Source organism: Ciceribacter sp. T2.26MG-112.2 (assembly GCF_900492205.1).
In the GTDB taxonomy this organism is placed as follows: domain Bacteria; phylum Pseudomonadota; class Alphaproteobacteria; order Rhizobiales; family Rhizobiaceae; genus Allorhizobium; species Allorhizobium naphthalenivorans_A.
The window spans coordinates 1-57,671 of the sequence record NZ_UEYQ01000010.1; the positions used below are offsets into that span (position 1 = coordinate 1).

Annotated in this window: 51 protein-coding genes (1 of these 51 running past the window's edge); 26 read left to right on the plus strand and 25 right to left on the minus strand. The window is 63.3% G+C overall.

Translation table 11 applies throughout. The features are described 5' to 3' along the window. The first annotated feature begins 380 nt into the window (after positions 1–380). From DYZ14_RS14905 to DYZ14_RS14920, 4 genes are all read left to right on the plus strand, one after another. Positions 381–1,343 carry an ornithine cyclodeaminase family protein gene (locus DYZ14_RS14905; protein ID WP_154721413.1) on the plus strand — a complete coding sequence of 321 codons (963 nt, stop codon included), beginning with the start codon at positions 381–383 and terminating at the stop codon, positions 1,341–1,343. Further along, positions 1,343–3,820, plus strand: a complete 2,478-nt coding sequence (hrpB, locus tag DYZ14_RS14910) for an ATP-dependent helicase HrpB (RefSeq protein ID WP_154721414.1) — start codon at positions 1,343–1,345, stop codon at positions 3,818–3,820. Before DYZ14_RS14905 ends, hrpB begins: the two co-directional genes overlap by 1 nt. 27 nt (positions 3,821–3,847) lie before the next feature. Then, complete coding sequence (locus DYZ14_RS14915) at positions 3,848–5,140, plus strand: ActS/PrrB/RegB family redox-sensitive histidine kinase (RefSeq protein ID WP_154721415.1); 1,293 nt, start codon at positions 3,848–3,850, stop codon at positions 5,138–5,140. 86 nt (positions 5,141–5,226) lie between these two features. Then, positions 5,227–5,808: an ActR/PrrA/RegA family redox response regulator transcription factor gene (locus DYZ14_RS14920; protein WP_154721416.1), complete on the plus strand. Its 582-nt coding sequence runs from the start codon at positions 5,227–5,229 to the stop codon at positions 5,806–5,808. A gap of 3 nt (positions 5,809–5,811) precedes the next feature. Here the strand turns inward: DYZ14_RS14920 and DYZ14_RS14925 are convergent, their stop codons facing one another. Then, the gene (locus tag DYZ14_RS14925) at positions 5,812–6,297 is read right to left on the minus strand and encodes an MmcB family DNA repair protein (protein WP_154721417.1); all 486 of its coding nucleotides are present in this window, start codon (positions 6,295–6,297) and stop codon (positions 5,812–5,814) included. A gap of 179 nt (positions 6,298–6,476) precedes the next feature. On the opposite strand from DYZ14_RS14925, the gene DYZ14_RS14930 reads away from it, so the two are divergent. Further along, positions 6,477–7,151, plus strand: a complete 675-nt coding sequence (locus DYZ14_RS14930) for a L,D-transpeptidase (RefSeq protein ID WP_154721418.1) — start codon at positions 6,477–6,479, stop codon at positions 7,149–7,151. A 76-nt stretch (positions 7,152–7,227) separates the two neighbouring features. Here the strand turns inward: DYZ14_RS14930 and DYZ14_RS14935 are convergent, their stop codons facing one another. The 6 genes from DYZ14_RS14935 to hslV form a co-directional block, all read right to left on the minus strand. Continuing rightward, entirely contained in the window at positions 7,228–9,399 is a 2,172-nt protein-coding gene (locus tag DYZ14_RS14935; RefSeq protein ID WP_154721419.1) for a malate synthase G, read from the minus strand. A 109-nt stretch (positions 9,400–9,508) separates the two neighbouring features. Continuing rightward, the gene (locus DYZ14_RS14940) at positions 9,509–11,515 is read right to left on the minus strand and encodes a hydantoinase/oxoprolinase N-terminal domain-containing protein (protein WP_154721420.1); all 2,007 of its coding nucleotides are present in this window, start codon (positions 11,513–11,515) and stop codon (positions 9,509–9,511) included. Between the two features lie 92 nt (positions 11,516–11,607). Beyond that, positions 11,608–13,026 (minus strand): cytochrome P450, encoded by a 1,419-nt coding sequence (locus tag DYZ14_RS14945; RefSeq protein WP_154721421.1) that lies wholly within the window; start codon positions 13,024–13,026, stop codon positions 11,608–11,610. A 38-nt stretch (positions 13,027–13,064) separates the two neighbouring features. Next, positions 13,065–13,997 carry a DUF1402 family protein gene (locus tag DYZ14_RS14950; RefSeq protein WP_232365561.1) on the minus strand — a complete coding sequence of 311 codons (933 nt, stop codon included), beginning with the start codon at positions 13,995–13,997 and terminating at the stop codon, positions 13,065–13,067. Positions 13,998–14,156: 159 nt separating this feature from the next. Beyond that, on the minus strand, positions 14,157–15,464 hold the full coding sequence (hslU, locus tag DYZ14_RS14955) for an ATP-dependent protease ATPase subunit HslU (protein WP_154721423.1): 1,308 nt from the start codon (positions 15,462–15,464) through the stop codon (positions 14,157–14,159). 32 nt (positions 15,465–15,496) lie between these two features. Next, positions 15,497–16,024, minus strand: a complete 528-nt coding sequence (hslV, locus tag DYZ14_RS14960; RefSeq protein WP_154721424.1) for an ATP-dependent protease subunit HslV — start codon at positions 16,022–16,024, stop codon at positions 15,497–15,499. A gap of 191 nt (positions 16,025–16,215) precedes the next feature. On the opposite strand from hslV, the gene hisB reads away from it, so the two are divergent. The 6 genes from hisB to coaA all read left to right on the plus strand — a co-directional run bounded on the left by hisB (position 16,216) and on the right by coaA (position 20,479). Beyond that, positions 16,216–16,824, plus strand: a complete 609-nt coding sequence (hisB, locus tag DYZ14_RS14965) for an imidazoleglycerol-phosphate dehydratase HisB (protein ID WP_154721501.1) — start codon at positions 16,216–16,218, stop codon at positions 16,822–16,824. Positions 16,825–16,926: 102 nt separating this feature from the next. Next, positions 16,927–17,577, plus strand: a complete 651-nt coding sequence (gene hisH / locus DYZ14_RS14970) for an imidazole glycerol phosphate synthase subunit HisH (protein WP_154721425.1) — start codon at positions 16,927–16,929, stop codon at positions 17,575–17,577. Positions 17,578–17,604: 27 nt separating this feature from the next. Beyond that, a complete protein-coding gene (hisA, locus tag DYZ14_RS14975) occupies positions 17,605–18,339 on the plus strand; it encodes a 1-(5-phosphoribosyl)-5-[(5-phosphoribosylamino)methylideneamino]imidazole-4-carboxamide isomerase (RefSeq protein WP_154721426.1) in 735 nt (244 codons plus the stop codon). A 13-nt stretch (positions 18,340–18,352) separates the two neighbouring features. Then, positions 18,353–19,141, plus strand: a complete 789-nt coding sequence (hisF, locus tag DYZ14_RS14980) for an imidazole glycerol phosphate synthase subunit HisF (RefSeq protein WP_154721427.1) — start codon at positions 18,353–18,355, stop codon at positions 19,139–19,141. A gap of 22 nt (positions 19,142–19,163) precedes the next feature. Then, the gene (locus tag DYZ14_RS14985; RefSeq protein ID WP_154721428.1) at positions 19,164–19,487 is read left to right on the plus strand and encodes a phosphoribosyl-ATP diphosphatase; all 324 of its coding nucleotides are present in this window, start codon (positions 19,164–19,166) and stop codon (positions 19,485–19,487) included. After that, positions 19,484–20,479 carry a type I pantothenate kinase gene (gene coaA / locus DYZ14_RS14990; RefSeq protein ID WP_154721429.1) on the plus strand — a complete coding sequence of 332 codons (996 nt, stop codon included), beginning with the start codon at positions 19,484–19,486 and terminating at the stop codon, positions 20,477–20,479. The genes DYZ14_RS14985 and coaA overlap by 4 nt, the downstream gene beginning before the upstream one ends. Positions 20,480–20,540: 61 nt before the next feature. Here the strand turns inward: coaA and DYZ14_RS14995 are convergent, their stop codons facing one another. The 4 genes from DYZ14_RS14995 to DYZ14_RS15010 all read right to left on the minus strand — a co-directional run bounded on the left by DYZ14_RS14995 (position 20,541) and on the right by DYZ14_RS15010 (position 23,910). After that, on the minus strand, positions 20,541–21,167 hold the full coding sequence (locus tag DYZ14_RS14995; RefSeq protein ID WP_154721430.1) for an alpha-ketoglutarate-dependent dioxygenase AlkB family protein: 627 nt from the start codon (positions 21,165–21,167) through the stop codon (positions 20,541–20,543). Positions 21,168–21,207: 40 nt separating this feature from the next. Next, positions 21,208–21,681 carry a peptidoglycan-binding protein LysM gene (gene lysM, locus DYZ14_RS15000; RefSeq protein WP_154721431.1) on the minus strand — a complete coding sequence of 158 codons (474 nt, stop codon included), beginning with the start codon at positions 21,679–21,681 and terminating at the stop codon, positions 21,208–21,210. An 84-nt stretch (positions 21,682–21,765) separates the two neighbouring features. Further along, positions 21,766–22,200, minus strand: a complete 435-nt coding sequence (gene arfB / locus DYZ14_RS15005; protein WP_115671451.1) for an alternative ribosome rescue aminoacyl-tRNA hydrolase ArfB — start codon at positions 22,198–22,200, stop codon at positions 21,766–21,768. A gap of 99 nt (positions 22,201–22,299) precedes the next feature. Beyond that, on the minus strand, positions 22,300–23,910 hold the full coding sequence (locus DYZ14_RS15010; protein ID WP_154721432.1) for a phosphoenolpyruvate carboxykinase: 1,611 nt from the start codon (positions 23,908–23,910) through the stop codon (positions 22,300–22,302). Between the two features lie 337 nt (positions 23,911–24,247). On the opposite strand from DYZ14_RS15010, the gene DYZ14_RS15015 reads away from it, so the two are divergent. From DYZ14_RS15015 to trxA, 12 genes are all read left to right on the plus strand, one after another. Continuing rightward, a complete protein-coding gene (locus DYZ14_RS15015; protein WP_195949971.1) occupies positions 24,248–24,970 on the plus strand; it encodes a response regulator transcription factor in 723 nt (240 codons plus the stop codon). Positions 24,971–25,043: 73 nt separating this feature from the next. Further along, positions 25,044–26,798 carry a sensor histidine kinase gene (locus DYZ14_RS15020; protein ID WP_269749454.1) on the plus strand — a complete coding sequence of 585 codons (1,755 nt, stop codon included), beginning with the start codon at positions 25,044–25,046 and terminating at the stop codon, positions 26,796–26,798. Further along, the gene (locus DYZ14_RS15025) at positions 26,795–27,238 is read left to right on the plus strand and encodes an HPr kinase/phosphorylase (RefSeq protein ID WP_154721434.1); all 444 of its coding nucleotides are present in this window, start codon (positions 26,795–26,797) and stop codon (positions 27,236–27,238) included. Before DYZ14_RS15020 ends, DYZ14_RS15025 begins: the two co-directional genes overlap by 4 nt. A 144-nt stretch (positions 27,239–27,382) precedes the next feature. Beyond that, positions 27,383–27,784: a PTS sugar transporter subunit IIA gene (locus DYZ14_RS15030; RefSeq protein WP_115671447.1), complete on the plus strand. Its 402-nt coding sequence runs from the start codon at positions 27,383–27,385 to the stop codon at positions 27,782–27,784. 18 nt (positions 27,785–27,802) lie between these two features. Then, a complete protein-coding gene (locus DYZ14_RS15035; protein WP_115671446.1) occupies positions 27,803–28,075 on the plus strand; it encodes an HPr family phosphocarrier protein in 273 nt (90 codons plus the stop codon). 175 nt (positions 28,076–28,250) lie between these two features. Further along, positions 28,251–29,651, plus strand: coding sequence for an adenosylhomocysteinase (gene ahcY / locus DYZ14_RS15040; protein WP_154721435.1), 1,401 nt, complete (start codon positions 28,251–28,253; stop codon positions 29,649–29,651). Positions 29,652–29,850: 199 nt separating this feature from the next. Continuing rightward, positions 29,851–32,457 (plus strand): ATP-binding protein, encoded by a 2,607-nt coding sequence (locus DYZ14_RS15045; protein WP_445292493.1) that lies wholly within the window; start codon positions 29,851–29,853, stop codon positions 32,455–32,457. Beyond that, complete coding sequence (gene tsaE / locus DYZ14_RS15050; RefSeq protein ID WP_154721436.1) at positions 32,454–33,992, plus strand: tRNA (adenosine(37)-N6)-threonylcarbamoyltransferase complex ATPase subunit type 1 TsaE; 1,539 nt, start codon at positions 32,454–32,456, stop codon at positions 33,990–33,992. Before DYZ14_RS15045 ends, tsaE begins: the two co-directional genes overlap by 4 nt. Beyond that, positions 33,989–34,732, plus strand: coding sequence for a nucleotidyltransferase family protein (locus tag DYZ14_RS15055; RefSeq protein ID WP_154721437.1), 744 nt, complete (start codon positions 33,989–33,991; stop codon positions 34,730–34,732). The genes tsaE and DYZ14_RS15055 overlap by 4 nt, the downstream gene beginning before the upstream one ends. Positions 34,733–34,734: 2 nt before the next feature. Further along, positions 34,735–37,926 (plus strand): double-strand break repair protein AddB, encoded by a 3,192-nt coding sequence (addB, locus tag DYZ14_RS15060; RefSeq protein ID WP_154721438.1) that lies wholly within the window; start codon positions 34,735–34,737, stop codon positions 37,924–37,926. Further along, positions 37,916–41,473: a double-strand break repair helicase AddA gene (addA, locus tag DYZ14_RS15065; protein WP_154721439.1), complete on the plus strand. Its 3,558-nt coding sequence runs from the start codon at positions 37,916–37,918 to the stop codon at positions 41,471–41,473. Before addB ends, addA begins: the two co-directional genes overlap by 11 nt. A gap of 75 nt (positions 41,474–41,548) precedes the next feature. Further along, entirely contained in the window at positions 41,549–41,869 is a 321-nt protein-coding gene (trxA, locus tag DYZ14_RS15070; protein WP_115671440.1) for a thioredoxin, read from the plus strand. A 49-nt stretch (positions 41,870–41,918) separates the two neighbouring features. Here trxA and DYZ14_RS15075 read toward each other — a convergent pair whose 3' ends face one another. The 8 genes from DYZ14_RS15075 to DYZ14_RS15110 form a co-directional block, all read right to left on the minus strand. Next, positions 41,919–43,262 carry a bifunctional folylpolyglutamate synthase/dihydrofolate synthase gene (locus tag DYZ14_RS15075; protein WP_154721440.1) on the minus strand — a complete coding sequence of 448 codons (1,344 nt, stop codon included), beginning with the start codon at positions 43,260–43,262 and terminating at the stop codon, positions 41,919–41,921. Between the two features lie 47 nt (positions 43,263–43,309). Next, positions 43,310–44,218, minus strand: a complete 909-nt coding sequence (gene accD / locus DYZ14_RS15080) for an acetyl-CoA carboxylase, carboxyltransferase subunit beta (RefSeq protein ID WP_154721441.1) — start codon at positions 44,216–44,218, stop codon at positions 43,310–43,312. 38 nt (positions 44,219–44,256) lie between these two features. Then, positions 44,257–45,096: a tryptophan synthase subunit alpha gene (gene trpA / locus DYZ14_RS15085; RefSeq protein WP_115671437.1), complete on the minus strand. Its 840-nt coding sequence runs from the start codon at positions 45,094–45,096 to the stop codon at positions 44,257–44,259. A gap of 1 nt (position 45,097) precedes the next feature. Beyond that, entirely contained in the window at positions 45,098–46,318 is a 1,221-nt protein-coding gene (trpB, locus tag DYZ14_RS15090; protein WP_115671436.1) for a tryptophan synthase subunit beta, read from the minus strand. Next, positions 46,315–46,989, minus strand: a complete 675-nt coding sequence (locus tag DYZ14_RS15095) for a phosphoribosylanthranilate isomerase (RefSeq protein ID WP_154721442.1) — start codon at positions 46,987–46,989, stop codon at positions 46,315–46,317. The genes trpB and DYZ14_RS15095 overlap by 4 nt, the downstream gene beginning before the upstream one ends. A 72-nt stretch (positions 46,990–47,061) precedes the next feature. Continuing rightward, positions 47,062–47,817 carry a M48 family metallopeptidase gene (locus tag DYZ14_RS15100; protein WP_154721443.1) on the minus strand — a complete coding sequence of 252 codons (756 nt, stop codon included), beginning with the start codon at positions 47,815–47,817 and terminating at the stop codon, positions 47,062–47,064. Positions 47,818–47,903: 86 nt separating this feature from the next. Continuing rightward, positions 47,904–48,326 (minus strand): DUF2852 domain-containing protein, encoded by a 423-nt coding sequence (locus DYZ14_RS15105; protein ID WP_154721444.1) that lies wholly within the window; start codon positions 48,324–48,326, stop codon positions 47,904–47,906. Positions 48,327–48,461: 135 nt separating this feature from the next. Next, positions 48,462–49,742, minus strand: coding sequence for a polyhydroxyalkanoate depolymerase (locus DYZ14_RS15110; RefSeq protein ID WP_154721445.1), 1,281 nt, complete (start codon positions 49,740–49,742; stop codon positions 48,462–48,464). A gap of 317 nt (positions 49,743–50,059) precedes the next feature. On the opposite strand from DYZ14_RS15110, the gene DYZ14_RS15115 reads away from it, so the two are divergent. After that, the gene (locus DYZ14_RS15115) at positions 50,060–50,659 is read left to right on the plus strand and encodes a nitroreductase family protein (protein ID WP_154721446.1); all 600 of its coding nucleotides are present in this window, start codon (positions 50,060–50,062) and stop codon (positions 50,657–50,659) included. 64 nt (positions 50,660–50,723) lie between these two features. On the opposite strand, the gene gyrB is transcribed toward DYZ14_RS15115, so the two are convergent. The 5 genes from gyrB to DYZ14_RS15140 all read right to left on the minus strand — a co-directional run bounded on the left by gyrB (position 50,724) and on the right by DYZ14_RS15140 (position 56,028). After that, positions 50,724–53,159, minus strand: coding sequence for a DNA topoisomerase (ATP-hydrolyzing) subunit B (gyrB, locus tag DYZ14_RS15120; protein WP_154721447.1), 2,436 nt, complete (start codon positions 53,157–53,159; stop codon positions 50,724–50,726). A 139-nt stretch (positions 53,160–53,298) separates the two neighbouring features. Then, entirely contained in the window at positions 53,299–53,664 is a 366-nt protein-coding gene (locus tag DYZ14_RS15125; protein ID WP_115671430.1) for a helix-turn-helix domain-containing protein, read from the minus strand. Continuing rightward, on the minus strand, positions 53,661–54,215 hold the full coding sequence (locus tag DYZ14_RS15130) for a Smr/MutS family protein (RefSeq protein ID WP_195949967.1): 555 nt from the start codon (positions 54,213–54,215) through the stop codon (positions 53,661–53,663). Before DYZ14_RS15130 ends, DYZ14_RS15125 begins: the two co-directional genes overlap by 4 nt. Then, positions 54,215–55,333 (minus strand): murein transglycosylase A, encoded by a 1,119-nt coding sequence (mltA, locus tag DYZ14_RS15135; RefSeq protein ID WP_154721449.1) that lies wholly within the window; start codon positions 55,331–55,333, stop codon positions 54,215–54,217. Before mltA ends, DYZ14_RS15130 begins: the two co-directional genes overlap by 1 nt. Beyond that, positions 55,330–56,028 (minus strand): Tim44/TimA family putative adaptor protein, encoded by a 699-nt coding sequence (locus DYZ14_RS15140; protein WP_115671428.1) that lies wholly within the window; start codon positions 56,026–56,028, stop codon positions 55,330–55,332. Before DYZ14_RS15140 ends, mltA begins: the two co-directional genes overlap by 4 nt. 161 nt (positions 56,029–56,189) lie before the next feature. Between DYZ14_RS15140 and DYZ14_RS15145 the strand changes: the two genes are divergently transcribed. Together DYZ14_RS15145 and secB are read left to right on the plus strand one after the other, a co-directional pair. After that, positions 56,190–56,681 carry an FxsA family protein gene (locus DYZ14_RS15145; protein WP_154721503.1) on the plus strand — a complete coding sequence of 164 codons (492 nt, stop codon included), beginning with the start codon at positions 56,190–56,192 and terminating at the stop codon, positions 56,679–56,681. A 90-nt stretch (positions 56,682–56,771) separates the two neighbouring features. Beyond that, a complete protein-coding gene (gene secB, locus DYZ14_RS15150) occupies positions 56,772–57,248 on the plus strand; it encodes a protein-export chaperone SecB (RefSeq protein ID WP_115671426.1) in 477 nt (158 codons plus the stop codon). A 66-nt stretch (positions 57,249–57,314) separates the two neighbouring features. Here the strand turns inward: secB and dnaQ are convergent, their stop codons facing one another. Further along, positions 57,315–57,671 carry the 3' portion of a DNA polymerase III subunit epsilon gene (gene dnaQ / locus DYZ14_RS15155; protein ID WP_154721450.1) on the minus strand. The gene runs 342 nt beyond the window's last position, so only the last 357 of its 699 coding nucleotides appear in the window; its start codon lies off the right edge, out of view — the gene reads right to left on this strand; the stop codon is at positions 57,315–57,317.

A 57,671-nucleotide genomic window follows, 5' to 3' on the forward strand; every position in this document is an offset into this window, starting at 1 on the left:
AACTTCCCGCCAAACCATCAAGCCCGGCAACCCATCAGCATCTCAGCCAATTTCCAGAAGATTTCTCACGAACGAAAGACTTCGTCGCCAGCAGCGCCGCCGCCCTCGTTCAGTGAGCGGGGTTATAGATTCGCTTCTCTCACCAGTCAACAGCGCTCTTCGCAGTTTTTCAAAAAATCATTCAATGCCATGAAATCAAACGGCAAATTCGGCCAGGGGTTATCACGGCCCGCGCCGCGATGCCGAAATCCTCTGGATCCTGCGCCCATGGTAGCCTTGCCGGCCGGCGTCGGCAGCGACGTCTCGGCATGGCGGCGATTGGCGCTTGAACGGCGGCGCGCTCTTGCTAGTGTCGGCACGCATTCGACAAGGAGACGAGCATGCTGGTGTTGCACGAAACCGAAACCGCCGAGGCCCTCAAATGGGCCGATCTCATTGACGCAATCGAGCGGATGTTCCGCAGCCATTGTGTGATGCCGGTTCGCCATCATCATGAGGTCGCCGTGCCCGGCGAGGCGGATGCCACGCTGCTGCTGATGCCGGCCTGGGTTCCGGGCGACTATATTGGCGTGAAGCTCGTCTCCGTTTTTCCCGACAATCATACGCGCGGCCTGCCGGCAATTCACGGCAGCTATATCCTGTCATCCGGCAAGACCGGCAAGATGCTCGCCGTGGTCGATGGCGGGGAGCTCACGGCGCGGCGGACCGCCGCCACCTCGGCGCTCGCCGCCCGCTATCTGGCGCGGGACGATGCCTCGCATCTCCTGGTGGTCGGGACCGGCCGTCTCTCACTCAATCTCATGCAGGCGCATGCGGCCGTCCGCCCGATCACCCGCGTCTCTGTCTGGGGCCGCAATCCGGCCAATGCGGAGAAGAGCGCGGAAGAGGCGCGCGCGCTCGGGTTCGACGCGGTCGCCTGCACCGATCTCGAGGCCACGGCGCGTACGGCGGACATCATCTCCTGCGCGACGCTGTCGAGCGTTCCGCTCATCCACGGCGCATGGCTGAAGCCCGGCGCCCATCTCGACCTGATCGGCGCCTTCAAGCCGAGCATGCGCGAGAGCGACGACGAGGCGGTGCGGCGCGCCACGATCGTCGTCGACACGCGAGACGGCGCACTCGGCGAGGCCGGCGACATCCTGCAGCCGCTGAAGGCAGGGGTGATCAGCGAGGCCGACATCAGGGCCGATCTCTTCGATCTCGTCGCGGGCCGCCACAAGGGGCGTTCGGACGGTGGGGAGATCACCCTGTTCAAGTCGGTCGGGGCCGCGCTCGAGGACCTGGCCGGAGCGATCCTCGCCTACGAGACCGTGATGGAGCCGTTCGCCCGCCAGGAAACGTGATGCCGCTCCTCCTTCCCCATCTGCCCGTCAGCGAAAGCCTGCCGGCGATCACAACGGCGCTCGGGGCGAAGAACCGGGCGATCCTGTCGGCCCCGCCCGGCGCCGGCAAGACGACGATCGTGCCGCTCAGGCTCCTTGATGAGCCCTGGCGCGGCGACGGTCGGATCATCCTGCTGGAGCCGCGGCGGCTCGCCGCGCGCGCGGCCGCCGGGCGCATGGCGAGCCTGCTTGGGGAAACCGTCGGCGAGACGGTGGGCTATCGCATGCGTCTCGACAACCGCGTGTCGTCGCGGACGCGCATCGAGGTGGTCACCGAGGGCGTCTTTGCCCGGATGATCCTCGAGGATCCGGAACTGCCCGGCATTGCCGCCGTGCTGTTCGACGAATTCCACGAGCGCTCGCTCGACGCCGACTTCGGCCTGGCGCTGGCGCTCGACGCGCAATCGGCCTTGCGGCCGGACCTGCGCATCCTGGTCATGTCGGCGACGCTCGACATCGACCGGATCGCGGCCTTGCTCGGCGATCCGCCGATCATTCGCAGCGAGGGGCGGAGTTTTCCGATCGACATCCGCTATCGCGACCGGCCGGCCGGCGAGCGCATCGAGGATACGGTGACATCGGCCATCCTGCAGGCGCATGCGACCGAGAGCGGATCGATCCTCGCCTTCCTGCCCGGGCAGGCGGAAATCCGCCGTGTCGCCGAGCGGCTCGAAGGTCGTCTCGACACTGGTACCTTGATCGCGCCGCTCTACGGCAATCTCAGCCAGAGTGAGCAGGATGCGGCCATCCGCCCGGCGCCGGCGGGACATCGCAAGGTCGTACTCGCCACCTCGATCGCCGAGACATCGATCACGATCGACGGCGTTCGTGTGGTGATCGACAGCGGGCTGCAGCGCCTGCCGGTCTTCGAGCCATCGACCGGGATCACCCGCCTGGAGACGGTTCGGGTGTCTCGCGCTTCGGCCGACCAGCGGGCCGGGCGTGCGGGGAGAACCGAGCCCGGCATCGCCATTCGCCTCTGGCACGCGGGCCAGACCGCGGCATTGCCGGCCTTTACCCCGCCGGAGATGCTGTCCGGCGACTTGTCCAACCTGGTCCTCGACATGGCGCATTGGGGCGTGCTCGATCCAAAAGGCCTGTCGTTCATCGATCCACCTCCGGCCGCCGCGTGGAACGAGGCGCGTGCGCTGCTTCGGCTGATCGGGGCGCTGGAACCATCCGGCGCGATGACCGCGAAGGGCCGCCGCATGCGTGACCTCGGCCTGCCTGTCCGGCTTTCCGCCATGGTGCTGGCCGGTGCCGACGAGGGGGCAGCCAGGCCGGCGGCCGAGATCGCCGTGCTCTTGACCGAACAGGGGCTTGGCGGCACCGGGATCGACATCGACGAGCGGCTGCGCCGTTTCCGCCAGGATCGCGGCGACCGCGCCGTTTCGGCCCGAAAGCTCGCCGAGCGGCTCGCCTCTGGCTTTGCTCAAGCGAAGGCGTCGACATCCTCTCTGACCGCCGGCTCCCGGACCGCCGGGCAATTGCTGCTGCATGCCTATCCCGACCGGATCGCGCTCAGGCGCGGCGGGCGAGGCCGCTTCGTGATGGCCAATGGCCGCGGTGCCGAAATCCCGGAGACTGAGCGGCTGGCGGGCGCCGACTTGCTGGTGATCGCCGACCTGACCGGCCGCGCGGCACAGGGCCGCGTGCTTGCGGCCGCCGAGATCGATCGCGGGCAGATCGAGGTCACGCTTCCCGATGCCCTCCAGCGCCGCGACGAGTGCTTCTTCGACCTTGCAAGCCGGCAGGTGCGCGCGCGGCGGATCACCCGTCTCGGTGCCATCGTGCTCGATGAAACGCCGCTGGCGCGACCGACAGGCCCGGCCGCGGCCGCGGCACTCGCCGAGGGTGTGCGGCAGGTCGGGATCGGCGCCCTGCCCTTTTCCAAGGCCGCCGAGCAGCTGCGCCAGCGGGTCGGTTTTCTTCACCGCACGATCGGCGAGCCCTGGCCGGACATGTCGGATGCTGCTCTGCTCGATTCTCTCGACAGCTGGTTCACACCCTTTCAGACGAATGCGCGCGGCTTCGACAACCTTTCGCCCGGCGCGCTGTCCGATGGCCTCGCTTCGCTCATTCCCCATGGTCTGCAGCGCGAACTCGACCGGCTGGCACCCACCCATTTCACCGCGCCCACGGGCCAGAACCATCCGATCCGCTATGACGGAACGGAACCCGTGCTGGCGATCCGCGTGCAGGAACTGTTCGGTCTCAAGACCCATCCGGCGATCGGCGGGGGCAAATTGCCGCTGGTGCTGGAGTTGACCTCGCCGGCGCACAGGCCCATCCAGACGACGCGGGACTTGCCCGGCTTCTGGGCGGGCTCGTGGAAGGACGTTCGGGCCGAGATGCGGGGACGCTATCCGAAACATCCGTGGCCGGAGGATCCGGCCCACGCCTTGCCGACGACCCGCGCCAAGCCGCGCGGCACCTGACGCGACAGTAACGAGGAGGCTGAAGGAATGACCATACCGGACACGGCAATCCCGTTCGGACCATCGAGCCGCAGGCTGCGCCTGCAGACATTGGTGCGGCTGCGCTGGCTTGCCGTGGCGGGTCAAGGCGCAACCGTGCTCATCGTGGCATTCGGGCTCAATTTTCCGCTGCCGCTCCTCACCTGCGCGGTATTGATCGGCGTCTTGGCGGCGGCCAACTTCCTGCTCTCCGTCCGCTTTCCGCCGACCTACCGGCTGGATCCGAGTGCCGCCTTCGCGGTGCTCGGCCTCGACCTCTTGCAACTGGGCGCCATGCTGTTCATCACCGGGGGACTTGCCAATCCGTTCGCTCCGCTGATCTGCGTGCCGGTCATCATCTCCTTTGCCTCGCAGCCCCTCCGGCATGCGCTGGCGCTTTTTGCGCTCGCCATGCTGCTGATTTCGGCGCTGCCGTTCTCGCCCTATCCGCTTCCCTGGTACGGGGGCGATGCGCCGACGCTGCAGCCGGTGATGCAGGTGGGCGTGTGGTTCGCCATCACCTCGATGATGGCCTTTGCCGCCTTCTACGCCTATCGCGTTTCGCAGGAGGCGACGCTGCTGGCCGATGCGCTGTCGGCAACCGAGCTGGTCCTGCAGCGGGAAAAGCACCTTTCACAGCTGGACGGGCTTGCCGCGGCGGCGGCGCACGAACTTGGAACGCCGCTTGCCACGATCAGCCTGGTGGCCAAGGAAATGGAGCGCGAACTCGGCCAGGACGAGCGTTTCGGCGAGGACGTGCAATTGCTGCGCAGCCAGAGCGAGCGCTGCCGGGACATCCTGAAGCGCATCGCCACCCTGCCCTCCGAGGGCGAGGAGCATATGCGCAGATTGCCGCTCTCCTCGCTCATCGAAGAGGTGCTGGCGCCGCATCGCGAATTCGGCATCAGGATCGAACTCGTCGAGAAATCGCAACGCGCCACCGAGCCGGTCGGCATTCGCAATGCAGGCATTCTGCATGGACTCGGAAATCTCGTCGAGAACGCCGTCGACTTCGCCCGCGAAAAGGTCACCGTCACGGTCGAGCATGACGTTTCGAAAGTGGCGATCACCATCGAGGACGATGGCGAAGGCTATGCGCCGGACGTGTTGCAGAGGATCGGCGAACCTTATGTCACCACCCGCCAGCGGGATGACCAGGCGGGGGGCCTCGGGCTCGGCCTGTTCATCGCCAAGACCCTGCTCGAGCGCTCCGGGGCACGGCTGCGCTTCGAAAACCGCGGCCCGGATCAACCGGGTGCCAGGGTCGAGATCGTCTGGCCTCGCCATCGAATGCAGGCCTGATCATGGCAAAATGACTTTACCGCCTGCCCAATACTGGCCATAACCACACATTGACGCTCAAGATTGCCCTGCAGGAATGCTCAGTCATGACAGAACACACTCCGTCCGACCTCCCGGCCGCAACCGGCGACAGCCCATTGGGTCCCAATCCGACGCTGCTGATCGTCGACGACGACGTACCTTTTCTCCGTCGACTGGCGCGGGCCATGGAATCGCGCGGCTTTGCCGTGGAGACGGCGGCTTCTGTCGCGGAAGGCATTGCCAAGGCGAAGGCGGCACCACCGAAATATGCGGTGATCGATCTCAGGCTGGGTGACGGCAACGGACTCGATGTCATCGAGGTGATCCGCCAGAATGGCAGCGATACACATATCGTCGTTTTGACCGGCTACGGCAATATCGCCACGGCGGTGACCGCCGTGAAGCTCGGGGCGCTCGACTATCTGGCGAAGCCCGCCGATGCCGACGAGATCTTCCTGGCGCTGACCCAGCGTCCGGGCGAGAAGGCCGAAGTGCCGGAAAATCCGATGTCGGCCGACCGAGTCCGCTGGGAGCATATCCAGCGGGTATTCGAAAGCTGCGACCGCAACGTGTCCGAGACGGCGCGCCGGCTCAACATGCACCGCAGGACCCTGCAGCGCATTCTCGCCAAGCGCGCGCCGAAATAACGATCAGTCCCGGGCCGTCGAACGGACGGCCCACTCGGCCATCATCAGCCGCTGGGCGGCGCTGCGGGAAAAATCGAGCGTCACGGACTTGCGGGTCGCCGGCGGCAGCTTGTGTTCCGGCGCCTCGCGCAGCAGATGAGCGCCGTATCCATCCGAAAGCAGCAGGCCGCAATCCTCCGGAAAGATGTCGAGCGGCACGTCCGGATGCGTGGCGAAGAACAGCCGGTCGCAATAGGCGCGGTAATCCGGCCATTTGCGGTCGACACGAAAATCCTCGATCGAGGATTTGATCTCGATGATCCAGATCTCGCCCTTTTCCGACAGACCGACCAGATCGGCACGCCGGCCGTTGGCAAGCGCCAGTTCCGGCAACACGGCGAGCCGCATGTCGTTGAGCAGGACCTGGACGCCGCGGCGCACCAGCATGGCCCGCTCGGACTGGCGACCATCGATTAACGGATTGTTTACCGCGATGGAAAGTATGGTCATGAATTGCGCCCAGGAAAGCCGATCCGCATGTTGCAAAAAAACCATGTGCGGTCATTTTGCAGCGCCGAAGTAACCGGGCGGCTGCCCGCCACTTGCCAAGGCGCTTTTAATCAAAAATAAACCATAATCAAAGATGGTCGAGATCACCATCTCCCAGCCCGAATAAACGAGTTTTTCCCATGCGCCTCCGCAATGCTTTGACTGTGTTCGGCCTCGTCGCGACGATCGGCCTCACCGGATGCACGACCACGACCGATACCGCATCCGGCACGCCCGGAAAGGCCGAAACCACAACCGCCAAGATCTTCACCGATTCCTACGGGGCTGTCACCGACGCCGGTTACACGCTTCCGGCGATCCCGATCAACAAGGTCAATTCGAAATTCCATCGCCAGATCGTCTCCTACTCGACCAAGGAACGGCCGGGCACGGTGGTCGTCAACACGCGGGAGCGCTTCCTTTACTACGTTCTGCCGAACGGCAAGGCCGTGCGCTACGGCATCGGCGTCGGCAAGCAGGGCTTTGCCTGGCAGGGCGAGGCCTATATCGCCTGGAAGCAGGAATGGCCGACCTGGCATCCGCCGAAGGAAATGGCGGCCCGCAAGCCGGACGTCGCCCAGTATGTTGAAAACGGCATGGGCCCCGGCCTGCGCAATCCGCTCGGCGCGCGCGCCCTCTATCTGTTCAACGAAAAGGGACAGGACACGCTGTTCCGCCTGCACGGCACGCCGGAATGGGCCTCGATCGGCACCGCCGCCTCGTCGGGCTGCATCCGCCTGATGAACCAGGACATCATCGACCTCTACAGCCGCGTCCGTCCGGGCAAGGGCGCCAAGGTCGTCGTCCAGCAGTAAGCACGCGGACATTTTCCATCAAGAAGGCCGCCGGAGCGATCCGGCGGCCTTCTTTGTTTCTCTCTTTTCGCTCGGCTCAGCCCGCGAGGCTAGCCTTCAGTTCGAGGCGGCGGCGATGCAGAACCGGCTCGGTATAGCCGTTCGGCTGTTCGCGCCCCTTCAGCACCAGGTCGAGCGCCGCCTGGAAGGCGATCGAGCCGTGGAAATTGCCGGCCATCGGGTGATAGGCCGGATCACCGGCGTTCTGGCCATCGACGACGACAGCCATGCGCTTCATCGTCTCGACAATCTGCGTCTCGGTGACGACGCCGTGATGCAGCCAGTTCGCCATGTGCTGGGCCGAGATGCGCAGCGTGGCGCGGTCTTCCATCAGCCCGACATTGTTGATGTCGGGCACCTTGGAGCAGCCGACGCCCTGGTCGACCCAGCGGACGACATAGCCGAGAATACCCTGGGCATTGTTGTCGAGTTCGCGCTGGATTTCTTCCGGCGTCCAGTTCGGGCGGATGGCCACCGGCACCGAAAGGATATCGCGCAGATTGGCGCGCGGGCGGCTCTTCAGGCCCGCCTGGACGTCCGCGACATTGACGCGGTGATAATGCGTGGCATGCAGGGTTGCGGCGGTCGGTGACGGAACCCAGGCGGTGTTTGCGCCAGCCTTCGGATGCGCGATCTTCTGCTCAAGCATGGCCGCCATCAGGTCCGGCATGGCCCACATGCCCTTGCCGATCTGGGCATGACCGGACAGGCCACATTCGAGACCGATGTCGACATTCCAGTTCTCATAGGCCGCGATCCAGGCTGCCTGTTTCATGTCGCCCTTGCGAATCATCGGGCCGGCTTCCATCGAGGTATGGATCTCGTCGCCGGTGCGGTCGAGGAAGCCGGTATTGATGAACACGACGCGTTCCTTGGCGGCACGGATGCATTCCTTGAGGTTGACCGTCGTGCGGCGCTCCTCGTCCATGATGCCCATCTTGATGGTGTTCGGCGCCATGCCGATCAGGGCCTCGACGCGCGAGAAGATCTCGCAGGCGAAGGCGACCTCTTCCGGACCATGCATCTTCGGCTTGACCACATACATCGAACCGCTGCGCGAATTGGCCCGGCGGCCGTTCGGGCCGATGTCGTGCAGGGCGATCAGCGCGGTGACCGCGGCATCCATGATGCCTTCCGGCACTTCCTTGCCATCCCGGTCGAGGATCGCCGGATTGGTCATCAGGTGGCCGACATTGCGCACCAGCATCAGCGAGCGGCCGTGCAGCGTGAGGGTCGTACCATCCGGCTTCGTGTAGGTCCGGTCAGCGTTCAGCGCGCGAGTGAAGCTTTTGCCGCCCTTCGACACCTCTTCGGTGAGGTCGCCCTTCATCAGGCCGAGCCAGTTGCCATAGACGACGACCTTGTCCTCGGCGTCGACGGCGGCGACCGAATCCTCGCAGTCCATGATCGTCGTGATCGCCGATTCGAGCCAGATGTCGTTGATGTGTGCCGGATCGGTCTTGCCGATCATACCATTCGCATCGATGACGATCTCGGTGTGCAGGTTGTTCTTGATCAGCAGGACCGCTTCGGGCTTGTCGGCAGCGCCGCGATAGCCGGCAAGCTGCGCCGGGTCGGAGAGACCGGTCACGCCGCCGTCGGACAGCGTGACGAACAGCGCCCCGTCCTGGATCGACAGGCCGGCGGCATGGCTCCAGCTACCGGCGGCAAGCGGTGCCGAATCATCGAGCAGCTGCCGACCCCAGGCGATGACCTTGGCGCCGCGCCCGGGATTGTAGCCCTTGCCCTTTTCGGCGCCGTCGGTTTCGGCGATCGCATCCGTGCCGTAGAGCGCATCGTAGAGCGAACCCCAACGGGCATTCGCCGCGTTCAGAGCATAGCGTGCGTTCATGACCGGAACGACGAGCTGCGGCCCGGCGATCCGGGTGATCTCGGCATCGACATTGGAGGTGGAAACCTTGACCTCGCCGCCTTCCGGCAGGAGATAGCCGATCTCGCGCAGAAATGCTTCATAGGCATCCATGTCGATCGGCGCGCCGTTCTGCTTGTGCCAGGCGTCGATCTTTGCCTGCATCTCGTCGCGCTTGGCCAAAAGCGTCCGGTTCTTCGGCGCGAGGTCGTGCACGATGGCCGACAAGCCCTTCAAGTATGTCTCCGGGTCGACCCCGGTTCCCGGCAATGCCTTGTCGATCAGGAACTGGTGAAGTTCGGTGTCGATGGAAAGTCCGTGGCTTTCGATCCGGCTCATGGCCCTGTCTCCTCGCAAATCTGGCTGTAGCTTTGGTGGTGAGACTTTGATCTGTTCTGATTGATTGTCAATCGAGCACAAATTACAAAGATTTGTGCTGGATTGGAAACTATTCCCCGTGCGCCAGGCGCGGCCTGCCGCTCGCCGTGGCGATGAAACGCGCTTCGACGAGCTTGCGCCTGCCATCGATCTCAGGCGCATCGATTTCCTCGGCGAGGGCCAGCACCGCATCGACGGCGCCATTCTGCCGGGCATGTTCGAGCGCCCCTTGGCTTGCCCTTTCGCGCGCAGCCTCGAAGGCCTTTTCCTCGTCGGTGAATCGCCGACCGTCTCCGGCGCCGGACAACATGAAGATGCCGTCCTCCGGTGCGGTGACGAAGACGGTGACGGTGGAGCGGACCCGCCCCACCACCGCGCCGACCGCATTGGCGACATCCGCGTCCGCCGGGACTTCGCAGGCCACCGACAGCATGTCGCCGATTGCCGGATAGTAGACCGGGGCCGGGGCACCGAGCCCGACCAGTGGACGGTCGAGCGAGAGGGCGAAGCGCACCATGCCGGCTTCGCGCCGCAGCGCATGGTCGATCAGCAGCGAGCGGGCCGGATCGACGTCGGCCAGGCCGGCCTCGGGAAGGACCGCAGAGAGAATGGCCTCCGCCGACTGGCGCGTCAGCCGGTCGACGATGCGTCGGGCTAGCTCTTCGGGCGCGGCGGCGATGGGCTGGCCGGCGCCGTTCTTGCGGCGCATGGCGAGCCTCAAACCAAGCTCGGCCGCCTCTGCATTCCACTGGCCCTGGGCGCCGAGCACATGCATGGCGTCCGACGGCGTGATGCCGCAGATATGCACGAGCCCGCGCGCCACCAGCCGATCGAGCGTCGCCAGCTGCGACGTTGCCGTCATCAATTGATCGAGCGCCATGGGCTCCGATCCGATGCGGGCAAACAGTGCCGCTTCCTGCGCCGCCAGACCGGCGGCAAGATGATCCGGCACGCCGGTGCGGACCGCAAGGCGCCCGTCATGGCGGCCCGTGTGGGCCGCGCGCAGCTGCCGTTCGAGAATGTCGATGACCGGCCGGCCATGCAGCGTGGCCGCAAGACTTAGCGGCACCAATCGGCGCGGTCCGAGATCGATCCGCGCATTCATGCTGCGATCATCGATCCTCACCTCCGAATCACCGCCGAGCCCATAGGTGCGCATGGCCACCGCCTCGACCATCGTGCGATATCCGCCGACCACGGCACCGTCCGCATCAAGCCGTGGGCGTCCGCCCTCGAGGATCGCCACATCCGTTGTCGTACCGCCGATGTCGGAGACGACGGCATCGGCAAGCCCGGTCAGATGACGGGCGCCGACCAGGCTTGCCGCGGGGCCCGACAGGATGGTCTCGATCGGCCGCAGCCGAGCCTCAGCCGCCGATATCAGGGCACCGTCTCCGCGCACGACCATCAGCGGCGCGTCGATGCCGCGCCTTGTGAGGAAGTCCTCGCAGGCGCCGACAAGCCGGTCGATCATCGACACCAGACGCGCATTGAGCAAAGTGGTCAGCGCCCGGCGCGGACCGCCGAGCTTGGACGACAGCTCGTGGCTGCAGGTCACCGGCAGGGAACAATGATCGCGGATGAAGTCGCGGACCCTGTTCTCATGGGCCGGATTGCGCACGGCGAAATAGCCGGCAATGGCGAAGGACGAGACGGTCTCACGCAGCTCCGGAAGGGCCGCCTCAAGCGGCGCGAGGTCGAGCGGCGTCTCAATGCCGTGCACATCATGACCGCCGGAGAGATAGATGACGGGATCGGCTCCGAGCGCATCGGCGAGGCCGTCGCGCTTCAGGTCTTCGGGCCCGAAGCCGATCATGATGAGGCCGGCGCGTCCGCCCTGCCCTTCGACGAGCGCGTTTGTCGCCAGCGTCGTCGACAGAGACACCAGACCGATCGCCTCGACGGAGACGCCGGAGGTATCGATGACCTTTTCGAGCGCTTCCGCGATACCGATCGCAAGATCATGGCGCGTGGTCAGCGCCTTGGCCTTGGCGAGGATGCCTTGTGTCTCGCTGTAGAGCACCGCGTCGGTATAGGTGCCGCCGGTATCGATGCCCAACAGATAATGGAGTGTCACGCCAGCTGCCTCGGTCTTTCAGGATTTCACCAACACGGATCACGCTGTTATCGCATGGAGAAACCGGGCGGCAATAGCTGACAAACGGCAAATCATGGCCGCGAAACCGCAGCCCGCACGGTGACCCGCATCGGCAGGCCGCCGGCCGGCTGCACCGTCAGCTTCTGCACCGGCCAGGGCCTGGTCTCGGCGGTCATGTCGAAGCGATAGCGCCGCATCAGGACGGCGAGCGCGATCACGGCCTCCTGCAGGGCGAAGGTTGCTCCGATGCAGACCCGTGCCCCGGCACCGAACGGCAGATATTGAAAGCGGCCGATCCTTTCGCGGTTTTCCGGCAGGAAGCGGCTCGGGTCGAAGGCGCGCGGGTTTTCCCAGTAGAGTTCATGCCGGTGCAGCGTCCAGGGCATGATGAGGATCGTCGCGCCCTTGCGGATATCGAGCGCGGTTCCATCGGGCGCCTCGAAGCGGTCGTCCGCAACGGCCTGGCGGTTGATCGACGGGGCCGGCGGATAGAGCCTCAGGGCCTCCTCGAAGGCGGCGCGCACGAGTGGCATGCGCTCCAGCCAGTCGACCGGATCCGCACCGCTGTCGAGCACGGCGTCGATTTCGACCTCCATGCGATCGCGGATGTCGGGGCAATTGGCGACGCAGAAGAGGGTCCAGGCGAGCGCCCGGGCGGTGGTCTCATGGCCGGCGCCGATGAAGGTCAGGATATTGTCCTCGACCTCCTCGGTCGTCAGGCCCTGCGGCCCCTCCACCTCGAGCAGCAGGGTGAGGAAATCGCGCGGTGCGGATTGCGAGTCCCGCGCTATCGCCGCCTTGCGTTTTTCCATGGTCGTCCGGACCAGCGCACGGAACTTGCGCAGCACGTGACGACCCCGCAATCGGGCGAGCCGGGGAATCCACCCCGGAGCCGCCAGCATGTCGAGCGGATCGATCCGCCCCATGTGGTGCAACAGCGCATCGACATCCCCGGCGACGTCATCGCCATCCGTGGCAATCTCGCCGGAAAACAGCGTCTCGGAGAGAATGAGATAGGTGAGCCCGGTCATGTCGGCGGCGATGTCGCGCACCATCCCTTGCGGATCGTCCGTAGCGTAGCGCGCTGAGAATTCCTCGCTCTTCTCCAGCATCTGGCGGGCAAAGCCGCGCGCGTGGCGCGGCGTGAAGACGGGCGCCATGGCCTTGCGGGAACGCTTCCACACCCCGCCCTCGGCGGTGAGCAGCCCATCACGCAGGATCGGACGAAGGACCAGTTGCCGGACTTCGTCCATCACGTAGTTTGAGGCATTGTCGACCAGCACGTGGCGGATCAGATCGGGATCGTTGACGATCACGGTGGTGCGGCCGAAGAACCGGGTCTCGATCCTCGGCAGTGTATAGGAAGGCACGCCCCACAGCTCGAGCGGGTTGCGCAGGACAGTGCGAATGATCTCCAGCCGTGACGGGGGATGAGGGCGCGGAACGGGCGCGGGCGGCTCGAAAAGGTTGGGGCTATCGACAACTGCCATGGTTCCGCTCCGCGGTGGCGCGCTCAGCCCGGAGTGGGCTAGAACAGCGCCTCGAGTTCACTCAGGCGGTCGTTGACCAACCACCCATAGTAGTTTTCCTGCGGCCAGACGGGCGAAGCGGCGCCAGCATTGCGGGCGGCAAGCGCTCTCGCTCGCTGCAGCGAGTTGCCGACGTTGAACAGCGTCGCGGTTACGCCGGGATTCTTGGAAATGTCCATGCCGGCGACCGTTCGGTAGTCGTCGATCGCCTTGCGCAGCACGCCCGCCATGAAGGCCAGCGAAATGTCGGGCTCCATGATCGCCTTGTAGACGCCGGCCGCGTCGTTCTCGTCCAGCTTGGCGACGCCCGATTTCTGCGACACCAGATCCGAGAGCATCAGCGCCGTCAGGGGGTTGATCTGCCCGAGGCCGAAGGTCTGGCCGGCATAGAAGGGCTGGAAGAACACCGCACTGAATCGGTTGTTGGGAAAAGCCTTGCCGCCGACGCTGCGGCCACGGAACTTGGCCTCCCAGACGTCTTCGCGGCAGGACCATAGCTTGTAGGAATCCTTCATCGCCGCGCATGGGGAAAATTCCGGTCGGGCGACGAAATCGGCGATGCCTTCGCCGTCATAGGCGAATCGGAAGCTGTTGCCGGCATAGGCCGCCGCCTTGACGTAATAACTCTGCAGGCTGTCATAGGCATCGACGTTGAAGGTATGCTCGCCGACGATGGCGCCGACCATGTGGATCGGATCGATGCCGTAGGCCGCCGCAGTCTTCCTGATCTTCGAGCGCAGCCGGTCGTCGCTCGCCAGAAGATCACGCACCTTCTCGTATTTCAGGTCGAAGGTCGTCTTGCCGGCCTGGGTGCGCCGCACCGAAGCCCCGGGGATCGGCGGCTGCTCGGCATTGCGGTTGCCTTCGGGCACAACACGGAGCGGGCCGGCGTTCAAACCTGCCGGCGCAAGAACGAGCAGCGCCAGAAAGATTGCCCGAGTAAGTCGACCCACGATAGCTTCACCCCAAGTTTTCAATGGACAGATTGTCTTCCGGCGCCACCCATATAGAAGCAAGGCCGTGTTTGTCGACCTTGCCCTGCGTCACATTTGCGGCATTCCTTCGGCGGAACCCGCATATTTTGCCTTGCGCTAAAGGATATAGCGCGACAGGTCGGCGTCGGCGGCGATCTCGCCGACATGCTCGGCGACATAGGCCTGGTCGATCATCACCTTCGAACCGCCCCGGTCGGGTGCGTTGAACGAGATATCGTCCAGCACGCGTTCCATCACGGTCTGCAGACGGCGCGCACCGATGTTCTCGACCGAGGTGTTGAGCTTGACCGCAACATCGGCCAGCGCATCGATCGCGTCTTCGGTGAAGTCGAGATCGAGTTCCTCGGTCGCCATCAGCGCCTTGTACTGGCGAATGAGGCTCGCCTCGGTCTCGGTCAGGATGCGGCGGAAGTCCTCCTTGGTAAGCGGCTTCAATTCGACGCGGATCGGCAGGCGGCCCTGCAGTTCTGGCAGCAGGTCCGAAGGCTTCGACACGTGGAAGGCGCCTGAGGCGATGAAGAGGATATGGTCCGTCTTCACCGGCCCGTACTTGGTCGACACGGTGGTGCCTTCGACCAGCGGCAGCAGGTCGCGCTGCACGCCTTCGCGCGAAACGCCCGCCCCCATGCCGCCTTCCCGCGCGGCGATCTTGTCGATTTCGTCGAGAAAGACGATGCCGTCGTTCTCGGCCGAGCGGACCGCCTCGCGCTGGATCACTTCATTATCGATCAACTTGTCGGACTCGTCACGGATCAGGTCGGCATAGGAGGCCTTGACCGTGGTGCGCACCTTCTTGGTGCGGTTGCCCATCGCCTTGCCGAACATTTCCGACAGGTTGAGGATGCCGACATTGGCGCCCGGCATGCCGGGAACCTCGAAGCCGGGCATGCCGCTGCCGCTGTCGGCGATCTCGATGTCGATTTCCTTATCGTCCATCTCGCCGGCCCTAAGCTTCTTGCGGAAGCTGTCACGGGTGGCCGGGGACGCCGTCGAGCCGACCAGCGCGTCGAGGACGCGTTCCTCCGCGCCGGCATGGGCCTTGGCCTGAACTTCGGCGCGCTTCTTTTCACGTACCAGGCCGATGCCGACCTCGACGAGATCGCGGATGATCTGTTCCACGTCGCGGCCGACATAGCCGACTTCGGTGAACTTCGTCGCCTCGACCTTGATGAAGGGCGCGCCTGCAAGCTTGGCGAGGCGCCGCGAGATTTCCGTCTTGCCGACGCCGGTCGGGCCGATCATCAGGATGTTCTTCGGCATCACCTCGTCGCGCAGGTCCTCGTCGAGCTGCTGGCGGCGCCAGCGGTTGCGCAGCGCGATCGCCACGGCACGTTTCGCCTCGTGCTGTCCGATGATGAAGCGGTCGAGTTCGGATACGATCTCGCGGGGAGAAAAAGTCGTCATATCACTTGTTCCAATGGTCGGAGGAAAGAGGATCAGTTGTCGCTGTCGAGCGACTCGACCACGATATTGTCGTTGGTATAGACGCAGATCTCGGCGGCGATCGCCATGGCCCGGCGAGCGATCTCTTCTGCCGACTTTTCGCTGTCCATCAGGGCGCGGGCAGCCGCAAGGGCATAATTCCCACCGGAGCCGATCGCCATAGTCCCATGTTCAGGTTCGAGCACATCGCCATTGCCGGTGATGGCAAGCGTGATGGTCTTGTCGGCGACCAGCATCATGGCCTCGAGGTTGCGCAGATACTTGTCGGTCCGCCAGTCCTTGGCAAGTTCGACGGCGGCGCGCATCAGCTGGCCGGGATATTGCTCGAGCTTCTTTTCCAGGCGCTCCAGCAGCGTAAAGGCATCGGCGGTCGCACCGGCGAAACCGGAGATCACATCGCCCTTGCCGATCCGGCGCACCTTGCGGGCATTGCCCTTCATCACGGTCTGGCCGAGGCTCACCTGGCCGTCGCCCGCCATGATCACCTTTCCGCCCTTCCGCACAGTAATAATCGTTGTCATCTACGCACCTGTTGGCCCGTCTGCCGGGCGTTCGATTGGGAACGCGAAATCGTTCGGTTGAACCCTATGTAAGTTGGCCTCGCGCGAATGCAATCTTGTGACGCATCGCGGAAAAGCACGGCCTGCTTTTGCTGGATATTTAACCGACCGCCTGATAAGGAACCCCAGACCAAGGCATGGAGCGGACCCTGATGGGCGAAACAATGATCCGTCGCACGGGAAGCATTTCCCGCAAAACCAACGAAACTTCCGTTTCGGTTTCCGTCGATCTCGACGGCACCGGCGCGGCGAAGATTTCCACGGGCGTCGGCTTCTTCGATCACATGCTCGACCAGCTTTCGCGACATTCGCTCATCGACATGGAGATCGACGTCAAGGGCGACCTGCATATCGACGACCACCACACCGTCGAGGACACGGGCATCGCCATCGGCCAGGCCATCTCCAAGGCGCTCGGCGACCGGCGCGGCATCACCCGCTACGCCTCTATCGACCTTGCCATGGACGAGACGATGACCAAGGCGGCGATCGACGTCTCGGGCCGGCCCTTCCTCGTCTGGAACGTTGCCTTCAGCGCGCCGAAGATCGGCACCTTCGACACCGAGCTGGTGCGCGAGTTCTTCCAGGCACTGGCCCAGAATACCGGGATCACCCTGCATATCCTCAACCACTATGGCGCCAACAACCACCATATCGCCGAGACCTGCTTCAAGGCCGTGGCTCGGGCCCTGCGGACAGCCGTCGAAATCGATCCGCGCCAGGCCAGCCGCGTTCCCTCGACCAAGGGCACCCTCGTCTGAGGCCTGCCCGACCGGAAACGGTGGAAGCAGCTTGATCATCGCTTTGCGGCGTGCCGGGGCCTCGGCCTCACGGCGTCGCACTCAGGAAAAGGACGTTCCACGATGCGTGTGGCGATCATCGATTATGGATCCGGAAATCTCCGCTCGGCAACAAAAGCCTTCGAACGCGCGGCGCGCGAAAGCGGCATCGACGCGGTCATCGAGCTGACCGACAAGGCGGATCGCGTGGCAAGCGCCGACCGCATCGTGCTGCCGGGTGTGGGCGCCTATGCCGACTGCCGCCGGGGGCTCGACGCTGTTCCTGGCATGCACGAGGCGATCGTCGACGTCGTCGAGAAGAAGGCACGTCCCTTCTTCGGCATCTGCGTCGGCATGCAGTTGATGTCGAGCCGCGGGCTGGAAAAGACGATCACCCCCGGCTTCGGCTGGATCAAGGGCGATGTGGTCGAAATGACGCCGAACGATCCGACCTTGAAGATCCCGCAGATCGGCTGGAACACGCTCGACCTGCACCAGCCACATCCACTGTTCGATGGAATAAAGACGGGGCCGGACGGCTTGCATGCCTATTTCGTCCACTCCTACCACCTTGCCGCGGAAAATCCGGATGACGTGATCGCCACCACCGACTATGGCGGGCCGATGACGGCCTTTGTCGGTCGCGACAACGTGGCCGGCGCGCAGTTCCATCCGGAAAAGAGCCAGACGCTCGGCCTCAGGCTGATCGCCAATTTCCTTTCCTGGCAACCGTAAGTCTCCTTCAGTATCGGACATTTCCGCATGATCCTTTTTCCCGCCATCGACCTCAAGGACGGCCAGTGCGTGCGGCTCAAGCTGGGCGACATGGAACAGGCCACCGTCTACAACACCGATCCCGGCGCCCAGGCGAAGGCATTCGAGGACCAGGGTTTCGAATGGCTGCATGTCGTGGACCTCAACGGCGCCTTTGCCGGCGAAAGCGTCAACAGTGCGGCCGTCGACGCGATCCTGAAGGCGACCAGGAACCCGGTTCAGCTCGGCGGCGGCATCCGCAGCCTCGAGCATATCGAGAGATGGCTCGAGCGTGGGCTTTCGCGCGTCATCCTCGGCACCGTCGCCGTGCGCGATCCGGCGCTGGTGATCGAGGCCTGCAAGCGTTTCCCCTGCAAGATCGCGGTCGGCATCGATGCCAAAGGCGGCAAGGTGGCGGTCGAAGGCTGGGCGGAGGCCTCGGAGCTTGGCGTGATCGAGCTTGCGAAAAAATTCGAAGGGGCGGGTGTATCGGCGATCATCTATACCGATATTGATCGTGACGGCATCCTGACCGGCATTAATTGGGAATCGACCCTGTCGCTGGCAGACGCCGTCTCCATTCCCGTGATCGCCTCGGGCGGACTTGCCTCGATGGACGACATTCGCCGGATGCTCCGGCCGGACGCGGCCAAGCTCGAGGGCGCGATTACCGGCCGCGCGCTCTATGACGGCCGCATCGACCCGGCCGAAGCCCTGGCGCTCATCCGCGCCGCCCGCGCCTGAACGAGGATAGACCATGACGCTGAAAGCCCGTGTCATTCCCTGCCTGGACGTCAAGGACGGCCGCGTCGTCAAGGGCGTCAACTTCGTCGACCTGATCGACGCGGGCGATCCGGTCGAGGCGGCCAAGGCCTATGATGCCGCCGGTGCCGACGAACTCTGCTTCCTCGACATCACCGCGTCGTCCGACAATCGCGACACGATCTTCGAGGTCGTCGCCCAGACGGCCGACCAGTGTTTCATGCCACTCACCGTCGGCGGCGGCGTGCGCACGATCGCCGACATCCGAAAACTGCTGCTCTGCGGCGCCGACAAGGTGGCGATCAATTCGGCGGCGGTGAACAATCCGGATTTCATCGCCGAGGCGGCCGACAAGTTCGGTGACCAGTGCATCGTCGTGTCGATCGACGCCAAGCAAAGGCGCAAGCAGGAAGCCGGCGGCGACAATCTGAGCGCCTGGGAGATCTATACGCATGGCGGTCGTACGCCGACCGGCATAGATGCGGTCGAGTTTGCGAAAAAAATGGTCGAGCGCGGCGCCGGCGAATTGCTGGTCACATCGATGGACCGGGACGGAACGAAGATCGGATACGATCTCGAGCTGACGCGGACCATTGCCGATGCCGTACGCGTACCGGTCATCGCCTCGGGCGGGGTCGGGACGCTCGACGATCTGGTTGCCGGCATCAAGGAAGGGCACGCGACGGCCGTGCTCGCTGCCTCAATCTTCCACTTCGGCACCTATTCGATCGCCGAGGCCAAGCAGTATATGGCCCGGCACGGCATCGCCATGCGGCTCGACTGATTGCCCGCGAAAGGGATCTGCAATGAGTGACTTCTCCCTCACCGACCTCGAACGGATCGTCGCCGACCGGGCCCAGGCCCGGCCCGACGAATCCTGGACGGCGAAGCTCGTCGCCGGCGGCCAGTCGAAAGCCGCCAAGAAGCTTGGCGAGGAAGCCGTCGAAACGGTGATTGCCGCAATCAAGGACGACCGTGAAAACCTCGTCTACGAGAGCGCCGACCTCCTCTATCACCTGATGGTCGTATTGAAAATCGCCGACATCCCACTTAAAGCCGTGCTCGACGAGCTTCAACGGCGCACGGCCCAGACGGGCTTGAGCGAGAAAGCCAGCCGGCAGGATCCATGACCATAGCGACGCGGGACGCCGAGACGCCAGAGATGCTCGACCACTTCCAGGAGAATGGCTATTCGCCCTATCTGTTCTTCACCTCGGAAGAGTGGTCCCATTTCCGCGCCGACACCCCGCTGACGCTGACCGCCGACGAACTGAAACGCCTGCGTTCGATCGATGACCCGATCGACCTCGACGAGGTTCGGCGCATCTATCTGTCCTTGTCGCGCCTGCTTTCCGCCCATGTGGAATCCTCGCAGCTGCTGTTCCAGCAGCGCAGCCGATTCCTCAGCACGGCGGGCGTTTCCAAGACACCCTTCGTCATCGGTATCGCGGGTTCGGTCGCGGTCGGCAAATCGACCACGGCGCGTATCCTGAAGGAACTCCTGGCCCGCTGGCCATCGAGCCCGAAGGTCGATCTGGTGACCACCGACGGCTTTCTCTATCCGAACGCCCATCTGGTCCGGCACAATATCCTGAACCGCAAGGGCTTTCCCGAGAGCTACGACATCGGCGCGTTGCTGCGCTTCCTTTCCGCGATCAAGGCGGGCCTGCCCAACGTCAAGGCGCCGGGCTATTCGCACCTGACCTATGACGTCCTGCCCAACGAGTACAAGGTCATCGACCGGCCCGACATCCTGATCTTCGAGGGCATCAACGTGCTGCAATCGCGCGATCTGCCGGCCGATGGCAAAATCGTTCCGATCGTCTCCGACTTCTTCGATTTCTCGATCTATATCGACGCCGAGGAGAAGCTGATCCACCGCTGGTATGTCGATCGCTTCATGAAGCTCCGACAGACGGCCTTCCGCGACCCGAATTCCTACTTCCATCGTTATGCCACGATCAGCGAGGAAGAGGCGCTGGAAATTGCCGAAGGTCTGTGGAAGAACACCAACCTGAAGAACCTCAGGGAAAACATCCTGCCGACCCGCCCGCGCGCCGACCTCATCCTGCGCAAAGGCGACAACCATCTGGTCGAACAGGTCGCGCTGAGAAAACTGTAGGCGATATATAGCCGGCAGTTTACTCAATAGCTCGCTATCTTTGCCGGATTCAGTGTCGAGATCAGGGATTGACCCGTCTCAAAGTCAGGTTGATTCGACCGCCGTTCTTGAGCAGCGTCGAGGTAGACGGATAGATCCGATCGACCCCATGGAAGCAGAGCCGCCCGGGTCCTCCGATCACGAAGACATCGCCGCTCCTGAGCTTCAGCGACATGGTCGGGTCCTTGCGATCGGTACCGCCGACACGAAAGAGGCAGGTGTTGCCGAGAGAGACGGACAAGACCGGCGCCTCGAGATCCTTCTCGTCGCGATCCTGATGAAGGCCCATTCGGGCGCTGTCGTCATAGAAATTGACCAGGCACGCCTCGGGCGGCTTGGCTGAGCCGGCAAGCCGGTTCCAGATGTCGAGCAGCATGGCGGGAATGGCCGGCCATGGCTTGCCCGTGACCGGATGAGAAGGCTGGTAGCGGTAGCCACGTTCCTTGTCCGTGACCCAGCCGAGTGGACCGCAATTGGTCATCCGCACGGACATTTCCTTGCCGGTGCGGGGCATGGCAGGCACAAAGAGCGGCGCCTCGGCGACGATCTCGCGGATGGACGCGACCAGTTGCTCCTGGGCGGCGCGATCAAGGAAATCGGGGTGGTAGCTCAGCCCTTCGGGCAGACTGCGCTTTTCTTTTTCAGGCATGGACGAACGGCGGCCCTTCGACCGCCGCCTTCAATGAATATCATGCGGCCAATTCGGGGATACGCAGGACCTGGCCCGGATAGATCTTGTCGGGATCCGTCAGCATGGGCTTGTTCGCCTCGAAGATGACCGTGTGCTTGGCGCCCTTGCCCTTGCCGTACTGGGCCTCTGCGATCTTCCACAGATTGTCGCCTTTTTTGACGGTATAGAAAACCGGCGCCTTGGCCGCGACCGGTGCCGAAGACGGGGAGTCGGCGATCTGCAGCTCATCGGCCTCGACCTTTGAAATGCCAAGGGTATTGCCAACCGCGATGACCGCCTTTTCAAAGGCGGACTGGTCCTTGACGGTTCCCTTCAGCACCACCTTGTCGTCGATGACGGCCACTTCCACCTTTTCGGTTCCCAGATTGTGGGAGGCGAGTTCCTTCTTCACAGCCTCGACATTCGGGGCTTCGTCCTCGTCACCGATGCCAAGCTTCTTGCCTGCATTCTTGATAAAATCGAAAAGACCCATGATTTTCTCCCTCCGGTCGACGTTGCTCGCCACGAGAAACGGTCATGGAGAGACTAGGTTCCCTTCGTCGAATGGCAAGCTAATTTAGTCTCCGGCCGGCCTGCCGCGCATTTTCTTGACCTCCGAGCGGCCCGACTTTTCCTTCAGCCGGCGCTCGACCGAACCCTTGGTCGGTTTGGTTTTCTTGCGCGGCGGCGGGGGCGGCGCGGCGGCGGCGAGGATCAATTCCTTCAGGCGCTCGCGGGCATCCTCGCGGTTGCGCTCCTGACTGCGGAAACGATTCGCCTCGATCATCAGCACGCCTTCCTTCGAGGCACGCCGTCCGGCAAGCTTGATCGCGTTCTCTTTCACTCTCTCCGACAGAGAGGGCGATCCGGATATGTTGAAGAACAACTGAACCGCGGTCGAGACCTTGTTGACATTCTGTCCGCCCGGCCCTCCGGCCAGCACGAATTGCTCGGTCAGTTCCCAGCCGGCGAGGGTAATGCGGTTGTTGATGAAAAGCGCTTCGCTGGCCATGGTCGGTCTCCGCCTGCTCTATTTCACATTCGAGCGCCGCAGAAAACAGGAAAACCCGGCGGGTGGTTCCGCCGGGTTCAATAAAGCCATGCTGCCGGTTTATTCGGCAGCGATGTTGACGCTCGGGGCAGCGGCGCGGACCGTGTGGTCGACGTGATCCTCGAACTTGGCGAAGTTGGTGATGAACATCGCCACCAGCTTCTTCGCCTGCGCGTCATAGGCCTCGCCGTCCGACCAGGTCGAACGCGGATCGAGGATCTTGGCATCGACGCCGTCGACGGCGACCGGGACGGCAAAGCCGAAGCTCGGGTCGATGCGCGTCTCGGCCTTCTTCAACTCGCCGCTCAGCGCACCGGTCAGCAAGGCGCGCGTCGCCTTGATCGGCATGCGATGGCCGACGCCATAGGCCCCACCGGTCCAGCCGGTATTGACCAGCCAGCAATCGACATTGTGCTCGGCGATCAGGGCGCGCAGCAGATTGCCGTACTCAGCCGGATGACGCGGCATGAAGGGGGCGCCGAAGCAGGTCGAGAAGGTGGCTTCCGGCTCGGTCACGCCCTTTTCGGTGCCGGCGACCTTGGCAGTGTAGCCGGACAGGAAGTGGTACATGGCCTGTTCCGGGGTCAGGCGGGCGATCGGCGGCAGAACACCGAAGGCATCGGCGGTCAGCATGATGATCGTCTTCGGATGGCCGGCACGGCCGGTGTCCGAGGCGTTCGGGATGAAGTGCAGCGGATAGGCGCAACGGGTGTTTTCGGTGCGCGAGGCGTCGTTGAAGTCGGGCACGCCGGCTTCATCGAGGATGACGTTCTCGAGCACGGTGCCGAAGCGCTTGGTGGTCGCGTAGATTTCCGGCTCGGCTTCGGCCGACAGACGGATGGTCTTGGCGTAGCAGCCGCCTTCGAAGTTGAAGATGCCGTGTTCGCCCCAACCATGCTCGTCGTCGCCGATCAGCGTGCGCTTCGGGTCGGCCGAAAGCGTGGTCTTGCCGGTACCGGAAAGGCCGAAGAAGACGGCCGCGTCACCCTTCGGGCCGACATTGGCCGAGCAGTGCATCGGCATGACACCCTTGGGCGGCAGCATGTAATTGAGTGCCGTGAAGACAGACTTCTTCATTTCGCCGGCGTAGGACGTGCCGCCGATCAGAACGATGCCGTTGGTGAAATCGCAGGCGATGACCGTTTCCGTGCGGCAGCCGTGGCGGGCCGGATCGGCGCGGAAGCTCGGCAGGTTGATGATGGTCAGCTTGGGCTGGAAGTCGTGAAGCGCCGAACGCTCCGGACGGATCAGCAGGTTACGGATGAACAGCGAATGCCAGGCAAGCTCGGTGACGACACGGGTCGGCAGCTCGTTCTCGGCATCGGCGCCACCGATCAGGTCCTGGACGAACAGGTCCCGGCCGGCCGCATGGGCCAGCATATCCTTGTGCAGGATGCCGAAATGCTCGGGCGACATGGGCTTGTTGTTGTCCCACCAGATTTCGCCGTCGGTATGAACGTCGCGGACGATGAACTTGTCCTTGGCCGAACGCCCGGTGTGCTGGCCGGTCACGGCGCAGAGCGCACCATCGGCGGTCAGCACGGCCTCGTTGCGGCGAATCGCCTCTTCATAAAGGTCACGCTCACGGAAATTGTAGTAGACGCGAGCCGCATCCCCCAAACCGATCGCCGCGACCCCAACGAGGGGATTATTTACACCAAGCTCCTCCATGAGCGCGCATCCTTTACAATGGGAAGTGAGGTTGAATTTCCGGGAAACTAGTGTCCGAGTTTTCAAAACGCAATAAGCAAATCTAAAAACATCCAATAATTTCAAATATTTAATCGATTTAAATAGAAATATGGATTTTTAAATCGGTTTGCACGGGTGCCTTTTGGTTGTCGGGGAGAGGCAAATGCAGCTCATTTCCGCGACGTCAGTGTCGCACCCCTTTATCTTTGCCACAATTTGTTCCACCTTTATCCCCATTAAGCGCATCCTAACGTCGCAAAACCCTGGGCTGGGACTTTACCAGGAGCCGCGCTTCATGATGACGGAGACCAATACCATGCAGACGATCGCGCTCGTTGACGACGACCGCAATATTCTCACTTCCGTATCGATCGCGCTCGAAGCCGAGGGATACAAGGTCGAGACCTATACCGACGGTGCCTCGGCGCTCGATGGTTTGCTTGCACGTCCGCCCCAACTCGCGATCTTCGACATCAAGATGCCGCGCATGGACGGAATGGAGCTGTTGCGCCGGCTTCGCCAGAAATCCGACATACCCGTGATCTTCCTGACCTCCAAGGACGAGGAAATCGACGAGTTGTTCGGTTTGAAGATGGGCGCCGACGACTTCATCACCAAGCCGTTTTCCCAACGCCTGCTGGTCGAGCGGGTGAAGGCGATCCTGCGGCGCGCAGCAAGCCGGGAAAACCTGGCCGCCGGCGGCAACGCCAAGACCAGCGCCGAGCAGCAGGCCCGCACACTGGAGCGCGGCCAGCTGGTCATGGACCAGGAACGCCACACCTGCACCTGGAAGGGTGATCCGGTGACGCTCACCGTCACCGAGTTTCTGATCCTGCAGTCTCTGGCGCAGCGGCCGGGCGTGGTGAAGAGCCGCGATGCCCTGATGGATGCCGCCTATGACGAGCAGGTCTATGTCGACGACCGCACCATCGATAGCCACATCAAGCGCCTGCGCAAGAAGTTCAAGATGGTCGACACCGACTTCGACATGATTGAAACGCTCTACGGAGTGGGCTACCGCTTCCGCGAAGCGGCGTAGGCGCCGGAGCCTCCGAAAACAGGCCGGGCGGGCAAAAGGGTAGAGATTGGTCAAGCACGATTCCGAAGGGGCGATCGATGAACTGGACAGCCTGACCGAACAGCGCCGTTTTCCGGTTCATCCCTTCACGCTCGTGCGCCGGATCTTCGGCCATGCGCTGTTCTCCAGCCTGACCCGGCGCATCGTCTTCTTCAACCTCGCAGCCCTGATCGTGCTGGTCGGCGGCATCATGTATCTCAACCAGTTCCGCGAGGGCCTGATCGATGCGCGCGTCGAGAGCCTGCTGACCCAGGGCGAGATCATTGCCGGCGCGATTTCGGCATCCGCCTCGGTCGACACCAATTCGATCACCATCGATCCGCAGAAGCTTCTGGAGCTGCAGGCCGGCCAGAGCATCACGCCGGTACCGAACGACGAGGATCTCGAATTCCCGATCAATCCGGAGCGGGTCGCGCCGGTCTTGCGTCGGCTGATCTCGCCGACCCGCACCCGTGCCCGCCTGTTCGACGCCGATGCCAACCTGCTGCTTGATTCGCGTCATCTCTATTCGCGCGGCCAGGTCCTGCGCTTCGACCTCCCACCTGTCGAGAACGAGACGTCGAGCCTCACCGACTGGATCGCCCGGATCTTCAACATGGCCCTGCAGCCATCGAACCTGCCGGTCTACAAGGAAGCCCCTGGCGGCGACGGGTCGATCTATCCGGAAGTGATGAATGCGCTGACCGGCGTGCGCGGCGCCGTGGTGCGGGTCACCGACCAGAGCGAACTAATCGTCTCCGTCGCGGTTCCGGTGCAGCGCTTCCGTGCCGTGCTCGGCGTCCTGCTTCTCTCCACCCAGGCCGGCGACATCGACAAGATCGTTCATGCCGAACGGCTGGCCATCCTGCGCGTCTTCGGCGTTGCGGCCCTGGTCAACATCGTCGTTTCCCTGCTTCTGTCGTCCACCATCGCCAATCCGCTGCGGCGGCTGGCGGCAGCCGCCATCCGGGTCCGTCGCGGCGCCAAGGAGCGGGAGGAGATTCCGGATTTCTCCGCGCGCCAGGACGAGATCGGCAATCTTTCGGTGGCCTTGCGCGAAATGACCAATGCGCTCTACGACCGTATCGACGCGATCGAAAGCTTCGCCGCCGACGTCAGCCACGAGTTGAAGAACCCCCTTACCTCGCTGCGCAGCGCCGTCGAAACCTTGCCGCTCGCCAAGAACGACCAGTCGCGGCAGCGGCTGATGGATGTGATCCAGCACGACGTGCGCCGCCTCGACCGGTTGATCAGCGACATTTCCGACGCCTCGCGCCTGGATGCGGAACTGGCACGCAGCGACGCCCATCCGGTGGACCTTGAAGTGCTGTTGTCGAGTCTGGTCGATGTGTCACGGCAGATCCGCAGCACCAAGAAGCCCGTCGAGCTCGACTACATCATCGACCAGAAACCGGGGGCGAAGGCGCGCTTCATCGTGCCCGGCCACGATCTGCGGCTCGGCCAGATCATCACCAATCTGATCGAGAACGCCCGCTCATTCGTGCCGGAGGTCGGCGGCAAGATCACGGTCAAGCTCTCGCGGACCCGCGGACGCTGCCTGATCGTGATCGAGGACAATGGACCCGGCATCCAGGCCGAAGACATCGACCGGATCTTCGAGCGTTTCTATACGGACCGCCCGGAAGGCGAGAGTTTCGGCCAGAATTCCGGGCTCGGCCTGTCCATCAGCCGGCAGATCGCCGAAGCGCATGGCGGCACCTTGAAGGCCGAGAACATCATCGAGCCGGCAAGCGGCCGCATTCTCGGCGCCCGCTTCATACTTTCGCTGCCGGTCGAGGCAGCGACGTGAGCCCGCAGGGCGCCAATATCCACGCTACGGCGATCGTCGTCGGCACGACCGGACTTGTCTTTCTCGGCCCTTCCGGATCGGGGAAATCTAAGCTCGCCTTTGATTGCCTTGCCGAGGCCCGTCTGCATGGTCACTTCGCGGCGCTGGTGGCGGATGACCAGGTCTTCATTTCCCGCTTCGGCACGCATGTCGTGGCGTCACGACCGGCCACGATCCGAGACATGATCGAACTGCGTCACGGCGGCATAGCGAGGGTCGTCAGCATTCCCAGAGCCGTGCTTCACTATGCCGTTCTTCCCGTCGAGCGGCAGAACGCGGAGCGATTGCCCCCCAGAAAGCCGGGGGTGACCCTTTGCGGCGATATATCCCTGCCGGCGCTTCATGTTCCGACCGACCTTCGCTTGCCCTTTTCCTTCATAGAAGCCTTGATCTCATCCTAAATTACGCTCCACCCGGCGCAGGTGGATATAGTTTGGGCTTGAACTTCGGATTTTCATCGCCAAGATGGCGGCCCACCGATGGACGAAGTACCTGCGTTGCGTTATCTCCGCCATCTGTCTGCGCAGGCAAGGGGTAATAGAAGAATGATCGGACTTGTGCTTGTCACCCATGGCAAGCTGGCTGAGGAATTTCAGCATGCGGTAGAGCATGTCGTTGGCCCGCAGAAATTCATCGAAACGGTTTGCATCGGCCCGGATGACGACATGGATCAGCGACGCCAGGACATTCTGGACGCGGTCATGCGTTCCGACGACGGCCATGGCGTGATTATTTTGACCGACATGTTTGGCGGCACGCCCTCCAACCTCGCCATCTCCGTGATGAACACCGGCCGGATCGAAGTCATCGCCGGCGTCAATCTGCCCATGCTGATCAAGCTCGCCGGGGTCCGCGGCGACAACAACATGGAGAAAGCTCTGGCGGACGCGTCCGATGCCGGACGCAAGTATATCAATGTCGCCAGCCGCGTTCTCAGCGGCAAGTGATCGATTCGAAGGCCTTTCATGCCGCATTCCCGGGAACTCCTCATCATCAACAAGCGCGGTCTGCATGCCCGCGCGTCGGCAAAATTCGTCCAGGCTGTCAGCAGTTTCGACGCGACCGTCCACGTGACCAAGGATGGCACGACGGTCGGCGGCACTTCCATCATGGGGCTGATGATGCTGGCCGCGAGCCCAGGCTGCTCCATCCTGGTGACCGCCACGGGCAACCAGGCTGCTGAGGTGCTTGATGCCCTGGAGGCGCTGGTGGCCGACAAGTTCGGCGAGGAAATATAGTCTTTACCCAACCATATAAAGACATAAAGACTTCTTTATGTCTCCTTGCCTTCCTCGGCGATCCCTGCTAAATCCGGATCAGAAACCCGTCTTTTGCAGAGGGGTCACGCATGGTGCTTGCCTTTCGTTCGATGCGGAACCGGGCCTGCGCCGTCGTCCTAGCCGGGAGCGCTTCATGACCGCACACAACGACTATATCGTCGCAGACATTGGCCTTGCCGAATTCGGCCGCAAGGAAATCGCCATTGCCGAGACGGAAATGCCAGGGCTCATGTCCTGCCGCTCGGAATTCGGCGCAAGCCAGCCTCTGAAGGGCGCCCGCATCACCGGTTCGCTGCACATGACGATCCAGACCGCCGTCCTGATCGAGACGCTGGTCGCGCTCGGTGCCGAGGTCCGCTGGGCATCGTGCAACATCTTCTCGACCCAGGACCATGCCGCTGCCGCCATTGCTGCCGCCGGCATCCCGGTCTACGCCGTCAAGGGCGAAACGCTCGAGGACTACTGGCAGTATACCGACCAGATCTTCCAGTGGCGCGACGGCGGCGTTTCCAACATGATCCTCGACGACGGCGGGGACGCCACCATGTATATCCTGCTCGGCGCCCGTGCCGAAGCGGGCGAGGACGTCCTTTCCAATCCGGGATCGGAAGAAGAAGAAATCCTCGTCGCCCAGATCAAGAAGCGTCTCCAAGCGTCGCCGGGCTGGTTCACCAGGCAGCGCGACGCCATCAAGGGTGTGACCGAAGAAACCACTACCGGCGTTCATCGCCTCTATGAATTGAGCAAGAAGGGCCTTCTCCCCTTCCCCGCCATCAACGTCAACGATTCCGTCACCAAGTCGAAGTTCGACAACAAATACGGCTGCAAGGAATCGCTGGTCGACGGCATTCGCCGCGGCACGGACGTGATGATGGCCGGCAAGGTCGCCGTCGTCTGCGGCTATGGCGACGTCGGCAAGGGCTCGGCCGCTTCGCTGCGCGGCGCCGGTGCCCGCGTCAAGGTGACGGAAGTCGATCCGATCTGCGCGCTTCAGGCCGCCATGGACGGCTTCGAGGTCGTGACGCTGGAAGACGTCGTCGCCTCGGCCGACATCTTCATCACCACGACCGGCAACAAGGACGTCATCCGCATCGAGCACATGCGCGAGATGAAGGACATGGCGATCGTCGGCAATATCGGCCACTTCGACAACGAGATCCAGGTCGCGGCGCTTCGCAATCTGAAGTGGACCAATGTCAAGCCGCAGGTGGACATGATCGAGTTCCCGAAGGGCAATCGCATGATCCTTTTGTCCGAGGGGCGGCTGCTCAACCTCGGCAATGCTACCGGTCATCCTTCCTTCGTGATGTCGGCCTCGTTCACCAACCAGGTCCTGGCACAGATCGAGCTCTACACGAAGCAGGGCCAGTACCAGGATCAGGTCTATGTCCTGCCCAAGCATCTCGACGAGAAGGTCGCGCGCCTGCATCTCGAAAAGCTCGGCGTGAAGCTCACCGAGCTGTCGGAAGAACAGGCCGCCTATATCGGCGTAACGCCGGCCGGTCCGTTCAAGGCTGACCACTACCGCTATTGATATTCTTCTGGATATCTACCAAATCTAGTAGTCGCGGCCTTGACAAAGGCTGCGACTTCTTTTTTGGGCCCGACCCTTCCCGCAGATTCCCTTAGGCAGTATTGTTTTAGGACTTGATTCGTGGCGCTCCCGGCAGGTGCGTCGACGAAATGGGATGTCTTGTCGACGATGCGGCACATAGGACGGAGACAGACCGAGGATGTCGGTAAAAAAGAGCGGCCCGATCCATCGGGACAAGGCAGGGGTTATCGATCCCCGAGCTTCTGATCCGGGCAAGGATACCCATGCGAAAAGCGCCTTCGTCGGTGAGGGGCCTCGGTCACGTTCCGAACGCGGTCTCATGCGGCGGTTGTGGACGGCCTGCATGGGCGGAACGATCCTGACCGCGCTTTTCGCACCCACGCTGGCACAGACCAAGTCCAGCGTTCCTCCGGCGGAGAAACTGTTCACCTCGGTCGAAATGGTCGGCTATGCGCTCGTGCTGGGTATTCTGTCGGCGGCGATGCTTTCTGCCGGCTGGCTGATAAGGCAGCGCGGTCGGCTCGAGGCCGAAGGCGCCGAGATGCGCTCGGCACTTTCCGACGCCAACCAGCGCATTTCCCGCTACCAGGCCCTGATCGCCGACAAGAACCGCCGGATCGTCATCTGGGACGGACAGAACGGCAAGCCCGAATTTCTCGGCCAGTTGCCGGCTGAAACCGGTGCGCCGCAGACCGACAGCGAATTCCTGGCCTTCGGGCGCTGGCTGAAGCCGGCCTCGGCGAGCGAACTGGAAAAGGCGATCGAGGCCCTGCGCCACAGCGCCGAGAGTTTTGACGTGATCGCCGAGACGCATCGAGGCGAAGTCATCGAGGTCCAGGGCCGCCTCTCGGGCGGCCGGGCCTTCGCCCGTTTCGTCGCTCTCAACAATCTGCGGGCCGAACTCGCGGAACTTAAGATCGAGCGCAATCGCCTGAGAAACTCCATTGCGACCTTCGAATCCTTGCTGGACGCGATCGAGCAGCCCGTCTGGCGGCGGGATGCCGAGGGCCACCTGACCTGGGTGAATCACGCCTACAGCGAAGCGGTCGAGGCGGGATCCCCCGATCAGGCCGTTCGCGAGGGCCGCGAGATTCTCAACACGCTCACGCGAGAAAAGATCAAGGCCGCGGCGACGCCCGAATCTCCATTCCATGACGTCGTATCGACCGCGGTCCGCGGCAAGCGGACCTTCTTTGATGTAGTCGACATCCGCGAGCCATCGGGTTCCTGCGGGATGGCCGTCGACGTCAGCGGCGAGGAAGCGCTGCGCGAGGAACTGGCGCGCACCTTGAAGAGCCATGCCGAGACGCTTGAGCACCTCGAAGCGCCCGTTGCCATCTTCGACCGCGATCGGCGCCTGCAATTCTTCAATCAGCCGTTCCAGAAGCTCTGGGACCTCGAGCCGCTATTCCTCGAATCGCGGCCCGATCACGGCGAACTGCTGGATCGGCTGCGTTCGGCACGCAAACTGCCGGAACAACTGAGCTGGAAGGCGTGGAAGGAGAATACGCTCTCTGTCTACCGCTCGCTCGAGACCCAGACCGACCTGTGGCATCTGCCCAACGGCCAGACGCTGCGCATCATCGCCTCGGCCCATCCGCAAGGTGGCGCAACCTGGGTATTCGAGAACGTCACGGCGCAGTTCGAACTTGAAAGCCGCTACAACACGCTGCTGCGGGTTCGTGGCGAAACGATCGACCACCTGTCGGAAGGTGTGGCGGTGTTCGGTCCCGATGGCCGAATCGAGCTGTCCAACCCCGCCTTCCGTGCGCTTTGGGGGATCACCGAGGCGGATTCGAAACAGGGCACGCATATCAAGGCGATCGCGGCCGCCTGCGCGCCTTCCTATGATGGCGCGGACGGCTGGAAGGCCTTCGCCAAGATGATTACCAGCTTCGAGGACGAAAGGCCGTCGAGCCAGGGCACGCTGGAACTCTATTCCCGCCTGGTTCTCGACTACGCGGTCACGCCGCTGCCGAACGCCCAGACGATGCTGACCTTCGTCAACAAGACCGACAGCGTTCTCGCCGAACGGGCGCTCAAGGAAAAGAACGAGGCGCTGCGCAAGGCCGACGAGCTGAAGAACGACTTCGTCCAGCACGTCTCCTACGAACTGCGCTCGCCGCTGACCAACATCATCGGCTTCACCGACCTGTTGAAGACGCCGGCGATCGGTCCTCTCAACGAGCGCCAGTCGGAATATATCGACCACATCTCCACCTCTTCGTCGGTGCTGCTGACGATCGTCAACGACATTCTCGACCTGGCGACCGTCGATGCCGGCATCATGCGGCTCGATTATGCCGATATCGATCTCACCGACCTGCTTGACGACGTCTCGATGCAGATGACCGATCGGCTGCAGGAGAGCAATGTCTCGCTCGAGATCGCCGCTGCCGCCCATCTCGGCCATATCGTGGCCGACCAGCAGCGGCTGAAGCAGATCCTCATCAAGATCCTGACCAATGCGGTGAATTTCGCACCGGAAGGCTCGGCCATCGAGCTGAAGTGCTGGCGCGAGGATGGGGATTTCGTCTTCACGGTTCACGACAACGGCTGCGGCATGTCGAAGGACATGCTGGCAACCGTGTTCAACCGCTTCTCGACCAACGGCAAGAGCGGAAAGCGCAGCGGCGCCGGTCTCGGCCTTTCCATCGTCGAGAGCTTTGTCAACCTGCACAACGGCACCGTTTCGATCGACAGCGAACCGGGTCGGGGCACGACCGTCTCCTGCCGCATTCCCTCCGCGATCGTCGAACCGCAAGCCATCGCCGCCGCCGAATGACCGACACGCCATCGAGCCTCTCCCTGACCCTTGCGACCGAGGCGGATACCATTCGTCTCGGCGAGGAGCTGGCTCTGGTGGTGAAGCCAGGCGACTGCGTGGCGCTTTGGGGTGATCTCGGCGCCGGCAAGTCGACGCTGTCACGAGCCCTGCTGCGGGCGATGGCCGACGACGACAATCTCGAAGTGCCGAGCCCGACCTTCACGCTGGTGCAGAACTACGACCTGCGTATCTCCGTGGCGCATTTCGATCTCTACCGTCTCGCCGATCCCGCCGAGCTCGAGGAAATCGGCTTTGCCGATGCGCTCGACACCGGCGTTTGCCTGGTCGAATGGCCCGACAAGGCCGGCACCAGCCTGCCGGCAAAGCGCATCGACATTGCCTTCGGCTTCGATACGGATGGTGGGCGCCAGGTGACGATCACCGCACCCGCGTCGAAGATCGCCCGGATCGAACGCGTGCTTTCGATCCGTCGCTTCCTTGACGCGCATGGCTATGCCGGTGCCCGGCGCCGGCATCTGACCGGCGATGCCTCGACCCGCGCCTATGAATACATCTATCCGGCGGACGGCGGCACCCGGCGCATCCTGATGGACGCGCCTCGCCAGCCCGACGGCCCGCCGATCCGCGACGGCAAGCCCTATTCCCAGATCGTCCATCTCGCCGAAGACGTCTATCCCTTCGTCGCAATCGACCAAGCATTACGTGAACGCGGATTTGCCGCGCCCGAGATCTTTGAGCGGGATTGCGAGGCCGGCCTGCTGTTGATCGAGGATTTCGGCCCGGCAACCGTTCTCGACGAGGACGGCAGGCCGATCCCCGAGCGCTATCGCGCCAGCGTCGCCTGCCTGGCCGCACTCCATGCCACTCGCTTCGAGCGGGACATTCAGATCGAAGCCGGTCGCGCACACCACGTTCCGGACTATGATCGCGCCGCCATGAAGATGGAGGCCGAACTGCTGATCGACTGGCACCTGCCGTGGAAGCGGGACGGTGCCCCGGCAACGCCGGCGGAACGAGCCGAGTATCTGGCGATCTGGGACGACCTGATCGACCAGCTCGCCACCGCCGAAAAGACACTGGTCTTACGCGATTTCCACTCGCCGAACATCATCTGGCGGGGCGAGCAGCAGGGTATCCAGCGGATCGGTCTGATCGACTTCCAGGACGCGATGATCGGTCCCTCGGCCTATGACCTGGTGTCGATCGTCCAGGACGCCCGTGTCACCGTCGAACGCGACCTTGTCGACCAGTTGATGGTCGATTATCTGGCGCTTCGCCGCAGCGAGGCCGGTTTCAACGAGGCGGACTTCCGCAAGGCCTGGGCCATCATGTCGGCGCAGCGCGCCTGCAAGCTCAACGGGCTCTGGGTTCGCCTGATGAAACGCGACCACAAGCCGGGCTACATGAAGCACATGGACCGGACGCTGTGGCATCTATCGGTCGCCTTCGAGCATGAGGCGCTTGCCCCCTTGCGCGACTGGTGCGCAAGGGTTGGAATCGGCGAAACCGAATCACTTCCCAAGGCACGATGAAGATCACCAACGCGATGGTACTCGCAGCCGGGCTCGGCACCCGGATGCGGCCGATTACCAATAGCATGCCGAAGCCGCTTGTTAGGATCGCCGGCAGGCCGATGATCGACTATGTGCTCGATACGCTGGTTGCCGCCGGTGTTGACCGGGTCGTGGTCAATGTGCACCATTTCGCCGAACAGATGGAAGCCCATCTCACCGGTTATCGTGGGCTGGAAATCCTCATTTCCGACGAGCGCGCAGAGCTCATGAATTCCGGCGGTGGACTGGTAAAGGGGTTGAAACTGCTCGACCGTTCGCCGGCCTTCGTGATGAATGCCGACCTGTTCTGGATCGGAGAGAAGCCCGGGGGCAAAACCAATCTCGAGCATCTTGCCGATATCTTCGATCCGGCGCGCATGGACATGGTCCTGCTCTGCGTGCCGCTTGAGCGGACCACAGGGCACAACGGCAAGAAGGATTTCTCGCTTGGTGCAGATGGGAGGCTCAAGCGCTATGCGGACGGCGATCCCAATCCGGTCGTCTATGCCGGCGCGATCGCACTTCTGCCGGAACTGTTCGACGACGCCCCCCAGGATGCCTTCAACCTCAACATCTATTTCGACCGGGCCATCGCCCGCGGACGGCTCTACGGCGTCGAGATGGCCGGCCAGTGGCTGACCGTCGGTACGCCGGAGGCGATCGGTGAAGCGGAAGAGACCATCCGGCGTTTCGGGAATGCCAGCGGCAAGGGAGCCTGATGATGGCGGGGACGCATCGACCGCGTGTCCTGACGATACCGGCGGGGCTTCCCTTCCTCAAGCTGCTGGCCGAGCGACTGCTCGACGGCACGCTCGCACCGGACTGGCGCTACGACCCCGCCGATCCGCTTTCGCTCGCCAAGGTGACGATCCTCGTTCCCACCCGCCGCGCGGCACGCGTGCTGCGCGCCGAGTTCGTCGAACTGCTGGGCGGGCGCTCGGCCATCCTCCCCGTCATCCGACCGCTCGGAGAAACGGATGAGGACAGCGGCTATTTCGAAGCCGACCAACCCGCGCTCATCGATCTTGCACCGCCGGTCAGCAGTACCGTCATGCTGCTGGAACTGGCGCGCCTGATCCTGGCCTGGCGAAACCAGTTGCCGGCCATCGTCCGCAGCATTCATGCCGATACCCCTCTTGTCGCGCCGGCAAGCCCCGCCGATGCCGTCTGGCTGGCACGCGCGCTCGCCGAACTGATCGACGCGGTCGAGACCGAAGGCTGCGACTGGGCCGATCTCGTCAAGCTCGACGTGCGCGACTTCGCCTCCTGGTGGCAGTTGACCGTCGAGTTCCTGAAGATCGCGACCGCTTTCTGGCCGGCACGCCTGGAAGAACTGGCGCGCTCGTCGCCCGCGCGCCATCGCGATGCCGGCTTGAGGGCGGAAGCCCAGCGTATCGCCCGGCTCGAACCGGGTCATCCGGTGATCGTCGCCGGCTCGACCGGATCGATACCCGCCGCTGCCGAACTGATCGCCGCCATTGCCGCACGTCCCGATGGCGTGATCGTCCTGCCCGGACTCGACACCAGCATGCCGCCCGAGGACTGGTTGAAGGTTGGGCTCGAGCCGGAAGCTGGAAGACCGGCCGATCCGGCCAGCCGCGGCCACCCGCAATACGGCCTCCACCGACTGCTCCGGCAGCTGCAACTGGACCGCCCGGAGGTCGAGCCGCTGGGAACGGCGGATCCCGTGCTGGCCGATCGCGCCGAAATCCTGTCACGCGCGCTGGCGCCGGCCGGCGCCACCGACGGCTGGCAGGCCTGGCGCAGCGCCTTCGGCGAGACCCGGATTCACCAGGCCTTCTCCGAGGTGGCGCTGATCGAGGCAGCCAACGAGCGCGAGGAAGCCATGGCGATCGCCGTAGCACTTCGCCTTGGCCTCGAGCATCCGGGGGCCGCCGGCGGCGAAAGCCGGGTGGCGCTGATCACGCCGGACCGCGCGCTAGCCCGCCGGGTCACGGCCGAGCTTGCCCGTTTCGGCATTCTCGCCGACGATTCCGCCGGCACGCCGTTCAGCGCAACGCAGCAGGGCATCCTCACCCAGCTGCTTCTGGAGGCAACGCTGCGGCCCGGCGATCCGGTGCCGCTCGTTTCGGTTCTCAAACATCCCCTCGCCCGCTTCGGCATGGACCCCACGCTCTACCGCGAGGCGGCCGATGCCCTGGAACTGGTCGCCCTTCGCGGCGGCATCGAGCCGGTTGATCTCGCCACGCTTGCCGCGCTGTTCGACAAGAGGCTGGCAGAGCATCGGGGCGACCGCCACGCGCCGCAGTGGCGTCTTTCCTTGGCCCCGGCGTCCATCGAGGCGGCCCGCGACCTCGCCGAGCGGATCGCCAGGGCCGTAGAGCCGCTGGTGGGCGTTCTTGTCCGCGTCGCCGATGGCCGAACTCTGACCGACAAGCTGCCGCTTGGCCAATGGGCGGAGCGGACCGGCCGGGTCCTCGAAGCCGTCTGCGGCGACGAACGCGGCGACCTCTCGGCCCTCTGGTCCGACGAGGCCGGCGAAACACTGGCGAGCCAGCTTGGCGAAATCATCGCAACCGACGGTGAGATCGTTGCCGACGGCCCCCAATGGATCGACATCTTCGGTGCCCTGACCGCAAGTTCGGCCGTGAAGCCGCGCGCCATGCGTCATCCGCGCGTCTTCGTCTTCGGCACGCTCGAGGCGCGTCTTCAAAGCGTCGACATGCTGGTGATCGGCGGACTCAACGAGGGCTCCTGGCCGGGACAGACCACCAACAACCCTTTCCTGTCGCGCATGATGAAGACCGAGATCGGGCTGGAACCGCCCGAACGGCGGATCGGCCAGCTGGCGCATGATTTCGAGATGGCAAGCGGCACGCGTCGCCTGGTCTATTCGCGCGCCCTTCGCCAGGGCTCGGCCCCGACGGTCGCCTCGCGTTGGCTGCAAAGGCTGCTGGCCCTCTCCGGCAGCGATCTGGAACGGCAATTGAAAACGCGGGGTGACCTCTACCGGCACTATGCCGCGCTTCTCGACCGGGCCGCACCACAGGCGCCGGCGCAACGCCCGGCCCCGAAGCCGCCGGCCGGACTGCAACCGACACAATTCTCCTTCAGCGAGGTCGGGCGGTTCCGCCGCGATCCCTACGCGCTGTATGCGCGGCGCATCCTCAAGCTCGACCCTGTCGATGGATTTAACCAGGATCCGGGCGCGGCGGAGCGCGGCACGCTTTATCACAAGATCATCGAGCGCTTCGTCAGCGAAGGCCACGATCCGGCAAGCGTGCAAGCGCCCGCCGCCATGCAGCGGATCGTCGACGAGTTGTTTGACGTCGAACGCTTGCCTATCCATATCGACATCGTCTGGCGACAGCGTTTCGCCAGCGTCGGGCGTGCCTTCATCGAATGGGAACGCGACCGTCGGCCCGAGATCCGCAAGACCTTCACCGAGGCGCGCGGCCGGATCGAGCTTGCCAACGGCATTACCTTGTCCGGCGTCGCGGACCGGATCGACGTCAAGGGCGCGCATCACGCCGATATCATCGACTACAAGACAGGCCTTAGCCCCACGCCCCCGCAGGCCCGCAGCCTGCTCGACCCGCAACTGGCACTGGAAGCCGCGGCACTCCAGGCCGGCGCCTTCCGCGACGCAGGCCGGTTGACGCCGGACAATCTTCTCTATGTCCGCCTCAAACCCGCAGACAGTCTGATCGTCGATTCCGTCAACAACGAGCTTTCGGGTCGCGGCGACAACAAGAAAACGGCGGTCGAGCTCGCCGAGCAATCCGTCGAGGAACTTGCGCGATTCGTTGAGGCGCTGCGAAGCGGCGAACGCGGCTATGTCTCGCGCCTGATCCCCGCGCAGCAGAACGACTTCGGCGGAGAATACGACCATCTGGCGCGCGTGGCGGAATGGTCGACGGCCGATACCGAGGAGCCGGGCAATGACGAATGACGAGGCAGCACTGCCATCCGGCGATGATCCGGCCGTCTGGCTCGACTGGACCAGCCTGCAGCAGGCCGTGGCCTCCGACCCGGCGAGATCGGCCTGGGTTTCGGCCAATGCCGGATCGGGAAAGACCCATGTTCTGACCCAGCGGGTCATCCGCCTGCTGCTTGCCGGCGCAAGGCCTTCCTCGATCCTCTGCCTGACCTATACCAAGGCCGCCGCCTCGGAAATGTCGAACCGCGTCTTCTCGCGGCTGGCGGAATGGGCGACGCTGTCGGACGAAGAACTGGCCAGGCGACTTTACGCAATCGAGCAGCGACAGCCGGATCGCCTCAAGCTGGCCGAGGCCCGGCGGCTCTTTGCCCGCGCGCTGGAAACCCCCGGCGGCTTGAAGATCCAGACCATCCACGCCTTTTGCGAGGCGCTGCTGCATCAGTTCCCGCTGGAGGCCAATGTCGCCGGCCATTTCACCGTTCTCGACGACCGGGCTGCCCATGCGGTTCTGGCAGAAGCCCGCCGCTCGCTTTTGACCGCCACTTCGTCGGAGGACGATGCAGTGCTGGCAGAGGCCTTTTCCCAGGTGCTCAGCATCGCTGATGAGAGTGGGCTTGAAACGTTGCTGGGCGATCTCGTCGCCAACCGCCACGCCGTTCGCGCCTTCGTCAAGGCAGCGGAGACGGCCGGCGGGGTGGACGTCCTGCTGCGCCGGGGGCTGGATATCGCCGATGGCACCACGGAAGACGGTCTGATCGGGCAGGTCTGGCCCCTACCCTCACTCAGTGGAGCCGCGCTGACCGCCTATATCCTGCTGGCGAGGTCAAAAGACGGGAACCAGACGGTTCGGGAGGTTGCGGACCTCCTGGAGAGCGCCGCGCACGAGCCCGATGCGCGCAAGCGGCTTGGTATCGTCGAGGCAGCGTTCTTCACCAAGGGAGGAAAGCCGAAGGCGGACAGGTCGCTGATCGCAACGGCCATGACCACGGCGAACCCGCAGCTTCACGAGGCGATCGTCGCAGCGCGCGAGCATGTGGCCGCCTTTCAGGATCGCCGGCGCATCTTTCGCATGTACCAGGCGACAATGGCCGCCTTGACGCTGGCCGGGCGTCTGGACGAAGACTACGAGGAATTGAAGAAAAAGCGCAGCCAGCTCGACTTCGAGGACCTGATCGTTCGCACGGCGGAGCTTCTGTTGCGCAGCGATGTCGGTCCCTGGGTCCACTACAAACTGGACCAGGGCATTGATCATATCCTCGTCGACGAAGCCCAAGATACCAGCCCCGTTCAATGGTCGGTCATCCGTTCGTTGCGGGAGGATTTCTTCTCCGGCGAAAGCGCCCGCGGCCTGACACGCACTTTCTTTGCCGTCGGCGACGAAAAGCAGTCGATCTATTCCTTCCAGGGCGCCCGGCCTGAACGCTTTTCCGAAGAAGCAAGATCAACCGCCCGCGCCGTGGCTGCCGGAAGCCAGGTATTCAGCCCTGTGCGCCTGCCGCTCTCTTTCCGTTCGACCTTGACCGTGCTGTCGGCCGTCGACCAGGTCTTTTCCGTTGCCGGCAACGCCCGAGGACTGAGCGCCGGTGGCGACAGCGTGGTGCATATGTCGAGCCGGATCGGCCATCCCGGTGCAGTCGACTTGTGGAGCATGATCGCGGCGGAGAAATCCGATACGTCCGAGGACTGGACGGCGCCCTTCGACGCCACGCCGGAAAGCGCGCCATCGGCGATCCTCGCGCGGCGCATCGCCTTTACGATCGAGCAGTTGCTCGGCAAGGAAACGATCATCGAGAAGGGCAAGCGGCGCCCGATCCGGGCCGGTGACATCCTCGTTCTGGTTCGGAAGCGCGACAATTTCGTCAATGCCCTCACCCGTGCGCTGAAGCGGCGCAACAATATCCCGGTTGCCGGTGCCGACCGGCTGAAGCTGACCTCGCATATCGCCGTGCAGGATCTGCTGGCACTCGGCCGTTTCGTTCTTTTGACGGCGGACGATCTTTCGCTCGCGGCCCTGCTGAAGAGCCCGCTGTTCAACCATGGCGAGGAGGATCTGTTCGACCTCGCCGCCCATCGGCCGGCGGATTGTGGTCTCTGGGCGCACATGCGCAATATTGCAGCCGATGCACCTGGACGCTGGGGCGAGACCGTCATGCGACTGGAAGCCTTCCTGGCCCTGTCGCGATCCCTGCCCGTTCATGATTTCTATGCGCGCGTACTGGGCGTTCATGGGGGAAGGCAGGACTATCTTGCCCGCCTGGGCTCCGAAGTGAGCGATATTCTCGACGAATTCCTGAGCTTTGCCCTGGCCTTCGAGACCGCCGGCCTGCCCGGCTTGCAGGCCTTCGTCTCAACGCTGGAAACGGAAGCGCCCGAGGTCAAGCGCGAGCAGGACAAGGACCGCGACGAGGTCCGGATCATGACCGTCCACGCCTCGAAGGGGCTCGAGGCGCCGATCGTCTTTCTCATCGATGGCGGCGGCAAGCCCTTCAATCAGAACCATCTCGCCAAGTTTCGCCTGATCGAGGGCGGACATGGCACCTCGCCGCTTCCGGTCTGGGTACCAAACAAGACGCTCTCCAATACCCTGATCGACGCCGATGTCGAACGACGCCGGCAGATGGCGGAAGAGGAATATCGCCGACTACTCTACGTCGCCATGACACGGGCCGCCGACCGGCTGATCGTCTGCGGTTATCGCGGCGTGAACGATCCGGGCGAGGTCTGGCACCAGATGATCGCCGATGCTCTGCGCGACAAGACGGATTTCTGTCGGCCGGTCGAATATTCCAGTCCGGACGGAGCCTGGGACGGACTGGCCTGGCGGCTGCCCGAGGCCGCGCGGGAATTCGAAAGCGAAACGGAGGTGCTTGCCGATCGGCCGGAGGAGGCCTTGCCCGACGAATTGCTCCGTCCGCTTGCGGCCAGCCCAAGCCTGCCACGCCCGCTCAGCCCTTCCGGCGCGGGCGCCCTGGTGATCGATGAAGCCGATGATGCGCTCGTGACATCGCCGTTGTTCAGTGGGCGGGAGCCGGCCGGCATTGCCCTGCAGAAAGGCCGTCTCGTACACCGCATGCTGCAAATGCTGCCACAACTTCCCCCGGCCGAGCGCGAGGCCGCCGCGCGGCGCTATGCGGCGCGGGCAGCCCGTTTCTGGCCGGCTTCAGAGCGCGACACGCTGGTGCGGACAATCATGGCGGTGCTGGACAATCCCGATCTTCGTTCGGTCTTCTCGGATGATGGGCAAGCCGAGGTCTCGGTCATGGGCAGCTTCGTGCTGAACGGCGAAGAGCGCGCCGTGTCCGGGCGGATCGACCGAATGGCTGTCGTGGCCGGCCGGGTGGTCCTGGTGGACTACAAGACCAACCGCTCCCCCCCTCGCAGTCCCGCCGAGGCTCCACTCTCCCATCGCGCGCAGCTCGCCATCTATCGCGAAATCCTGCGGCCGCTCTATCCCGAGCATGGCTTCGACTGCCTTCTGGTCTACACCGAGACCGGGACCGTGATCACCCTGGACGATGACACGCTGTCGCAGTCCCTTGCCGCGCTCAAGCCATCGTGAGATACCGCATATTGAAATTCTGCGGCGAGACATCACATATCTGGTTACAAATCGATACCGGCAAAGGAGCAGCCCATGGCTACGGTAAAAGTCGACAATTCCAATTTTCAGGCTGAAGTTCTCGATTCGGCGGAACCCGTGGTCGTGGATTTCTGGGCCGAATGGTGCGGCCCCTGCAAGATGATCGGTCCGAGCCTGGAGGAGATCTCCAACGAGCTTGCCGGCAAGGTGAAGATCGTAAAGGTCAACATCGACGAAAATCCGGAAATCGCCGCCAAGTTCGGCGTGCGCTCGATCCCGACCCTTGCCATGTTCAAGGGTGGCGAAGTGGCCGACATCAAGGTCGGCGCAGCGCCGAAGACCGCCCTGTCGAGCTGGATTTCCAGCGCCGCCTGATCTGCGGGCTCATCGTCATGCAAGAAAGCCGGGCTCGCCCCGGCTTTTTTCATTTGGGAGGCGTACCATTGTCGGCCAGCACATTGCCGACGAGATAGAGCGAGCCGCCGATCAGGATGCGCGGCGGCGGGGCGGCGGGATCGACCCGCTCGACGATCTCGCGAAGCGCATCGGCAACCGAAGCCATCGGCGCCGCCACAAGACCCGCATCAAAGGCCGCATGGGCCAGAGCGACGGGGTCGAGCGCCGCATCCGTCCCACGGATCGGCACGGTGAAGACGTCCTGGGCTATGTCGGCGAAGGCACGGAAATAGCCGACCGGATCCTTGGTGTTGATCATGCCGGTGATCAGGTAAAGCGGTCGCGACTGGCGCTCCTCGAAACCGGCCATCGCTTCGGCAATCACCTCGCCGGCACCGGGATTGTGGCCGCCGTCGACCCAGATTTCAGCGCCGAGAGGCGCTTCGGCCACCAATCGGCCCTCGGTCAGCCGCTGCAGTCGACCCGGCCATTCGACTGAGGTCATCGCCGTTTCCGCCATGGCCGGCGACACCTCGAAGCCGGCGGCCTTGACGGCACGGATGGCGGCGGCGGCATTGCCATACTGGTGTCGACCCGGAAGGCGCGGCAAGGGAAGGTCCATCAGGCCGAATTCGTCCTGGTAGACGAGCCGGCCAAACTCCTCGTGCGCGCCATAGTCCTGACCGAAGACCGCTAGCGGGCAGCCCAGCCGCTCGGCCGTGGTCACGAGAACATCGCGCGCCGACTCATATTCCTGCTGTCCGATCACGACGGGAAGCCCACGCTTCATGATCCCCGCCTTTTCGGCGGCGATCAGTTCGACCCGGTCACCGAGATAGGGCTGGTGGTCGAGCGAGATCGGCATGATGACCGAAACGGCCGGCGCCGCAATGACATTGGTGGCGTCGAAACGCCCACCAAGGCCGACCTCGATGATCGCCACATCGGCCGGCTGCTCGGAAAAGAGCAGGAAAGTGACCGCCGTCAGGATCTCGAACACGGTGATCTGCTGGCCGCCATTGGCAGCCGCGACCCGTTTCAGCGCATCGGCAAAAAGCTCATCATCGACGAACTGGCCTGGCCCGCCCTTGACGCCGATCCGATAGCGTTCATGCCAGCGCACCAGATGCGGCGAGGTGTGGACGTGGACGGAAAGGCCCTTGGCTTCGAGAAGCGCCCGGCAGAAGGCCGTGACCGAACCCTTGCCATTGGTGCCGGCCACATGGATGACCGGCGGCAACCTGTCCTGCGGATTGCCGAGCAGTTCCAGCAGCCGGCGAATACGCGTGAGGGAGAGATCGAAGCCCTTGGGGTGCAAGCCCAGAAGCTCGTCGATTACCTGTTCTGCCTTGCTGAAGGCGGGCTCGGCCATGTTTGAAAATTCCGCTGCTTCGCCTCGATCGGCAGAAAGATTCCGGCTCAGGCCGAAACCTTCTGCGGTTCGGCCTTTTCAGCCGGCACGAGTTCGCCGACCGCCGCCGGACGTTTCAGCATGATCTTCAGCACCCGCGCCAAGAGCGACGGGATCTCGTGACGCTTGGCCACCATGTCGATCATGCCGTGTTCCAGCAGGTATTCGGAGGTCTGGAAGCCTTCCGGCAGTTTTTCGCGGATCGTCTGCTCGATCACCCGCTTGCCGGCGAAGCAGATTTCCGCACCCGGCTCGGCGATGTGCAGGTCACCCAGCATGGCATAGGATGCCGTCACGCCACCGGTGGTCGGGTTGGTCAGAACGACGATGTACGGAAGGCCCGCTTCCTTCAGCATGTCGACCGCGACCGTGGTGCGCGGCAGCTGCATCAGCGACAGGATGCCTTCCTGCATGCGCGCGCCGCCCGAAGCGGGGAACATCACCAGCGGGCACTTCTCGGCGAGCGCGCGTTCAAACGCCTTGACGATCGCCTCGCCCGCGGCGATGCCGAGCGAGCCGCCCATGAAGTTGAATTCGTGCACGACGGCGACGAGCTTGACGCCCTCGACCGTGCCGACACCGGCCAGGATCGTGTCTTCCTGATCGGTCTTCACCCGGCTGTCCTTAAGGCGGTCGGCATATTTCTTCGAATCACGGAACTTCAGCGGATCCTGCGCCACCTTCGGCTGCGTCAGGGCCTCGAAATGACCGTCATCGAAAAGATCGACCAAACGGGCCTTGGCCGGCATCTTCATGTGATAGCCCGAGGCCGGGATCACCCACTTGTTCTCTTCGAGATCCTTGTGGAAGACCATCTCGCCGGTTTCGGGGCACTTGATCCAAAGATTGTCGGGAACCTCGCGGCGGCCCAGCATGGAATTGATCCGCGGCCGCACGTAATTGGTAATCCAGTTCACTTGACTAACTCCTGACTGTCCCAGGCCATATGGGAAGACTATTCGGCGGCGGCAAGGCGGGCGGCATGAACGCCGGCCGACAAACCGCGCACGAAGGTGGCAACCGACTGCACCGTATCGGCGGAGGCACGGCCATCCTTGTCTAGCGAGGTTGCCACCTGATTGACGATTGCGGTGCCGACGACGACGCCGTCGGCATTGGCGCCGATCAGGCGGGCATGTTCGGCGGTCTTGACGCCGAAGCCGACGCAGACAGGCAGATCGGTCTGGCTCTTGATGCGGCCGACGGCACCAGCGATCTTAGACGGATCGGGCAGCGCCGAACCGGTGATGCCGGTCATCGATACGTAGTAGACGAAACCCGACGTGTTGGTCAGCACCTTGGGAAGGCGCTTGTCATCGGTCGTGGGCGTAGTCAGACGGATGAAGTTGATATCCCGCTTGCGTGCCGGGATGCACAGCTCATTGTCCATTTCGGCGGGCAGGTCGACGATGATCAGGCCGTCGATGCCGGCTTCCAGCGCGTCATCGAGAAAACGTTCGACGCCGTAGACGTAGACCGGGTTGTAGTAGCCCATGATGACGATGGGGGTCGTGTCGTCGCCCTTGCGGAATTCGCGGGCCATCTGCAGCGTCTTCTTCATCGTCTGGCCGCCCTTGAGAGCGCGCTGGCCGGCCAGCTGAATGGCCGGGCCATCGGCCATCGGATCGGAAAACGGTGCGCCGAGTTCGATGACATCCGCGCCGGCGCCAGGAAGCGCCTTCATGATTTCCAACGAGGTCTCATAGTCCGGATCGCCGCCCATGAAATAGGTGACGAGCGCCGGCCGGCCCGCGGCTTTCAGTTCGGCGAATTTCTTGTCCATACGAGCGGTCATGTCAGAGCCCCATTCCGAGAATCTTGCCGACGGTGAAGATGTCCTTGTCGCCGCGGCCGCAGAGATTCATGACGATGATCTGGTCCTTGTCCATCTTCGGCGCGCGCTTGATGACTTCGGCGAGCGCATGGCTCGGTTCGAGCGCGGGAATGATGCCCTCGGTACGGGTCAACATCTGGAAGGCGGCCAGCGCCTCGGTATCCATGATCGGCACATATTCGACGCGGCCCTGGTCCTTCAACCAGGAATGCTCCGGACCGATACCCGGATAGTCGAGGCCGGCCGAGATCGAATGGCCTTCCTTGATCTGGCCGTCCTCGTCCTGCAGCAGATAGGTGCGGTTGCCGTGCAGGACGCCGGGCGAGCCGGCCGTGAGCGAGGCGCAATGCTCTTCGCCGTCAAGGCCCTTGCCGCCGGCTTCGACGCCGACGATCTTGACCGACGTATCGTCGAGGAAGGGATGGAACAGGCCGATGGCGTTGGACCCGCCGCCCACGGCAGCCACCAGCATGTCCGGCAACCGGCCCTCGGCCGCCATCATCTGTTCGCGGGTTTCGCGTCCGATGACCGACTGGAAGTCGCGGACCATTTCCGGATAGGGGTGCGGACCGGCGGCGGTGCCGATCATGTAGTAGGTGTCGTCGACATTGGTCACCCAGTCGCGCAGCGCCTCGTTCATCGCATCCTTCAGCGTGCCGTGACCGGCCGTGACCGGCTTGACCTCGGCGCCCAGCAGCTTCATGCGGAAGACGTTCGGCGCCTGGCGCTCGACATCGGTCGCGCCCATATAGACGACGCAGGGAATGCCGAAGCGGGCGGCAACCGTCGCCGAGGCGACGCCATGCTGGCCGGCGCCGGTTTCGGCGATGATGCGGGTCTTGCCCATGCGTTTGGCGAGCAGGATCTGGCCAAGGCAGTTGTTGATCTTGTGGCTGCCGGTGTGGTTCAGCTCGTCGCGCTTGAAGTAGATCTTCGCGCCGCCCAGTTCTTCCGTCAGACGCTCGGCGAAATAGAGCGGGCTCGGACGACCGGTATAATGCGTGTTGAGGTGCGCAAGCTCGGCCTGGAAGGCCTCATCCGTCTTTGCCTTTTCCCACTCGGCCTGCAGGTCGAGGATGAGCGGCATCAGGGTCTCGGCGACGAAGCGCCCACCGAAAATGCCGAACAGGCCGTCCTCGTCAGGTCCTTCACGGAAGGAATTGGGTCTCGGTGTCTCGTTCACTGTGCGCTCCCTGAAACCGGCTCGCGAACCGAAGCCCGTTCGACTGCCGCGAAAAACTCGTCCATCTTGTCCAGATCCTTGACGCCCGGTGCACTCTCCACGCCGGACGACACATCAATGCCGCGCGCCCCGGTCTCCCGAAGCGCATCGGCAATATTGTCCCTGTTGAGGCCTCCGGAAAGCATGTAGTCGACGTTCGGGTCAAGCGTCCGCAAGACCCGCCAGTCGAAGGAAACCCCGTTTCCGCCCGGCAGATCGGAACCCACCGGCGGCTTGGCGTCGAACAGGAAACGATCCGCAATGCCGATATAGGGCTCGATGCGCTTCAGGTCATCGGGTTCGCGGATGGAAAATGCCTTCATCACCGGCAATCCAGTGACGGCCTTGACCGTCAGCACCCGCTCGGGGCTCTCCGCGCCATGAAACTGCAGGATGTCCGGCCGCACGAGCGCGATGATCTCGTCGAGGTCGTCATTGTCGGCATCGACGGTGACGGCGACGATCTTGGCGCATCCCCTCACCCGGTCGGCCAGCACGCCGGCGAGGTCGGGCTCGATGTTGCGCGGGCTCTTGCCGAAGAAAATGAAGCCGACATGCGTCGCGCCCCGTTCGACGGCACGATCGACCGCTTCCGGCGTCTTCAATCCGCAGATCTTGATATCGGGTCTCATGGCAGCGGAAGTCGCACGAAAACGCAAAAGAGTCGAGCCAATTTGCGACGCGGTCGGTTCGCCCCGACGACTTCAATCGAAGTCGATGGCGTGCAGCCGGGTGCCGTGTCGCTTCAGCCAGGCTTTCGCGGTGTCCATATGCGGGCAGAGATCGCGGCAGAGCGCCCAGAATGCCGGCCCATGGTTCATTTCCCTCAGGTGGGCGACCTCATGCGCGGCAAGATAGTCGATCACCGGCGGCGGGGCCATGACAATGCGCCAGGAGAAACTCAGTTTGCCGTCCCAGGAACAGGAGCCCCAACGGCTGCGGGTGTCTTTCATGGTCAGGGACTTGAAGGGCTTGCCGACCGCCCTTGAATGGCCGCTGACCAGTTTCTCGAGATCGCACCGTGCTTCCTTCTTGAGAAAGTCGCCGATGCGCCGGCCGAGATGCTCCTCCATGCCGCTGACACTCAGCACCGGGCCGATCTCGGAATCGATCGCCTCGGTCAGGCCGCGCAACCGGCCGGAATGGATGATGCGGTGGGGCACGCCCCGCAGCAGGATTTCGCCGCCGTCCGCCAGGCGGGTATCGGATGAAAACTTCGCCAGCTTCACTTCCAGCCAGCCGCGATGGCGCTCGAGGAAGTCGGCGATCTCGCGTTCCCGCAGGCCCGGCGGAACGGTCATCTTCAGGCCCCGTCCGCCCGGCTCGATGCGCAGCGTGATGCGCGTGGCGCGGGGATTGCTGCGGATCACCAGCGGCATCTCGCGACCGCTCACGTCGAGCAGTCGGCTCGAGGTGGCCGGTGCCTTTGCACGGACAGGCTTCTGAAGGAAGGAAAACATGGGTCTCGTCTTAGCCGATTCGCCGGTATCGCGCATGAAAAAGCCGGCACACCATGGTGCCGGCCGATTGCTCTCTTGCGGTCAGGTCAGGCGCCGGAGGCCGCGTCATCGCCGTTGCGACGTTCGGCGGAGCGTTCCCGCATGAAGCGGTCGAATTCTTCCTGATCCTTGGCGCGACGCAATTCGCGCACATAGCGGTCGAAGTCGGCGCGCATCTCGTCGAGCTTGCGACGCTCTTCTTCGAGGCGGTCGAGTTCGACCTTGCGCCAATCGTCAAAGGCCGAATTGCCGGTCGAGAAATGCGTGCTACGGAAACCGCCGCTGCGGCACTTGCTGAACAGGCCGTCGGCCGTCTGGTTGGCGTTCTGCTTGAACGAGCGGAAACGGTCGCCAAAGACAATATAGGCCAGCATGGCCAGGCCGAGCGGCCAAAACACCATGAAGCCGAGCACCATCAAGGCAACGGTCGCCGGCGTCCAATCCGGTCGAAGCAATGCTGACTGGTTCATCATCGATTACCCTCGCTTTCGTCGGGGGCGATATGCCGCCGATGAAAACGATGTGGGAAACGCCCCCCTTGGGTTCAAGGAGAGCGTTTTCGCAATCGGCTAATATACTGAAAGCCTCACGAAAAACGTGGATATTCAGGCAGACTTGCCGCCCTTGATCACGCGTCGCACCGGGCTTTGCTTTGCGCTACGCGACTGCTGGGTGGCAAAGGCGATGATGCGGGGGGCGATCTCCTTGCGGAATCGCGAACCGTTGAAGACCCCGTAGTGACCGACATCCGGCTGCAAATAATGCATGCGCTTATCGTCGGGAATATTGGGGCAGATGGTCTGGGCCGCGCGGGTCTGGCCGACGCCGGAAATGTCGTCGTTCTCGCCCTCCACCGTCAGCAATGCAACATTGCGGATCGCCTTGGTATCGACCAGCTTGCCGCGATGCAGCATCTCGCCCTTCGGCAGCGCGTGCTTGATGAAAACGGTATCGACGGTCTGCAGGTAGAATTCTGCGGTCAGGTCCATTACCGCCAGATACTCGTCATAGAAGTCACGATGCTTCTCGGCCGAATCCCCGTCATTCTTGACGAGGTGCATGTAGAAGTCCTTGTGGGCGATCATGTGCCGGTCGAGGTTCATCGACATGAAGCCGGACAATTGCAGGAAGCCCGGATAGACCGCCCGCATGAAGCCCGGCTGCGGCCAGGGAACATTCATGATGACATTGTCCTTGAACCATTCCAGCGGCTTGTTCTGGGCCAGTTCGTTGACCGCAGTGGGATTGCTGCGGGTGTCGATCGGACCGCCCATCAGCGTCATCGACGACGGGTAAAGCGGGTCGCCATTGGCCTCCATGACGGCCACCGCGGCGAGAACCGGTACGGACGGCTGGCAGACCGCAACGACATGGGTGTCGGCACCGAGGTGGTGGATCATCTCGATCACGTAATCGATATAGTCGTCGAGATCGAAGCCGCCGTCGGTGACAGGCACCATGCGGGCGTCGATCCAGTCGGTGATGTAGACATCCGCCCCTTGCATGAGCGCTTCGACGGTGCCGCGCAGAAGCGTCGCATAGTGACCGGACATCGGCGCGACGATCAGGATGCGCGGACCGGGTTCAGCACCGGCCGGCAGGTCCCGGCTGAAATGGATCAAATTGCAGAACGGTTTCTGCCAGACGATCTCCTCGCTGACGGTCACCGTCTGGCCGTTCACCGTGGTCGTCGGCAGGCCGAATTCCGGCTTTCCATAGCGCCGCGTCACGCGCTCGAAGACTTCGAAGCCTGCGGCGAGGGTTCGCCCGACGACGGTATGAGACAGCGGATTGAACGGGTGGCGGTAGGCGAGCCGCATGGCGTCGGCCGTGGCCCGGAACGGTGCCATTGCCGCATGGTTCATTTCATAGAGCTGGTAGAACATGAAATCTCGCCGCCTTTTGGTTTCCGCTGTGACGCGGTGTGTCATCGATCTGTAAAACTAGCAGAGTTTGGTTAATTAGGAACTGCTTTGTTCGGTGTCCTTCTCCTGCTTTCTGGGGAAGGCAGCGGAGGTTATTGTGCCAATAATCGCACCCGGAGGTTAAAGTTCCACCGGCGAAACTGGTCAATGTTCGGATAAGGCTGGGCCGCATGGCCGGTCGCGGCCCTTGCAGGTGGAGGATCGGCCTATATTTATCAGGTCGATCACCTTTGCGATCGCCAGCCCCTGCCCTCTTCCCTCCGGAGTAGATCTGCCTCATGACCATCAGCAACAGCCGCACGTCCGAGTTCGATATCGAACCCTTGTTCCTCGACCGCTGGTCGCCGCGCGCCTTTACCGGCGAAGCGATGGATGAGAAACACCTGCTGACCATGCTCGAGGCGGCACGTTGGGCACCCTCCGCCAGCAACTACCAACCGTGGCGTTTCGTCTATGCGCTCAACACTTCTACGGATTGGGAGCCATTCGTCGGTTTGCTGAACGAATCAAACCAGGTCTGGGCAAGATCCGCCTCGGCGCTGGTCTTCCTGTTTTCCGACACCTTGAGCCGGAGGAATGACGGTCTAGAGCCGAGGCCCCTGCGCAGCCACAGCTTCGACACGGGCGCCGCCTGGGCCATGCTGTCGCTGCAGGCGCTGCACTTGGGCTACCTCGCCCATGCCATGGGCGGCGTCGACTTCGAGCGGGCGATCGAGGTGCTCGGCGCACCGGCCGGCTTCCGGGCGGAAGCCGCCGTCGCCATCGGCAGGCACGCCGATCCCGACACCTTGCCGGACCATCTCAAGGGCCGCGAAGTGCCGAACGGCCGAAAGAAACTGGCCGATATCGCCTTTGCCGGCCGCTTTCCGCGCGGATGATCACCGCGCGTTAACCAAGTGTTTCACGTGAATCACTCTTTAGCCGGATTCACGTGAACATTTGCTAGATGTCGAGGTTGGCGACGCTCAGGGCGTTTTCCTGGATGAACTCGCGGCGAGGCTCGACTTCGTCTCCCATCAGACGAGAGAACAATCCGTCGGCGTCGGTCGCGTCGTTGACCCTGACCTGCAACAGAGAGCGGACATTCGGATCGAGCGTCGTTTCCCACAACTGCTCGGCGTTCATTTCCCCGAGACCTTTGTAACGCTGCATCGTCAGTCCCTTGCGACCGACCGCGAAGATCGATGCGAGGAGCGCCCGCGGTCCCGAAATCTCGGTCTTGCCGTCCTTGCGCTGCAGAACGGGCGGGATGCCGTAGATCTCCTGGAGACGCGTCGCGAGCTGGTCGATATGGCGGGCGTCGGCTGAACCGATCAGGGCATTGTCGAGATTTGCGGTTTCCTTGACGCCTCGCACCATCCGTTCGAAGCGCAGTCCGCCCTCTTCCGTGACATGGCCCGTCCAGCCGCGCTCGGTCTCCTCGGCGATGAGATCCAACCGCTTGGCCACATCGGCAGCGGTCGCTTCGGCCCGTTCGCGGTTGTCGGTCAGTTCGGGATTGAGCGCGCCGGAAATGGCGGCCTGCTCGATGACGTTGCGATTATAGCGCGAATGCAGGTTCTCGATCAGCGAGCGAAGGCGTAGCGCGTCCTGGATGACTTCGCGCAGATCGTGGCCGGCACGGACTTCGCCATTGCCGAGGTTGAGCGTGGTATCCTCCAGGCCCATCGAGATCAGATAGTCCTCGAGCGCCTTCTCGTCCTTGAGATACTGCACCGACTTTCCACGCGCGACCTTATAAAGCGGCGGCTGGGCGATGTAGATATGGCCACGTTCGATCAGCTCCGGCATCTGCCGGAAGAAAAAGGTCAGCAGCAGGGTACGGATGTGGGCGCCGTCGACGTCTGCGTCCGTCATGATGATGATCTTGTGATAGCGCAGCTTGTCGGCGTTGAATTCGTCCTTGCCGATCGAGGTGCCGAGCGCGGTGATCAACGTGCCGATTTCCTGGCTCGACAGCATGCGGTCGAAGCGGGCGCGCTCGACATTGAGGATCTTGCCGCGCAGCGGCAGGATGGCCTGCGTTTCACGCGAACGTCCCTGCTTCGCCGAACCGCCTGCCGAGTCGCCCTCGACGAGGAAGAGTTCGGACTTGGACGGGTCGCGCTCGGAGCAGTCGGCGAGCTTGCCGGGCAGCGAGGCAATATCGAGAACGCCCTTGCGCCGCGTCAGTTCGCGGGCGCGTCGGGCCGCTTCGCGCGCGGCTGCAGCCTCGACCACCTTGCCGACGAGGATCTTGGCATCCGACGGATGCTCCTCCAGCCAGGTGCTGAGCGCCTCGTTCACCAGGCTTTCGACGACGGGGCGAACTTCGGACGAGACGAGCTTGTCCTTGGTCTGGGACGAAAACTTCGGATCCGGAACCTTGACCGAGAGAACGGCCGTCAGACCTTCGCGGCAATCGTCGCCGGTGAGGCTGACCTTTTCCTTCTTGGTAATGCCCGAACTGTCGGCATAAGAGGTGATCTGGCGGGTCAGGGCCGCGCGGAAGCCGGCCATGTGGGTGCCGCCGTCACGCTGCGGAATGTTGTTGGTGAAGCACAGCATGTTCTCGTGATAGCTGTCATTCCACCACATGGCGACTTCGACGGTGATGCCGTCCTTCTCGCCGCGGATCGATACCGGTTTTTCCACCAGCGGCTTCTTTGCCCGGTCGAGATAGACGACGAAGGCTTCCAGGCCACCGTCATAGACCATCTCTTCCTGGCGAATGTCGGAATGACGCTTGTCGGTCAGAAGGATGCGAACGCCGGAATTGAGGAAAGCGAGTTCGCGCAGCCGGTGTTCGAGGGTGCCATAGTCGAATTCGATATTGGTGAAGGTTTCCGGGCTCGGCAGGAAGGTGACTTCGGTGCCCGAGCGGCCCTCATACTCGCCGGTCACCGCGAGCGGCGCGTCGGGCACACCATGGGTAAAGCTCATCTCGCAGATCTTGCCGGCGCGGCGGATCTTCAGCTTGAGCTTGACGGAAAGCGCATTGACCACCGAAACGCCGACGCCGTGCAGACCGCCCGAGACCTTGTAGGAGTTCTGGTCGAACTTGCCGCCGGCATGGAGCTGGGTCATGATGACCTCGGCTGCGGAGACGCCCTCGCCGGTGTGGATATCCGTCGGAATGCCTCGGCCATTATCGGTCACCGTGACCGTTCCATCGGCATTCAGCGTAACCGTGACGATGTCGGCATGGCCGGCCAACGCCTCGTCGATTGCGTTGTCGACGACTTCGTAGACCATGTGATGGAGCCCGGAACCGTCGTCCGTGTCACCGATATACATGCCGGGGCGCTTGCGGACAGCATCCAGCCCCTTCAGCACCTTGATCGAATCAGCGCCATATTCGGCCGGCGCTTCATTCTCGGTGATCGGTGTGTCGGTCATTCGGTAATCTTTCCAGTCATAGGTCCAAAAGGGCCGATCCTCGAATCAGCAGCTTCAAGCGCATCGACTATAGGAGTTTTGGGGCAAGTTCCAAAGGCAGGACAGGGAAATCCCGTGGATAGCGGCGTTTGTCACACCGTCAGGCGGACTTTTCCGCTCCTTCGAGTAGAATTCTCAAATCTCTTACCACATCCGGCGAAAGGACGCGAATCTTCCGCGACAATTCGTTGGCCAATGCGGTGTATTCCGCGGGCATGCCGCAGGTGTCGATCACCACGCGCGGGTCCGACGCGTCGGCAATCATGAAGAGTTCCTCCGCTTCGTCCCATATGATATTGAAGTAACCGGCGACACGCTGCAGGAAATCGAAATTCGGGCGGCCCCGCCGGCCGTGTTCCAGGGCGGAAAGATAGGCCGGCGAAACGCCGATGGCGGCGGCCATCTGTTTCTGCGACACGCCTTTCCTTTCGCGAAGACGACGCATGGCCTCGCCGAACGGGGTCATCGCCGCTCTCCCGCGCCGCGCGACAGGCGAACGTAAAGCGCACCCTCACCGCCGTGCTGGCGGGCGGCCGGTTCATAGGATGAAATGAGGAAGCGGAATTCCGACTTGGAAAACCACAGCGGAACCGCGCGTTTGAGGGCGCCATCACTGCCAAGCGAACTACCCTTGCCGGTGATGACCAGGACATGGCGCAAGCCGCGCTCGTGCGCCCGGATCAGGAAATCGAGAAGGATGCTGTGGGCCTCGCTCTGGATCAGGCCGTGCAGGTCGATGCGGGCTTCGAGCGCGAGGTGCCCGCGCGACAGCTTGCGCTTGACCGGTTTCTCCAGCGGATGATGAATCCCGCCCGGCTTCTTTTGCGGCTCGACATAGGTCCCCGTGTCCACCACCGTTCCGACCGACCGTGTCGTGCCGGGCTGCGCGACAGGTTCGGCCAGTTCCTCCTCGAAGGCGAGAAGGTCCTCGAGGCGATCCGGCATTGGACGCGTCGAGCGTGCCACCTTTCCCCACAGGATGCGATCTTCCGCGCTCAGTTTGCCTCTGCTCGCCACTAGCCGAACCTCGATGCCGCCTGCTTCGGAACCAGTATATAGAAATCGGCGGCATCGCGCACCGCGCCCGCCAGTTCGCCGGCCTCGTCGCCGGAGCCGGTGAAAATGTCGCCGCGGGCCGGGCCGACAATCGCCGAACCGGTCTCGAGCGCCAGCATCAGCCGGGCGAAGGGGCGCCCCTGGTCGAGCCTGGTCAGGCCCGGCGCATGGATGAAGAAGGGATAACCGAAGCTGTGGATCAGCCGATCGACGGCGAGCGAGCGCCCGGGGATCAACGGCACCTTGGCCGCGGCGACCGGCCCGAGCCTTCTATCCCCGACCTCCACTTCGCGAAAGAAGATGTAGGATCGGTTCTGCCAGAGCGGCTCATCCACCTCGTCGGGATGCGCAGCCAGCCAGGCGCGGATCGTCTGCATGGATATCTCGGCCATCGGGATTTCGCCCCGATCGACCAGCAGCCGGCCGATCGCCGAGAAGGGATGGCCGGCCTTCGCAGCAAAGGTGATGCGCTTCAACGAGCCGTCGGCAAATCGCAGCCGCGCGGCGCCCTGGACATGGGCGAAGAAGACATCGACCTTCGACTTCGCCCAGGCGATCTCCAAACCCCTGCCCTCAAGGAAACCCTGGTCGATCGCGCGTCGATCGGGATAGGCGGTGATTCCGCTCCCCGTCTTGCGGCCAAAGGCATAGCTCTTGTCGAAATCCGCGGGACGGTTGGTATCGTCCAGATCGATCAGATCATCCGGCCGGCGATAGAAGGGATAGCGATAGGTTTCGCCGGGCTCGGCCGATACCTCGACATCCGGCTCGTAGAAAGCGGTGACGAACCCGCGCGCACCATCCTTGAGCTCGACGCGGAACGCACGGCACTCGGCTTCGAAGAAAGCACGGGCATCGGCTGCTGTGGCCGGATGAAGGTTTTCCGCGGCGTCCAGCAGAGGCATCAGGTCCTCGGACGACAAGCCGCTTTCGCCCGTACGATAAGGTTTGACATTGAGAATGTGTTCGCGGCAGGCATGAAGTGCCGCAAACAGGGCGGTCGGATCGTCCTCGGTCCAGCCGGGCAAAGCATCAAAGCCGACCGGCCGGAAAACGAAATCCATGCTGTCCGGCCTCACGCGTCCGCTTCGGTTGCAACCAGCTTCCAGTTCGGATCGCGCGAACGGATATCGCGGGCGAAGGTCCACAGGTCGTTGACTTCGGTCACCTGTTCCGCGTCACCGTCGATCAGCGTTCCGGCCTTGTCGTAGGTTGCGGTGATCAGCTGGCAAATGATGCGGACGGTGATCTGCTCCTCATTGTCGCGCACCGCGGCCTGGGTGATTTCCGCCTTCTCGATGCCGACGAAGGTCGACTTGACCACTTCGCCGCGGGATTCGCGATCAGCGATCACCGCCTCGAAACCCTCGAAGACGTCACGCGACAATAGGTTCTTCAGGGTCTTGCGATCACCGTCGGCAAAGGCCATCACGATCATCTCGTAGGCCATGCGGGCGCCGTTGAGAAATTCCTTCGGATTGAAGTTCGGATCGTGCTGGGTGAGCTCGCGCAGCGACGTGTTGAGTGCGGTACCGGGCTTGGCAAAGGCATCGATGGCGGCAAAGCGCTCATCGCCGCCGGCCTCGTCGCGCTTCGGCAAGGTCACCACCTTGCCATCATCGCTTCCCGGCCCCTTCGCCAGATCACGGGGGCTGTAGGGATCGAAAGGGGGCTTTTCATTGCCTGTCCGCCGACCCAGCACGCTGCGCAGCTGCAGGAAGATCAGAACAGCGGCAACCAGAAAGAAGAGAGTGACGAAATCGTTGGAGCCCATGGCAATCGGTCGGCCTTGTTTAAATTCTCGGTCGTGTCACCCATATAGTCTGCGAATGCGGATCATTCAAATAGCCAATCGGCTTTCTTTGAAATGCCGATACGTCCATTTCCTGGCTTTATCCGCCAGTTGCGAATTCGAACCGGAGCAACTTCATGCGCATGCCGTTGGCGATCCTACTTCTTCTGCCGCTCGCCGAGATCGCCGCCTTCGTCATTGTCGGCAAATATGTCGGTGTCCTGGCGACCGTCGGCTTGACGGTGCTTTCGGGCATCGTCGGGCTTGCCTTGCTACGGGTCCAGGGTGCCGGGATCTTGCGGCGCCTGCAGACGGAGAGCCAAGACGGACGGAACCCGGCGCGCGAGATCGTGCATGGCGCGATGATCGTCATCGCTGCCTTCCTGCTGATCATCCCCGGCTTCTTGACCGACATCGTCGGTATCCTGCTTTTCTTGCCTTTTATACGTGATTTCGCCTGGTCGCTGGTGAGGCCGCATGTGACGGTCATGCGTGAAAGCCGCTTCACCTATCGGTCCTCGACCAAAGGGGAGGCTTCACCGCGATCCACGGTGATTGACCTGGACGAGAGGGACTACCGCCACGATCCGAACCGGTCTTCACCCTGGTCCGTCGATGACGAGCGGAAGGACTGAGACACGCTCCCAGCCCGGCTGCTCGAGGGTTGTAAGGCCGGTGGTGAAATGTTAGATGGCGTCACCAAATCCAGCCGCGAGGAACGCCCTATGGCCAACGACGATCAGGGAACTGCAAGCCCTTCCCTCAATATTCTTGCCCAGTACATCAAGGATCTTTCCTTTGAAAATCCCGGCGCGCCGCGTTCGCTGCAAGCGCGCGACAAGGCCCCGGCGATCAACATCAACGTCAATGTCAACGCCAATCCTCTGTCGGATTCCGATTTCGACGTCGTGCTCGCGCTCAACGCTGAAGCCAAGGACGGCGACAAGGTTCTGTTCGCGGCCGAGCTCGTCTATGGCGGCGTATTCCGCGTCACCGGCTTTCCCCAGGAACACATGCTGCCGGTCCTTTTCATCGAGTGCCCGCGCCTGCTCTTCCCGTTCGCGCGCCAGATCATCGCCGACGCGACCCGCAATGGCGGCTTCCCGCCGCTGCTCATCGATCCGATCGATTTCGCCCAAATGTTCGCCCAGCGCGTCGCCGAAGAACAGACCCGGGCCAAGGTTCAGGCCGTACCGAACTGATCCTCAAGGATCAGGCAGGAAGTCCAGGAGGCCCGGCTTGTCCGGGCCTTTTTGCTGGCCGCTAGGTCAGTTATATTTGGCCCAGATCGCCTTTTCTCCGAGGCGGGCGACCAGGGCGACGTGGCCCTCCCGCTCACTGGCGGAAATACGGGGCGGCAGGGCGCGCGGTCGCTCATAGCTGACATCGATCACCTCGATCTCCTCTCCGCCTCGGGCGCGACCCTCTTCCACCGGCATCAGACCGAAGGCCGCCTGGCGCCCGCCGAGCATCTCGATATAGACTTCGGCCAGCAGTTCGGAGTCGAGCAGCGCGCCGTGCTTGGTGCGGTGCGAATTGTCGATGCCGTAGCGCCGGCAGAGCGCATCGAGCGAGTTCGGTCCCATCGGGTGCTTGCGGCGCGCAAGCGCCAGCGTATCGACGAC

Coding starts and splice junctions, on each gene's coding strand:
- DYZ14_RS14905 (WP_154721413.1), top strand. CDS start 381: ATGCTGGTGTTGCACGAAACCGAAACCGCCGAGGCCCTCAAATGGGCC.
- hrpB (WP_154721414.1), top strand. CDS start 1,343: ATGCCGCTCCTCCTTCCCCATCTGCCCGTCAGCGAAAGCCTGCCGGCG.
- DYZ14_RS14915 (WP_154721415.1), top strand. CDS start 3,848: ATGACCATACCGGACACGGCAATCCCGTTCGGACCATCGAGCCGCAGG.
- DYZ14_RS14920 (WP_154721416.1), top strand. CDS start 5,227: ATGACAGAACACACTCCGTCCGACCTCCCGGCCGCAACCGGCGACAGC.
- DYZ14_RS14925 (WP_154721417.1), bottom strand. CDS start 6,297: ATGACCATACTTTCCATCGCGGTAAACAATCCGTTAATCGATGGTCGC.
- DYZ14_RS14930 (WP_154721418.1), top strand. CDS start 6,477: ATGCGCCTCCGCAATGCTTTGACTGTGTTCGGCCTCGTCGCGACGATC.
- DYZ14_RS14935 (WP_154721419.1), bottom strand. CDS start 9,399: ATGAGCCGGATCGAAAGCCACGGACTTTCCATCGACACCGAACTTCAC.
- DYZ14_RS14945 (WP_154721421.1), bottom strand. CDS start 13,026: ATGGCAGTTGTCGATAGCCCCAACCTTTTCGAGCCGCCCGCGCCCGTT.
- hslU (WP_154721423.1), bottom strand. CDS start 15,464: ATGACGACTTTTTCTCCCCGCGAGATCGTATCCGAACTCGACCGCTTC.
- hslV (WP_154721424.1), bottom strand. CDS start 16,024: ATGACAACGATTATTACTGTGCGGAAGGGCGGAAAGGTGATCATGGCG.
- hisB (WP_154721501.1), top strand. CDS start 16,216: ATGGGCGAAACAATGATCCGTCGCACGGGAAGCATTTCCCGCAAAACC.
- hisH (WP_154721425.1), top strand. CDS start 16,927: ATGCGTGTGGCGATCATCGATTATGGATCCGGAAATCTCCGCTCGGCA.
- hisA (WP_154721426.1), top strand. CDS start 17,605: ATGATCCTTTTTCCCGCCATCGACCTCAAGGACGGCCAGTGCGTGCGG.
- hisF (WP_154721427.1), top strand. CDS start 18,353: ATGACGCTGAAAGCCCGTGTCATTCCCTGCCTGGACGTCAAGGACGGC.
- DYZ14_RS14985 (WP_154721428.1), top strand. CDS start 19,164: ATGAGTGACTTCTCCCTCACCGACCTCGAACGGATCGTCGCCGACCGG.
- coaA (WP_154721429.1), top strand. CDS start 19,484: ATGACCATAGCGACGCGGGACGCCGAGACGCCAGAGATGCTCGACCAC.
- DYZ14_RS14995 (WP_154721430.1), bottom strand. CDS start 21,167: ATGCCTGAAAAAGAAAAGCGCAGTCTGCCCGAAGGGCTGAGCTACCAC.
- lysM (WP_154721431.1), bottom strand. CDS start 21,681: ATGGGTCTTTTCGATTTTATCAAGAATGCAGGCAAGAAGCTTGGCATC.
- arfB (WP_115671451.1), bottom strand. CDS start 22,200: ATGGCCAGCGAAGCGCTTTTCATCAACAACCGCATTACCCTCGCCGGC.
- DYZ14_RS15010 (WP_154721432.1), bottom strand. CDS start 23,910: ATGGAGGAGCTTGGTGTAAATAATCCCCTCGTTGGGGTCGCGGCGATC.
- DYZ14_RS15015 (WP_195949971.1), top strand. CDS start 24,248: ATGCAGACGATCGCGCTCGTTGACGACGACCGCAATATTCTCACTTCC.
- DYZ14_RS15030 (WP_115671447.1), top strand. CDS start 27,383: ATGATCGGACTTGTGCTTGTCACCCATGGCAAGCTGGCTGAGGAATTT.
- DYZ14_RS15035 (WP_115671446.1), top strand. CDS start 27,803: ATGCCGCATTCCCGGGAACTCCTCATCATCAACAAGCGCGGTCTGCAT.
- ahcY (WP_154721435.1), top strand. CDS start 28,251: ATGACCGCACACAACGACTATATCGTCGCAGACATTGGCCTTGCCGAA.
- DYZ14_RS15045 (WP_445292493.1), top strand. CDS start 29,851: ATGTCGGTAAAAAAGAGCGGCCCGATCCATCGGGACAAGGCAGGGGTT.
- tsaE (WP_154721436.1), top strand. CDS start 32,454: ATGACCGACACGCCATCGAGCCTCTCCCTGACCCTTGCGACCGAGGCG.
- DYZ14_RS15055 (WP_154721437.1), top strand. CDS start 33,989: ATGAAGATCACCAACGCGATGGTACTCGCAGCCGGGCTCGGCACCCGG.
- addB (WP_154721438.1), top strand. CDS start 34,735: ATGGCGGGGACGCATCGACCGCGTGTCCTGACGATACCGGCGGGGCTT.
- addA (WP_154721439.1), top strand. CDS start 37,916: ATGACGAATGACGAGGCAGCACTGCCATCCGGCGATGATCCGGCCGTC.
- trxA (WP_115671440.1), top strand. CDS start 41,549: ATGGCTACGGTAAAAGTCGACAATTCCAATTTTCAGGCTGAAGTTCTC.
- DYZ14_RS15075 (WP_154721440.1), bottom strand. CDS start 43,262: ATGGCCGAGCCCGCCTTCAGCAAGGCAGAACAGGTAATCGACGAGCTT.
- trpA (WP_115671437.1), bottom strand. CDS start 45,096: ATGACCGCTCGTATGGACAAGAAATTCGCCGAACTGAAAGCCGCGGGC.
- DYZ14_RS15095 (WP_154721442.1), bottom strand. CDS start 46,989: ATGAGACCCGATATCAAGATCTGCGGATTGAAGACGCCGGAAGCGGTC.
- DYZ14_RS15100 (WP_154721443.1), bottom strand. CDS start 47,817: ATGTTTTCCTTCCTTCAGAAGCCTGTCCGTGCAAAGGCACCGGCCACC.
- DYZ14_RS15105 (WP_154721444.1), bottom strand. CDS start 48,326: ATGAACCAGTCAGCATTGCTTCGACCGGATTGGACGCCGGCGACCGTT.
- DYZ14_RS15110 (WP_154721445.1), bottom strand. CDS start 49,742: ATGTTCTACCAGCTCTATGAAATGAACCATGCGGCAATGGCACCGTTC.
- DYZ14_RS15115 (WP_154721446.1), top strand. CDS start 50,060: ATGACCATCAGCAACAGCCGCACGTCCGAGTTCGATATCGAACCCTTG.
- gyrB (WP_154721447.1), bottom strand. CDS start 53,159: ATGACCGACACACCGATCACCGAGAATGAAGCGCCGGCCGAATATGGC.
- DYZ14_RS15125 (WP_115671430.1), bottom strand. CDS start 53,664: ATGACCCCGTTCGGCGAGGCCATGCGTCGTCTTCGCGAAAGGAAAGGC.
- DYZ14_RS15140 (WP_115671428.1), bottom strand. CDS start 56,028: ATGGGCTCCAACGATTTCGTCACTCTCTTCTTTCTGGTTGCCGCTGTT.
- DYZ14_RS15145 (WP_154721503.1), top strand. CDS start 56,190: ATGCCGTTGGCGATCCTACTTCTTCTGCCGCTCGCCGAGATCGCCGCC.
- secB (WP_115671426.1), top strand. CDS start 56,772: ATGGCCAACGACGATCAGGGAACTGCAAGCCCTTCCCTCAATATTCTT.